Source organism: Streptomyces sp. NPDC048197 (genome assembly GCF_043202395.1).
Taxonomy (GTDB): domain Bacteria; phylum Actinomycetota; class Actinomycetes; order Streptomycetales; family Streptomycetaceae; genus Streptomyces; species Streptomyces siderophoricus.
Window position 1 is genome coordinate 536425 of sequence record NZ_JBIDAJ010000001.1, and the last position, 55859, is coordinate 592283.

General features: G+C 71.4%; 49 protein-coding genes and 1 tRNA gene (2 of these 50 only partly in view). 30 read left to right on the forward strand and 20 right to left on the reverse strand.

Going from position 1 to position 55859, the window contains the following annotated elements:
• The 4 genes in view from ACGF4C_RS02420 to ACGF4C_RS02435 are tightly spaced (at most 22 nt apart) and all read left to right on the forward strand, a layout consistent with a single transcriptional unit that may run on beyond the window.
• Positions 1-52: the end of a hypothetical protein gene (locus ACGF4C_RS02420; protein ID WP_030412298.1), read on the forward strand. The gene continues 122 nt to the left of window position 1, outside the view; the window shows 52 of its 174 coding nt (coding positions 123-174); its start codon lies beyond the left edge, outside the window; the stop codon is at positions 50-52.
• Entirely contained in the window at positions 52-690 is a 639-nt protein-coding gene (locus ACGF4C_RS02425; protein WP_030412299.1) for an aminodeoxychorismate/anthranilate synthase component II, read from the forward strand. The genes ACGF4C_RS02420 and ACGF4C_RS02425 overlap by 1 nt, the downstream gene beginning before the upstream one ends.
• Positions 687-2186 (forward strand): class E sortase, encoded by a 1500-nt coding sequence (locus ACGF4C_RS02430; RefSeq protein WP_393562588.1) that lies wholly within the window; start codon positions 687-689, stop codon positions 2184-2186. Before ACGF4C_RS02425 ends, ACGF4C_RS02430 begins: the two co-directional genes overlap by 4 nt.
• 22 nt (positions 2187-2208) lie before the next feature.
• Positions 2209-2952, forward strand: coding sequence for a class E sortase (locus ACGF4C_RS02435; protein ID WP_393562590.1), 744 nt, complete (start codon positions 2209-2211; stop codon positions 2950-2952).
• A gap of 103 nt (positions 2953-3055) precedes the next feature.
• Here the strand turns inward: ACGF4C_RS02435 and pknB are convergent, their stop codons facing one another.
• The 6 genes from pknB to ACGF4C_RS02465 all read right to left on the reverse strand — a co-directional run bounded on the left by pknB (position 3056) and on the right by ACGF4C_RS02465 (position 11138).
• A complete protein-coding gene (gene pknB, locus ACGF4C_RS02440; protein ID WP_393562592.1) occupies positions 3056-5041 on the reverse strand; it encodes a Stk1 family PASTA domain-containing Ser/Thr kinase in 1986 nt (661 codons plus the stop codon).
• A 147-nt stretch (positions 5042-5188) separates the two neighbouring features.
• Positions 5189-6658, reverse strand: a complete 1470-nt coding sequence (locus ACGF4C_RS02445; RefSeq protein ID WP_393562594.1) for a peptidoglycan D,D-transpeptidase FtsI family protein — start codon at positions 6656-6658, stop codon at positions 5189-5191.
• Complete coding sequence (locus tag ACGF4C_RS02450; protein WP_030412304.1) at positions 6655-8052, reverse strand: FtsW/RodA/SpoVE family cell cycle protein; 1398 nt, start codon at positions 8050-8052, stop codon at positions 6655-6657. The genes ACGF4C_RS02445 and ACGF4C_RS02450 overlap by 4 nt, the downstream gene beginning before the upstream one ends.
• A 22-nt stretch (positions 8053-8074) precedes the next feature.
• Positions 8075-9628 carry a PP2C family protein-serine/threonine phosphatase gene (locus ACGF4C_RS02455; protein ID WP_393562597.1) on the reverse strand — a complete coding sequence of 518 codons (1554 nt, stop codon included), beginning with the start codon at positions 9626-9628 and terminating at the stop codon, positions 8075-8077.
• A 132-nt stretch (positions 9629-9760) separates the two neighbouring features.
• On the reverse strand, positions 9761-10294 hold the full coding sequence (locus ACGF4C_RS02460; RefSeq protein ID WP_030798432.1) for an FHA domain-containing protein: 534 nt from the start codon (positions 10292-10294) through the stop codon (positions 9761-9763).
• 10 nt (positions 10295-10304) lie between these two features.
• Positions 10305-11138: a DUF3662 and FHA domain-containing protein gene (locus tag ACGF4C_RS02465; RefSeq protein ID WP_030412307.1), complete on the reverse strand. Its 834-nt coding sequence runs from the start codon at positions 11136-11138 to the stop codon at positions 10305-10307.
• Positions 11139-11794: 656 nt separating this feature from the next.
• Between ACGF4C_RS02465 and ACGF4C_RS02470 the strand changes: the two genes are divergently transcribed.
• Positions 11795-11878: transfer RNA gene (locus ACGF4C_RS02470), tRNA-Leu, on the forward strand.
• Between the two features lie 220 nt (positions 11879-12098).
• On the opposite strand, the gene ACGF4C_RS02475 is transcribed toward ACGF4C_RS02470, so the two are convergent.
• Entirely contained in the window at positions 12099-13004 is a 906-nt protein-coding gene (locus ACGF4C_RS02475) for a LysR family transcriptional regulator (protein ID WP_393562599.1), read from the reverse strand.
• Between the two features lie 105 nt (positions 13005-13109).
• Between ACGF4C_RS02475 and ACGF4C_RS02480 the strand changes: the two genes are divergently transcribed.
• Positions 13110-14429: an MFS transporter gene (locus ACGF4C_RS02480; RefSeq protein ID WP_393562600.1), complete on the forward strand. Its 1320-nt coding sequence runs from the start codon at positions 13110-13112 to the stop codon at positions 14427-14429.
• Positions 14430-14644: 215 nt separating this feature from the next.
• Here the strand turns inward: ACGF4C_RS02480 and ACGF4C_RS02485 are convergent, their stop codons facing one another.
• A complete protein-coding gene (locus ACGF4C_RS02485; protein ID WP_201805580.1) occupies positions 14645-15295 on the reverse strand; it encodes an FMN-dependent NADH-azoreductase in 651 nt (216 codons plus the stop codon).
• Between the two features lie 333 nt (positions 15296-15628).
• Here ACGF4C_RS02485 and ACGF4C_RS02490 point away from each other — a divergent pair, with 333 nt between their 5' ends.
• Positions 15629-15991, forward strand: coding sequence for a helix-turn-helix domain-containing protein (locus tag ACGF4C_RS02490; RefSeq protein ID WP_030417213.1), 363 nt, complete (start codon positions 15629-15631; stop codon positions 15989-15991).
• Between the two features lie 237 nt (positions 15992-16228).
• On the opposite strand, the gene ACGF4C_RS02495 is transcribed toward ACGF4C_RS02490, so the two are convergent.
• Positions 16229-16663, reverse strand: a complete 435-nt coding sequence (locus ACGF4C_RS02495; protein ID WP_393562602.1) for a MarR family winged helix-turn-helix transcriptional regulator — start codon at positions 16661-16663, stop codon at positions 16229-16231.
• Positions 16664-16818: 155 nt separating this feature from the next.
• On the opposite strand from ACGF4C_RS02495, the gene ACGF4C_RS02500 reads away from it, so the two are divergent.
• The 4 genes from ACGF4C_RS02500 to ACGF4C_RS02515 all read left to right on the forward strand — a co-directional run bounded on the left by ACGF4C_RS02500 (position 16819) and on the right by ACGF4C_RS02515 (position 22099).
• Positions 16819-18165, forward strand: coding sequence for an ABC transporter permease (locus ACGF4C_RS02500; RefSeq protein WP_393562604.1), 1347 nt, complete (start codon positions 16819-16821; stop codon positions 18163-18165).
• A 305-nt stretch (positions 18166-18470) separates the two neighbouring features.
• Complete coding sequence (locus ACGF4C_RS02505; protein ID WP_393562606.1) at positions 18471-19931, forward strand: DUF2252 domain-containing protein; 1461 nt, start codon at positions 18471-18473, stop codon at positions 19929-19931.
• Positions 19932-20520: 589 nt separating this feature from the next.
• Complete coding sequence (locus ACGF4C_RS02510) at positions 20521-21744, forward strand: hypothetical protein (protein ID WP_393562608.1); 1224 nt, start codon at positions 20521-20523, stop codon at positions 21742-21744.
• 10 nt (positions 21745-21754) lie between these two features.
• Complete coding sequence (locus ACGF4C_RS02515; protein ID WP_030411554.1) at positions 21755-22099, forward strand: rhodanese-like domain-containing protein; 345 nt, start codon at positions 21755-21757, stop codon at positions 22097-22099.
• Positions 22100-22408: 309 nt separating this feature from the next.
• Here the strand turns inward: ACGF4C_RS02515 and ACGF4C_RS02520 are convergent, their stop codons facing one another.
• The 6 genes from ACGF4C_RS02520 to paaA all read right to left on the reverse strand — a co-directional run bounded on the left by ACGF4C_RS02520 (position 22409) and on the right by paaA (position 27679).
• The gene (locus ACGF4C_RS02520) at positions 22409-23542 is read right to left on the reverse strand and encodes an acyl-CoA dehydrogenase family protein (RefSeq protein WP_393562610.1); all 1134 of its coding nucleotides are present in this window, start codon (positions 23540-23542) and stop codon (positions 22409-22411) included.
• Between the two features lie 445 nt (positions 23543-23987).
• The gene (gene paaE, locus ACGF4C_RS02525) at positions 23988-25031 is read right to left on the reverse strand and encodes a 1,2-phenylacetyl-CoA epoxidase subunit PaaE (protein WP_393562612.1); all 1044 of its coding nucleotides are present in this window, start codon (positions 25029-25031) and stop codon (positions 23988-23990) included.
• Complete coding sequence (paaD, locus tag ACGF4C_RS02530) at positions 25031-25624, reverse strand: 1,2-phenylacetyl-CoA epoxidase subunit PaaD (RefSeq protein WP_393562844.1); 594 nt, start codon at positions 25622-25624, stop codon at positions 25031-25033. Before paaD ends, paaE begins: the two co-directional genes overlap by 1 nt.
• 41 nt (positions 25625-25665) lie before the next feature.
• The gene (paaC, locus tag ACGF4C_RS02535; protein WP_393562614.1) at positions 25666-26385 is read right to left on the reverse strand and encodes a 1,2-phenylacetyl-CoA epoxidase subunit PaaC; all 720 of its coding nucleotides are present in this window, start codon (positions 26383-26385) and stop codon (positions 25666-25668) included.
• Positions 26382-26732 carry a 1,2-phenylacetyl-CoA epoxidase subunit PaaB gene (gene paaB / locus ACGF4C_RS02540; RefSeq protein ID WP_393562616.1) on the reverse strand — a complete coding sequence of 117 codons (351 nt, stop codon included), beginning with the start codon at positions 26730-26732 and terminating at the stop codon, positions 26382-26384. Before paaB ends, paaC begins: the two co-directional genes overlap by 4 nt.
• On the reverse strand, positions 26729-27679 hold the full coding sequence (gene paaA / locus ACGF4C_RS02545; protein ID WP_201805560.1) for a 1,2-phenylacetyl-CoA epoxidase subunit PaaA: 951 nt from the start codon (positions 27677-27679) through the stop codon (positions 26729-26731). The genes paaB and paaA overlap by 4 nt, the downstream gene beginning before the upstream one ends.
• A gap of 167 nt (positions 27680-27846) precedes the next feature.
• On the opposite strand from paaA, the gene ACGF4C_RS02550 reads away from it, so the two are divergent.
• From ACGF4C_RS02550 to ACGF4C_RS02560, 3 genes are read left to right on the forward strand one after another with little or no spacing between them, the layout of a single operon-like run.
• Positions 27847-28518, forward strand: a complete 672-nt coding sequence (locus ACGF4C_RS02550; RefSeq protein ID WP_393562618.1) for a DUF5819 family protein — start codon at positions 27847-27849, stop codon at positions 28516-28518.
• Positions 28515-29984, forward strand: a complete 1470-nt coding sequence (locus ACGF4C_RS02555) for an HTTM domain-containing protein (RefSeq protein ID WP_393562620.1) — start codon at positions 28515-28517, stop codon at positions 29982-29984. The genes ACGF4C_RS02550 and ACGF4C_RS02555 overlap by 4 nt, the downstream gene beginning before the upstream one ends.
• Positions 29981-30655: a TrmH family RNA methyltransferase gene (locus ACGF4C_RS02560; RefSeq protein ID WP_030802955.1), complete on the forward strand. Its 675-nt coding sequence runs from the start codon at positions 29981-29983 to the stop codon at positions 30653-30655. Before ACGF4C_RS02555 ends, ACGF4C_RS02560 begins: the two co-directional genes overlap by 4 nt.
• A gap of 51 nt (positions 30656-30706) precedes the next feature.
• Here ACGF4C_RS02560 and paaN read toward each other — a convergent pair whose 3' ends face one another.
• Complete coding sequence (paaN, locus tag ACGF4C_RS02565; protein WP_393562622.1) at positions 30707-32389, reverse strand: phenylacetic acid degradation protein PaaN; 1683 nt, start codon at positions 32387-32389, stop codon at positions 30707-30709.
• A 146-nt stretch (positions 32390-32535) separates the two neighbouring features.
• On the opposite strand from paaN, the gene ACGF4C_RS02570 reads away from it, so the two are divergent.
• The gene (locus tag ACGF4C_RS02570; protein ID WP_393562624.1) at positions 32536-34062 is read left to right on the forward strand and encodes a 3-hydroxyacyl-CoA dehydrogenase; all 1527 of its coding nucleotides are present in this window, start codon (positions 32536-32538) and stop codon (positions 34060-34062) included.
• Positions 34059-34649, forward strand: a complete 591-nt coding sequence (locus ACGF4C_RS02575; protein ID WP_030802949.1) for a TetR/AcrR family transcriptional regulator — start codon at positions 34059-34061, stop codon at positions 34647-34649. The genes ACGF4C_RS02570 and ACGF4C_RS02575 overlap by 4 nt, the downstream gene beginning before the upstream one ends.
• A gap of 66 nt (positions 34650-34715) precedes the next feature.
• On the opposite strand, the gene ACGF4C_RS02580 is transcribed toward ACGF4C_RS02575, so the two are convergent.
• Positions 34716-35231 carry an Lrp/AsnC family transcriptional regulator gene (locus ACGF4C_RS02580; protein WP_385856286.1) on the reverse strand — a complete coding sequence of 172 codons (516 nt, stop codon included), beginning with the start codon at positions 35229-35231 and terminating at the stop codon, positions 34716-34718.
• Positions 35232-35456: 225 nt separating this feature from the next.
• Here ACGF4C_RS02580 and pdhA (ACGF4C_RS02585) point away from each other — a divergent pair, with 225 nt between their 5' ends.
• The 9 genes from pdhA (ACGF4C_RS02585) (at position 35457) to ACGF4C_RS02625 (ending at position 45757) form a co-directional block, all read left to right on the forward strand.
• Complete coding sequence (pdhA, locus tag ACGF4C_RS02585) at positions 35457-36647, forward strand: pyruvate dehydrogenase (acetyl-transferring) E1 component subunit alpha (protein ID WP_393562626.1); 1191 nt, start codon at positions 35457-35459, stop codon at positions 36645-36647.
• Positions 36644-37678, forward strand: coding sequence for an alpha-ketoacid dehydrogenase subunit beta (locus ACGF4C_RS02590; protein WP_030411539.1), 1035 nt, complete (start codon positions 36644-36646; stop codon positions 37676-37678). Before pdhA (ACGF4C_RS02585) ends, ACGF4C_RS02590 begins: the two co-directional genes overlap by 4 nt.
• Positions 37678-39159, forward strand: coding sequence for a dihydrolipoamide acetyltransferase family protein (locus ACGF4C_RS02595; protein WP_393562629.1), 1482 nt, complete (start codon positions 37678-37680; stop codon positions 39157-39159). The genes ACGF4C_RS02590 and ACGF4C_RS02595 overlap by 1 nt, the downstream gene beginning before the upstream one ends.
• Positions 39160-39252: 93 nt before the next feature.
• Entirely contained in the window at positions 39253-40134 is an 882-nt protein-coding gene (locus tag ACGF4C_RS02600) for an NTP transferase domain-containing protein (protein WP_393562631.1), read from the forward strand.
• Positions 40131-41714: a molybdopterin-binding protein gene (locus ACGF4C_RS02605; RefSeq protein WP_393562633.1), complete on the forward strand. Its 1584-nt coding sequence runs from the start codon at positions 40131-40133 to the stop codon at positions 41712-41714. The genes ACGF4C_RS02600 and ACGF4C_RS02605 overlap by 4 nt, the downstream gene beginning before the upstream one ends.
• Positions 41711-42853 (forward strand): potassium channel family protein, encoded by a 1143-nt coding sequence (locus ACGF4C_RS02610; protein WP_393562634.1) that lies wholly within the window; start codon positions 41711-41713, stop codon positions 42851-42853. The genes ACGF4C_RS02605 and ACGF4C_RS02610 overlap by 4 nt, the downstream gene beginning before the upstream one ends.
• A gap of 104 nt (positions 42854-42957) precedes the next feature.
• A complete protein-coding gene (locus tag ACGF4C_RS02615) occupies positions 42958-43935 on the forward strand; it encodes an NAD(P)H-quinone oxidoreductase (protein WP_362137786.1) in 978 nt (325 codons plus the stop codon).
• 137 nt (positions 43936-44072) lie between these two features.
• Positions 44073-44936 carry a hypothetical protein gene (locus ACGF4C_RS02620; RefSeq protein WP_393562636.1) on the forward strand — a complete coding sequence of 288 codons (864 nt, stop codon included), beginning with the start codon at positions 44073-44075 and terminating at the stop codon, positions 44934-44936.
• A 257-nt stretch (positions 44937-45193) separates the two neighbouring features.
• Positions 45194-45757 (forward strand): bacterial proteasome activator family protein, encoded by a 564-nt coding sequence (locus tag ACGF4C_RS02625; RefSeq protein ID WP_030411532.1) that lies wholly within the window; start codon positions 45194-45196, stop codon positions 45755-45757.
• 63 nt (positions 45758-45820) lie between these two features.
• Here the strand turns inward: ACGF4C_RS02625 and ACGF4C_RS02630 are convergent, their stop codons facing one another.
• Positions 45821-47485 carry a protein kinase gene (locus tag ACGF4C_RS02630; protein ID WP_393562637.1) on the reverse strand — a complete coding sequence of 555 codons (1665 nt, stop codon included), beginning with the start codon at positions 47483-47485 and terminating at the stop codon, positions 45821-45823.
• 321 nt (positions 47486-47806) lie between these two features.
• Between ACGF4C_RS02630 and ACGF4C_RS02635 the strand changes: the two genes are divergently transcribed.
• Complete coding sequence (locus ACGF4C_RS02635) at positions 47807-49420, forward strand: protein kinase (RefSeq protein WP_393562639.1); 1614 nt, start codon at positions 47807-47809, stop codon at positions 49418-49420.
• Between the two features lie 20 nt (positions 49421-49440).
• Here the strand turns inward: ACGF4C_RS02635 and ACGF4C_RS02640 are convergent, their stop codons facing one another.
• Both ACGF4C_RS02640 and ACGF4C_RS02645 read right to left on the reverse strand, forming a co-directional pair.
• Positions 49441-50484, reverse strand: a complete 1044-nt coding sequence (locus tag ACGF4C_RS02640) for a phosphotransferase (protein WP_393562640.1) — start codon at positions 50482-50484, stop codon at positions 49441-49443.
• A gap of 201 nt (positions 50485-50685) precedes the next feature.
• On the reverse strand, positions 50686-51345 hold the full coding sequence (locus ACGF4C_RS02645) for a response regulator (protein ID WP_393562642.1): 660 nt from the start codon (positions 51343-51345) through the stop codon (positions 50686-50688).
• 327 nt (positions 51346-51672) lie between these two features.
• Between ACGF4C_RS02645 and pdhA (ACGF4C_RS02650) the strand changes: the two genes are divergently transcribed.
• The 4 genes from pdhA (ACGF4C_RS02650) to ACGF4C_RS02665 form a co-directional block, all read left to right on the forward strand.
• On the forward strand, positions 51673-52890 hold the full coding sequence (pdhA, locus tag ACGF4C_RS02650; RefSeq protein ID WP_201805509.1) for a pyruvate dehydrogenase (acetyl-transferring) E1 component subunit alpha: 1218 nt from the start codon (positions 51673-51675) through the stop codon (positions 52888-52890).
• A gap of 2 nt (positions 52891-52892) precedes the next feature.
• Positions 52893-53876: an alpha-ketoacid dehydrogenase subunit beta gene (locus tag ACGF4C_RS02655; protein ID WP_393562644.1), complete on the forward strand. Its 984-nt coding sequence runs from the start codon at positions 52893-52895 to the stop codon at positions 53874-53876.
• A 23-nt stretch (positions 53877-53899) separates the two neighbouring features.
• The gene (locus ACGF4C_RS02660; protein ID WP_393562645.1) at positions 53900-55378 is read left to right on the forward strand and encodes a dihydrolipoamide acetyltransferase family protein; all 1479 of its coding nucleotides are present in this window, start codon (positions 53900-53902) and stop codon (positions 55376-55378) included.
• 129 nt (positions 55379-55507) lie between these two features.
• A protein-coding gene (locus tag ACGF4C_RS02665; RefSeq protein ID WP_393562646.1) for a helix-turn-helix domain-containing protein crosses the window boundary here: on the forward strand, positions 55508-55859 show its start. It continues 533 nt past the right edge of the window; the window shows 352 of its 885 coding nt (coding positions 1-352); it begins with the start codon at positions 55508-55510; the stop codon falls past the right edge of the window.

Consider the following 55859-nt stretch of genomic DNA (forward strand, 5'->3'; position numbering starts at 1 on the left):
GCTGCTGCCCTTCAATGACGTCACTGTCGACGAAGGGATGGCTGCCCTCTGATGACCGCACGGATTCTCGTCGTCGACAACTACGACAGCTTCGTCTTCAACCTCGTCCAGTACCTCTACCAGCTCGGTGCCGAGTGTGAGGTGCTGCGCAACGACGAGGTCGCCCCCCGGCACGCCCAGGACGGCTTCGACGGCGTCCTGCTCTCGCCCGGCCCCGGTACGCCCGAGCAGGCCGGCGTCTGCGTCGACATGGTCCGGCACTGCGCGGACACCGGTGTCCCGGTCTTCGGCGTCTGCCTGGGCATGCAGTCGATGGCGGTGGCCTACGGCGGGGTGGTGGACCGGGCGCCCGAGCTGCTGCACGGCAAGACCTCCCTCGTCGAGCACGGCGGCAAGGGCGTCTTCGCCGGACTGCCCTCGCCGTTCACCGCGACCCGCTACCACTCGCTGGCCGCCGAACCCGCCACCGTCCCGGACGCGCTGGAGGTCACGGCCCGCACGCACGACGGCATCATCATGGGCCTGCGGCACCGCCAACTCCCGGTGGAGGGCGTGCAGTTCCACCCCGAGTCGGTGCTGACGGAGTGGGGGCACCGGATGCTGGCCAACTGGCTCGTCGAATGCGGCGACGCAGGAGCAGTGGAGCGCTCGACGGGGCTCGCCCCGGTGGTCGGCAAGGCCGGCGCGTGACCGACCTACGCCCCGAGCGTGAAGGGAGATCCTTCGAGCCGCACGGGCCGGAAGAGCCGTACGCGCCGCAGGACCCGTACGGGCCCCCGGACCCGCTCGGGCAGCCCGATGCGTTCGAGGCGGCGGTGGGCCGGCTCAGCGACCCGCTGAACGACCCCCTGCCGGGCCAGGACGCGCCGCCGCCCGGCACCGGCCGGCGGCGGCGCCATGCGGCCCCACCGGCCGACGAGGGGCCGTCCTCGCCCTGGTTCCGCCCCCACCAGGAGCCACCGCCCCCGGCCCCGGCCCGGCCCGACCCCGCTACGCCGCGGTCCTACGGCCCGGACCCCGCCGCCTACGGTCAGGCGTACGGCCCCCGCACCCGGTCCCGCGGCCCCGCTCCCACCGCGCCCGAACCGATACCCGGGCCGCAGACCGCAGCCGCGCCCCCGGCGGCGCCCGTGCCCGCCCCGGCCGCTCCCGCCGTGCCTGCGCCCGCCGCGATGCCGCGGCGGGACGACGAGACCATGGCCCTGCGCCAGGCGGAAAAGGCCGGACCGGCCGGCCGGGGCGCCGTTTCACGTGAAACCGATGCCGATTCACGTGAAACAGGAGCCGGTGTTTCACGTGAAACCACGACCACGGCGTCCGGGTCGGCCGCGGCAGAGACACCCGTGCCCGGCGGTCGCGCGGCCCGCCGTAAGGCCGCTCAGGAGGCCGCCAGGAAAGGCGGCCGGCGCGCCCGTCACAGCGGCGTTGCCCCCGCGGCCGCTGCCACGGCCTCCGAGCCGGCGCGCCCCCTCTCCCGTGTGGAGGCCCGCCAGGCCGCCCGCGCCGCGAAGGACAGCCCCAGCCTGATCGCCAGCCGCGCCCTGGGCGAGGCCTTCATCACCCTCGGCGTGCTGATGCTGCTGTTCGTCACCTACCAGCTGTGGTGGACGAATGTGCGGGCCGAGGAGGAAGCCGGCGGTGCCGCCACCAACCTCGAGCACGAGTGGAACAAGGGCGGCGCGGAGAAGAAGAACCTCGCCGTCGGCGAGCGCTTCGGGATCATGTACATCCCGAAGCTCGATGTGAAGGCACCGATAGCGGAGGGCACCGACAAGCACTCCGTGCTGGACCACGGCATGGTCGGTCACTACGACAAGAGCAGCGGGATCAAGACCGCGATGCCGTGGGACAAGAAGGGCAACTTCGCGGTCGCTGCCCACCGCAACACCCACGGCGAGCCGTTCCGCTACATCAACCGGCTCGTCAAGGGCGACAAGGTCATCGTCGAGACGAAGGCCGCGTACTACACGTACGAGATGGAGAGCGTGCTCCCGCAGACCTCACCCAGCAATACCAGCGTGATCACGCCCGTACCGCCCGGTTCGGGCTTCACCAAGCCCGGCCGCTACATCACCCTGACGACCTGCACCCCGGAATTCACCAGTACCTTTCGGTTGATCGTCTGGGGCAAGATGGTCGACGAGCGGCCGCGGAGCAAGGGCAAACCGGCAGCGCTCGGCGGCTAGAAAACAAGAGGGGTGCTACGCGGTGACTGCAACCGGAACCGACGAAGAGAGCGACCGGTCCGCGCCGCCGCCCTCGCCACCGCGCCGGGTGCGCCGGACCATCGCGTCCGTCGTCAGCGTCATCGGTGAGCTGCTGATCACCACCGGCCTGATCCTGGGCCTGTTCGTCGCGTACTCGCGGTGGTGGACCAACGTCCTCGCCGACCGCGAGGCGCACCAGCAGAGCGACCAGGTGCGCCGGCACTGGGCCAGCAGCGGCCCCAAGGGGCCCGGGGCACTGGACACCAAGGACGGCATCGGCTTCCTGCACGTCCCCGCGATGGACAACGGCGAGGTGCTGGTCAAGAAGGGCACCAGCACCGAGGTCCTCAACGAGGGCGTGGCCGGCTATTACACCAAGCCGGTCAAGTCGGCGCTGCCGCAGGACAAGAGGGGCAACTTCACGCTTGCCGCGCACCGCGACGGCCACGGCGCGAAGTTCCACAACATCGACAAGCTCAAGGACGGCGACCCGGTCGTCTTCGAGACCAAGGACACCTGGTTCATCTACAAGGTCTTCGCGGTCCTGCCCGAGACCTCGAAGTACAACGTCGACGTCCTCAACAAGGTCCCCAAGGAGTCCGGCAAGCACCAGGCCGGCCGCTACATCACCCTCACGACCTGCACCCCCGTCTACACCTCGACCTACCGCTACATCGTCTGGGGCGAGCTGGAGCGCACGGAAAAGGTCGACGCGGACCGCACTGTGCCGAAGGAACTGCGCTAGCCGCACAGGGCCCGCCATGGCCCCGTACCGCCCACCCGGCACACGACGAAGCCCCGACGCCCTCCACGGGCTGCCGGGGCTTCCTCGTCGTGCTGTGCGGCTGTCAGCCGCCGAACGGTCCGCCTATGAATCCGCCGCCGTTGTCGCCGCCGTTGTCACCGCCACCGCCACCGATGGTGGTCAGCGTCACGGTGGTCGACTTCGGGTCGGACGGGGTGTTCCCCGCGGGGTCCTGGTTGACCACCCGGGCGTTGTCGTCCTGCGGCCCGTTGATCTGGATGTTCGTGAAGCCGGCCTGCTGCAGCGCCTTCTTCGCGTCCTTCAGCTTCTGGGTCCGCACCTCCGGCACCGGCGTCTGCGCGGCCGCCTTGCCGATCACCAGGTTGACCGTGGAGCCGCTCTTGGCCGGGGTGTTGCCCGCCGGGCTCTGGTCCAACACCTTGCCGACCTGGCTCGGGTCGGGGGCGTCCTGCTCGGTCTTGGTGACGTTGAAGCCCAGATCCTTCAGCTGCTTCTCGGCCGCCGCCGCGTCCTGGCCCTTGACGTCCGGGACGCTGGTCTTCTGGATCTCCTTGGCGACGGTGAGGGTGATCTCGGTGTCCTTGGTCGCCTTGCTCCCGCCGTCGGGGTTCTGCCTGATGACGGTGCCCGCCGTACGGTCGGACTCCTCATCGACCCGCTTGATGTTGTCGAAGCCCTTGTTGTGGAGCTCCCTCTCGGCTTCCTCGACCTTCAGGCTCTTGACGTCAGGGACCGGCACCTTGGCCGCCCCGGAGCAGATCGTCACCGTGATCGTGTCGTTCTTGGCGATCTGGGTGTTGGCCTCCGGGGACTGGGAGGTGACCTGGTTCTTCTTGACGTTGGTGCAGGGCTTGCGGCCGGCCGATTCGACCGTGAAGGAGCTGTTCACCCCGGACTGCTTGGCTTCCCTCAGCGTCCGGCCGACAAGGTTCGGGGCGGGGAACTTGCCGTCCTGCTTGTTGCCGGTGAACATCGCCTTGCCGATGAAGATCGCGCCGACCAGGACCAGCACCGCGGCCAGGACCAGCAGGATCGTCGAGACGTTGCTCTTCTTCTGGCCGCCGCCGCGGCGCCGGTCGGTCCGCTCGTCGTAGCCGTAGCCGCCGTCGTCCGGGTTCATCGGCGGGAGCATCGTGGTCTGGCCCGCCGGGTCCTGCGCCCGCAGCATCGTCGTGGGCTGGTCCTGGTCGTAACCGGCCGCGCCCATCGCCGAGGTCGCCGCGACCGGCTGGCCCTCCAGCGCCGCCTCGATGTCGGCGCGCATCTCGTCCGCCGACTGGTAGCGGTAGTCCGGGTCCTTGACCAGCGCCTTCAGGACGATCGCGTCCATCTCCGGCGTGATCTCGGGGTCGAAGTTGCTCGGCTTCTGCGGCTCCTCGCGGACGTGCTGGTACGCCACCGCGACCGGCGAGTCACCGACGAACGGCGGCCGCACGGTCAGCAGCTCGTACAGCAGACAGCCGGTGGAGTACAGGTCGGAGCGGGCGTCGACCTGCTCGCCCTTGGCCTGCTCCGGCGAGAGGTACTGCGCGGTGCCGATGACCGCCGCGGTCTGCGTCATCGTCATGCCGGCGTCGCCCATCGCGCGGGCGATGCCGAAGTCCATGACCTTGACCTGACCGGTGCGGGTCAGCATGACGTTGGCCGGCTTGATGTCGCGGTGGACGATCCCGGCCCGGTGGGAGTACTCCAGCGCCTGCAGGACGCCGATGGTCATCTCCAGCGAGCGCTCGGGCAGCAGCTTTCTTCCGGAGTGCAGCAGCTCACGCAGCGTCGATCCGTCGACGTACTCCATGACGATGTACGGGATCGAGACACCGTCGACGTAGTCCTCGCCGGTGTCGTAGACCGCGACGATCGACGGATGGTTCAGCGAGGCGGCCGACTGGGCCTCACGGCGGAACCGGGCCTGGAAGGACGGGTCACGGGCGAGGTCCACCCGCAGCGTCTTCACAGCCACGGTGCGGCCCAGGCGGGTGTCATGCGCGAGGTACACCTCGGCCATGCCACCGCGGCCGAGCACCGAGCCCAGCTCGTACCGGCCGCCGAGGCGACGCGGCTCTTCCATAAGCTTCTCCAGCCCTCTCCGTCAGTCCCGACCGCACCCGTGTGTGTGGTCCGGCGGTGTGCTGTCCGGGCTACCGTACCCGGCACGCCCTACCGGACCGGGCCGGAGCCGCAACCTGATATGCGACCGGTATTGGCATGGCCCGGGTCACTTCTCGCCTTCGAGCACCGCTTCCATGACGCGCTTGGCGATCGGAGCGGCGAGCTTTCCACCCGCGATGTCGCTGCGCAGGGTGTCGGATCCCTCAATGACCACGGCGACCGCGACGGGGGTGCCCTTGTCGGTCTTGGCGTAGGAGATGAACCAGGCGTACGGGTTGTCCTTGTTGTTCTCGCCGTGCTGGGCGGTACCCGTCTTACCCCCGACTGTGACGTTCGGGATCTGCGCGTTGGTTCCCGTGCCCTCCTTGACCACGGTCTCCATGATGCTCTGGACCTTCTGGGCGTTCTCCGGGCTCAGCGGCCGGCTCATCTCCTGCGGCGTGTGCTGCTGCACCACGTTGAGGTTCGGCGCGACCAGGCTCTCGACCATGTACGGCTTCATCAGCTTGCCGCCGTTGGCGACCGCCGAGGCGACCATGGCCATCTGCAGCGGGGTGGCCCGGTTGGATGCCTGGCCGATGCCCGCCATCGCGTTCTGCGGCCGGTTGTCCGTCGGGAAGATGCTCTCCGCGGCCCGGACCGGGGTGTCGATCTTGGCGTTGTTGAACCCGAACTTCTCCGCCTCGGCCTTCATCTTCTTGTTGCCGAGGTCCGCGCTGATCTTGCCGAAGACGGTGTTGCAGGAGTACCGCAGCGCCTGCCGCAGGCTGGCGTTCTCACACGGGATGCTGCCCTCGTTCTTCAGCTCGATGCCCGACGTGTCGGGCAGCGTGTACGGAAGGGGCGAGCGGGTGTCGGCATCGACGTCGGTGTAGAGCCCGTTCTCCAGCGCCGCCGAGGCCGTGACGACCTTGAAGGTGGAGCCCGGCGGGTAGGTCTGGCGCAGCGCCCGGTTGAGCATCGGCTCGTCGGGGTTGTTCTTCTTCTGCAGCCCGTTGTACGCCTTGGCGTCCTTGTCGCTCATCCCGGCGAAGGTGGACGGGTCGTACGAGGGGGTGCTGGCCAGCGCCAGGATCGCGCCGGTCTCCGGGTTGATCGCGGCGACCGCGCCCTTGCTGTTCCCGAGCCCGTCGAAGGCGGCCTTCTGGGCCTTGGCGTCCAGCGTGGTCACCACGTTGCCGCCCTTCTGCTTGCTGCCGGTGAACATGTCCACCGTGCGGCTGAAGAAGAGCCGGTCGTCGGTGCCGGTGAGGATGCCGTCGTTGAGCTTCTCCAGCTGGTTGGCGTCGAACGCCTGCGAGGCGTAGCCGGTGACCGGCGCCCACATCTTGCCGTTCTTGTACGTGCGCTTGTACTTGAAGTCACCGCTGTCGGTGGTCGTCGAGCCGGTGACCGCCTTGCCGTCCACGATGATGTTGCCGCGCGGCGTGCTGTAGCGCTCGATCGCGACCCGGCGGTTGTGCGAGTCGTTCTTGAGTTCGTCGCCCTTGACGAACTGCACCCAGTTGACACGGACCAGCAGGGCGAGGACGAGCAGGCCGCAGAAGATCGCGACCCGGCGCAGGGGCTTGTTCACGGGCGGACCACCTGGGTCATCTCGGCGTCGGTGGACGGTGCGGGGGTCGGTGCCGGGCGGCGCGCGGTGTCGCTGATGCGCAGCAGGATGGCCACCAGCGCCCAGTTGGCGATGACGGAGGAACCACCCTGGGCCAGGAACGGCATCGTCATACCGGTGAGCGGGATGAGGCCGGTCACACCGCCGGCGACGACGAAGACCTGCAGGGCGAAGGCGCCGGACAGGCCGATCGACAGCAGCTTGCCGAAGGGGTCGCGGGCGGCCAGCGCCGTACGGATACCGCGCTCGATCAGCAGACCGTAGAGCAGCAGGATCGCCATCAGGCCGGCCAGGCCGATCTCCTCGCCGACCGTGGCGAGGATGTAGTCGCTCTTGGGGGCGATACCGCCGATGAGCCGGGAGTAGCCCTGGCCCAGGCCCGAGCCGAGGATGCCGCCGGAGCCGAAGGAGTACATCGCCTGCGCGGTCTCGGTGACACCGCCGTTGAGCAGCTCCAGCGGGTTCAGCCAATTGTGGACACGCACCTGGACGTGGGACTCGAACGTGGCCACCGCGACCGCGCCGCCCGCGCTGAGCAGCAGACCGAAGACGATCCAGCTGGTCCGCTCGGTGGCCACGTACAGCATGATCACGAAGAGGCCGAAGAACAGCAGCGAGGTACCCAGGTCCGTCTCGAAGACCAGGATCATCAGGCTGAGCGCCCAGATGACGAGGATCGGGCCGAGGTCGCGGCCGCGCGGGAGGTACAGGCCCATGAAGCGGCGGCTGGCCAGCGCCAGCGCGTCCCGCTTCACCATCAGGTAGCCCGCGAAGAAGATCGCGATGATGATCTTGGCGAACTCACCCGGCTGCAGCGAACCGACACCGGGGATGGTGATCCAGATGCGCGCGCCGAAACGGGCCGGGAAGAAGATCGGCGCGATCAGCAGCACCAGCGCCACCACCATCGAGATGTAGGTGTAGCGCTGCAGGACGCGGTGGTCCTTCAGGAAGATCAGCACGCCGAGGAAGAGCGCGACACCCAGCGTCGACCACATCAGCTGCCCCGGCGCCATCGCACCGCCCAGCTGCGGGGTGCTGATCTGCGGCTCCTGGTCCAGGCGCCAGATGAACACCAGGCCCAGACCGTTCAGGAGCGTCGCGATCGGCAGCATCAGCGGGTCCGCGTACGGCGCCCACTTGCGCACGACGAGGTGGGCGACACCGGCCAGCAGGCCGAGACCCAGTGTGTAGCCGAGCACGCCGGCGGGCACGGCCTCTTCCTTGGCCAGCCCGACGTTGATGTACGCGAACACCGGGATCAGCACGGCGAAGACGAGCATCGCCAGCTCGGTGTTGCGGCGGCTCGGGGCTCCGATCGTGCCGATGGTGGTGGTGTTGGTGGTACTGCTCATGAGATGTACGGCCCCCTACGCCCTACTGCTGGGTGCTGCAATTCTTTTCCAGCTTCTGCTGCTCCTCGGAGGGGGCCTGGCTGGGAGTGGGTGTGGGAGTCGCGGACGCGGGCGCCGACAGCGCCCCCGCCGTACCGGTGCCGGGCTTGGTGGTCGGCGTACCGGGCTTGGTCGGCGTGCCGGGCTTGGAACCGGGCTTGGCGGGTGTCCCCGCCTGGCCCTTGCCCTTGTTGCGCGCCGCTTCGCGCTCGGCGGCCTCCCGCTGCTCCTTGCTGCGGCAGGCGTTGGCCTGCTTGCTCAGCTCGGTGACCTTGTCGCCGCCCTGCATGCGGCTGTCGACCGCGATCGTCTGCTTGACCTGGTTGCGCTGGTACAGCGGCAGGTACTTGAGTTCGATCTCGGGGTGGTCCTCGTCCACGGCATTGAGCTTGAACCAGGCGAGGTCCTGGCTGATGCCGCGGTACAGCGCCACGTGGTCGTCCTTGGCGCCGACGAAGTACTGGGTCTGCGTCCAGCGGTAGCCCGCGTAGAGCCCGCCGCCGACGACGGCCAGCGCCAGCACGCCGAACAGTGACCGCTTGAGCCACCGCCCGCGCTTGGGCTTGACGAAGTCCTCGTCCATGAACGCGCCGAAGGAGCCCTGCGGCGGACCGCCGACCTCCGGGTCGCCGCTCCCGGGCGGCCCGAAGGCACCACCGGGCGCGGACGGCTGCCCGCCCGGGCGGCCGAGCTCGGCGGCGCGGGCGGCCGGCGTCTGGAGCGTGCTGGGGTCGTTGAGCTGGTTCTGGTTCTCCGCGACGGCACCGACGATCACCGGGGTGTCGTTGAGCTGCCCGGCCATCGTGTCGTTGCCGTCCACGTCCAGGACGTCGGCGACGATGCACGTGATGTTGTCCGGGCCGCCGCCGCGCAGCGCGAGCTGGATCAGCTCCTGCACCGTCTCGTGCGGCCCGTGGTAGCCGGCCAGCGTCTCTTCCAGCGTCTGGTGGCTGACGACGCCGGACAGCCCGTCCGAGCAGATCAGATAGCGGTCGCCGGCCCGCACCTCGCGGATCGACAGATCGGGCTCGACGTGATCACCGCTGCCCAGCGCCCGCATCAGCAGCGACCGCTGCGGATGGGTGGTGGCCTCCTCCTCGGTGATCCGGCCCTCGTCGACCAGCCGCTGCACCCAGGTGTGGTCCTGGGTGATCTGGGTCAGCACACCGTCCCGCAGCAGATACGCGCGGGAGTCGCCGACGTGCACCAGGCCGAGCCGCTGGCCGGTCCACAGGAGCGCGGTCAGCGTCGTCCCCATGCCCTCGAGCTGGGGGTCCTCCTCGACCATCACCCGCAGCTGCTCGTTGGCGCGCTGCACGGCACTGCCGAGCGAGGTCAGGATGTCCGACCCGGGGACGTCGTCGTCGAGCTGGACGAGCGTGGAGATCACCTCGGAGGAGGCGACCTCACCGGCGGCCTGGCCGCCCATGCCGTCCGCGATGGCGAGCAGCCGCGGCCCGGCGTAACCGGAGTCCTCGTTGCCCTCGCGGATCATGCCCTTGTGCGATCCGGCGGCGAAGCGCAGTGACAGACTCATGCGCACCTCACCCGTCGGCTCGGGGTACAGCCGGTCTCGCCTGGCCACACAGCCCACCCTCCGGTCGGGAGCACGCCAGGGTCCGCCGAGTGGACCGCCGCGGCTCGCTCGCTCCGCTCGCTCATTGTCGTACTACTTCCGCAGCTCGATGACGGTCTTGCCGATGCGGATCGGGGCTCCCAGCGGAATCGGTGTCGGGGTCGTCAGTCGGGTCCGGTCCAGGTACGTGCCGTTGGTGGAACCGAGGTCCTCGACGATCCACTGGCCGTCACGGTCCGGGTAGATCCTGGCATGCCTGCTGGACGCGTAGTCGTCGTCCAGCACGATCGTGGAGTCGTGCGCACGGCCCAGGGAGATCGTCTGGCCTTGGAGGGCGACGGTGGTGCCGGTCAGCGACCCCTCGGAGACCACGAGCTTCGTGGGCGCTCCGCGGCGCTGGCGGTTGCCGCCGCGGCCGCCTTCCTGGCGGCGCTGTTGTTGCTGCTGCTGCGGGGGCGCGGCCTGGCGCTGCGTACGGGCTTCCTGCCCGCCGCGCCGGGCGGCCCCGCGCTGGGTCACGCGGGTGCCGAACAGATCGCTGCGGATGACCTGAACGGCCACGATGACGAACAGCCACAGTACGGCGAGGAAACCCAACCGCATGACCGTGAGGGTCAGCTCTGACATTGCCCCCGCTTCACCCTTCGGCTTGCCGGTAAACGATGGTGGTACTGCCCACGACGATCCGCGAGCCGTCGCGGAGACTAGCGCGGGTGGTGTGCTGCCCGTCTACCACGATGCCGTTGGTAGAACCCAGATCCTGGATCGTGGGGGGCGTTCCGACCCGGATCTCACAGTGACGCCGGGAGACACCCGGGTCGTCGATCCGTACGTCAGCGTCGGTGCTGCGGCCCAGCACGAGCGTGGGGCGCGAGATCTGGTGGCGGGTGCCGTTGATCTCGATCCAGCGCCGGGTCTGCGCGTGCGGCTGCGGTCCTGCACCGGGCGGTGCCGTACGGGGTACGGGCTGTGCGCCGCCGGGGGGCGGGGACGAAGGCATGGGGGGCGGACTCACGTGGCCGGCGCCGGGCCGCGGGCCCTGCGGGATCGCCGAGGCGCGCTGGGCGGCCGCTTGGCCCGGGTGGTCCTGGGACGTGCTGGAGGCGAGGGTGCGGCTGCGCACGCGGTACAGGCCGGTGTCGAGATCGTCGGCCTTCTCCAGGTGGACCTTGATCGACCCCATGAAGGTGTAGCGCTGCTGCTTCGCGTAGTCGCGGACCATGCTCGACAGCTCGTCGCCGAGCTGCCCGCTGTACGGGCTCAGCCGCTCGTAGTCGGGGGCGCTCAGTTCGACGATGAAGTCATTGGGGACGACCGTGCGGTCGCGGTTCCAGATGGTGGCGTTGTTGTCGCACTCGCGCTGCAGCGCACCGGCGATCTCGACGGGCTGCACCTCGGACTTGAACACCTTGGCGAAGGTGCCGTTGACGAGACCTTCGAGACGCTGCTCGAAACGCTTCAGTACTCCCACGGGGCACCTCCTTCCTCAGTCTTCGTCGGTGTCGTCCTGATCGGGTGGTCCTGATACTGCTTACTGATCGTATCCACGCCTTGGGAAATCGGCTGGTTCCCCTTTCCCGCCTTGAGGACGAGTGTCGCCTCTCACAGGGTTGCCCGGTGCCTGTCCGCTCCTTGCCCGCTGCTCGTGCACTGCGATCGTAGATGTGCCCCGATGACAGTGTCCCGCAACCGCCGACCACTCCGGGCGGCCGGGGGCCGCAGTCGGGCGGGGCCCCGGACACCCTGCCCGTCCCGTGCCTCCGCACGCCACCTCGCGGTTCGGTCCGTCACCACACCGCCCCGCACGTCCCCTTTGCGGTGCTGCATGTCACCTCGATGTCACCTCGCGGTGCCGCACGTCACGTCACCTCGTGGTTCCGTCCGTCGCTTCATGGTTCCGTCCGTCGTCCCCAGGGCACCGCACGCCCTTCTACGGCCTTGTACGGCGCTGCACGGGCCGGAGGCCCCGCCCGGGCTCCAGGAGACCCGGACGGGGAGGGGCCCCGGGGAAAGGCGTGTGAACCCACCCCAGCCAGCGTGCTAATGTTCTGGATGTCGGCAGGCGCTCGCACAAGACCCGGACAGAACAACCCGGATCGCGTGAGAGAATCAACCGGCAGCACCCATGCGCGGGTGGCGGAATAGGCAGACGCGCTGGATTCAGGTTCCAGTGCCCGAAAGGGCGTGGGGGTTCAACTCCCCCCTCGCGCACAGATGAGACCCCCGGTCTCCGGAGAAATCCGGCGACCGGGGGTCTTTCGTTGTGCTTGTGCACGTTGCCTTCCTCACATTGTTGCCTCGGTCACCTTCTCGGTGGGGATGGGGGCCGGGTGAGGGTTCGGCGCGGGCCGGGCGCTGCTTGTGTGGGCTGCGTCACGACTGTCAGCGGTTCGTGGTGGTTCCGCAGGGGGTCGTAGGGATCGTGGGTTCGTCAGGGGTGCCGTAGTGAGTCCGCCACGGCCGTGCGGAAGGCGCGGATCCGGGCCGTCTCGCGGGCGGGGTGGTGGACCAGGCCCAGGACCGAGTCGGGGAGCCCGGTCACGGGGACGAAGGCGAGATCGCGCCGGCCGTGGTAGTCCGCGGTCGGGCGGCACAGCAGCATCGCCCCGCGTCCGGCCGCGGTGAGGGTGAGGCCCTCCTGGAGAGTGCTGATCCGCGGCCCGGCAGGTACGGGGCGGCCCTGGGGCGTGGTGGCCGGGGCGTGGGCCGCGCGCCAGTAGGGCGGAGCCGGATCGGCGGGGGAGATCAGCGGGACGCCGGCGAGCTCCTCGGCGCCGATCGCGGTCCGGGACGCCAGGGGATGCCGTACGGACACCGCGAGGGTCTGCTGCTGGGCGGCGAAGACCGGGCCGAGGGCGAGGTCCGGCTCGGCCATGGGCAGCAGCGTCACGGCGACGTCGACGGCTCCGCTGCGCAGCGCGCCGAAGGGGTCGCACAGGGGGATCTCGACGATTTCGGTGGCGCAACCGGGGTGACGGCTCTGGAAGGTGTCGATGGCCCGCATGATCCGGTCGTCCGCGGTCCCCTGGAACCCGATCGTCAGCCGCCCTTCGACGCCCCGGGCGGCACTGCGGGCACGCTCCACGGTGGCGCGCAGGGCGTCGTACGCCGGGCGCAGCGACATACGGAACTCCTCGCCGAGCGGGGTCAGCCGGACCCGTCGGCTGGTGCGGTCGACGAGGCGGGCGCCGATCCGTGACTCCAGGGAACGCAGCAGCTGGCTGACGCGGCTCTGCGAGACGTACAGCCGCTCGCCGGTGCGCCCGAAGTGCAGTTCCTCGGCCAGCACGAGGAAGCACTCCAGCTCGCGGAGTTCGAGGCCGGGGGCAGCGGTCATGAGGTGTACCCACTCTTGGGATCGATGGGGATCGATGAGGCCTGCTCATAGAAGGGTGAGGGGTTGGCCGTTGTTCCCTGGGGGCCGCGCGCTTTGGCTGGGGGCATGACGAACAGTGAGGACGGCCCGGCGGTGAGGTCGGGGACGGCGGACGTGGGGGTGGCTGTGGGGCAGCCCGTGAAGGCGGCGGGCGGTGAGCGGCAACTCACGGGTGAGGGTGGCGAGTTGGGCGTCAGGTGGGCCGCCGGGCGGGGTGGGGGCTGGCCGGCGGTGGCGGCGCTGGCGGCGGCGACCTTCACCGTCGTCACGTCCGAGATGCTGCCCGTCGGGCTGCTGAGCCCGATCGGCCGGGAGCTGCGGGTCTCGGACGGTACGGCGGGGCTGACGCTGACCGTGACCGGCCTGGTGGCCGCGGTGGCCGCGCCGGTGCTGACGCTGCTGGTGGGGCGGCGGGACCGGCGGGCGGTGCTGGCCGCCCTGATGGCCACGCTGACGGCGGCGAACCTGCTTGCCGCGTACGCCCCGAACATCGGGGTGCTGCTGGTGGCCCGGGTGCTGGTGGGCTTGGGGATGGGCGGGGTGTGGGCGATTGCGGCGGGGCTCGCGGTGCGGCTGGTGCCCGCGCACCGCGTCGCGGCGGCCACGTCCCTGGTCTTCAGCGGGGTCGCGGCGGCCTCCGTGCTGGGGGTCCCGGCCGGTACGTCCCTGGGCGAACTGGGCGGCTGGCGTGCGGCGTTCGTGGGGATGGCCGCGGTGTGCGCGGTGGTGGCGCTCGCGCTGGTCGTCCTGCTGCCGCCGCTTCCGGAGACCGCCGCGGTCCGCCTCGCCGGGGTGCTCGGCCTGCTGCGCGGTGCGCCCGTACGGACCGGACTGATGCTGGTGACGCTCCTGGTGACGGGCCATTTCGCGGCGTACACGTATGTGCGCCCGGTGCTGGAGGACGTGGCCGGTGTGCAGCCGGGGCAGATCAGCACCCTGCTGCTGGCCTTCGGCCTCGCCGGTCTGGCCGGGAACTTCGGGGCAGGGGCCGGGGCGGCGCGGTCCCCGCGCGCGACGCTGGTGGTGATCTGCGGGGTGCTCGCCGGAACGGTCCTGCTGGTGCCGCTGCTGGGGCGGGGCGCCGAGGTGGCCGGGCCGGCGGCCCTGATGGCCGTGGGGGGTTTGTTGGCCGTATGGGGCCTGTCCTACGGGGGTGTCTCGGTCAGTACCCAGACGTGGCTGATGGCGGCCGCACCGGGGGCGCGGGAGGCCGCCTCCGCGCTGTTCGTGGCGGTGTTCAACGGGGCCATCGCCCTGGGCGCCTTCCTGGGCGGCCGGGCCGCGGACAGTTGGGGGCCGACCGGCGTGATGTGGCTGGGCGGCGCACTGGCGGCAGGGGCGCTGGTGACGGCGGGGGTGGGGAAGGGGCCGGAGGAGGGGCCGTGAAGGGGGCAAGAAAGGGGCGGTGAAGGGGCCGGAGTGGGAGAGGGGCGGGGCGTACGGGGGCGTAGGGGCGTGGGGGCTCTCGTTCGTCGGGGAGGTTCGTTGGCGAGCCCCCGCCGCGGGTTCCGGGCTCTGCGGCTTGCCCGGAACCCGCGGCTGGGTGGTCCGTTCAGGGGTTCTGGCGGCCTGGGCCCGAGGTTCGGGCCCGGCTCCCGTTCTCAGGCGGCGAGGCGTGCGACGAGGGCCTTGGCCTTGGCCGCGGCGTCCTCGTGGGCCTTGTCGCGGGAGGTTTCGTACAGCGGCACCAGGTCGGCCATCGCCGGGTTGACGGGTGCCATGGTCAGCTCGGGGACGATGAAATCGACGTCCAGCCCCATGCCGCCGCCCAGCACGGCCTCCAGGTAGTTCTGCACGTACTCCATGCCCTCACGGGGCGTGCCCGGCGCGTACGAGCCGCCACGGCTGGCGACGACCGTGACGGGCGTCCCCTTGGCGGACGGCGCCTCACCCGCGGTACGGCCCATGATGATCACCTGGTCGAGCCACGCCTTGAGCGTGGAGGGGATCGTGAAGTTGTACATCGGCGCGGCGATGACGACCGCGTCGGCCTGCTCCAGCTCCTCGGCGAGCTTGACCCGCACGGCGAACGCGGCCTGCTGCTCGGGGGTGTGGGAGGCCGGGTCGGAGAACGCGGCGGAGGCGGCGACGCCGTCGAGGTGCGGCAGCGGGTCGGCGGCCAGGTCGCGGTGGATGACGGTGCCTTCGGGGTGCTGCTCCTCCCAGGTCTTGCGGAAGGTCGCGGTGACCGAGCGGGAGGCGGAGACGCCCTCGGGGGAGACGGACGAGTCGATGAGCAGAAGCGTGGCCATGGGAATCGTTCCTTCGGTTGGTGCCGTCTGGTCGGTGCTGTCCAGCGGGTGCCGTCCGGTGGGTGCCGTCCGGTAGGGGCCGGGCGGGACAGCGGGGCTTCAGCAGGTTCAGCGGGTTCAGCGCGTTCAGGTTCAGCGGGGGCTTGCCAGTGGCCTCACCAGGGGCTGGCCCCTGTTCAGCGCCCCAGGGATCAGCGGGCCCTGCGGTGCTGCCCCTGGCTGAGCACGGAATGACCAACGTTTGGCTAGCTGGTTGAATTCCGTACGTCACTATTCATAGCACAGGAGCTTACTTTTCTGCAGTAGCCAACGAGAGGGCGGTACGCTGGGTGTATGGCGGACCACAGCGAGGCGACGTGTAAGCAGGTCGACGACGGCATGGCGCGCGTCTTCGAGCTGTTCGGGAAGCGCTGGACGGGGCTGATCGTTGCCACCCTGATGTCCGGCCCGGTGCACTTCGCCGACCTGCGGCGGGCGATCCCCGGCATCAGCGAGCGGATGCTCTCCGACCGTCTGATGGAGCTGGCGGGGGTCGGCCTGATCGTGCGCGAAGTGGATGCAGGCCCTCCGCTCCGGGTCTCGTACCGGCTCACGGAGGCCGGCCTCGCGATGGACCCCGCCCTCAAGGAACTGGGCCGCTGGGCGGAGACGTATCTGGCGGACGGCGGGCAGTGCCCGAAGCGGTTCCGGAGGTAGGCGGTCGGGGGCTTCGTGCCTGGTTCTTTGCCTGCCGGCCCTCTCTTCCTGCTCTTCCCTCTCTTCCCGCTCTTCCCGCTCTTCCCGCTCTTCCCGCTCTTCCCGCTCTTCCCGCTCTTCCCGGTCGTCCCGGTCTCCCCCGCTTTCCCCCGCTCTCCCCTCTGTCCTGGTGGGTTGCCTCCTGTCCTGGGGGTGCCTCCGTTGCGCCAGTAATCCCAGTAGTTCCAGCAGTCCCAGTTATCCCAGTCGCTCCTGGGCCGCGTTGTAGCGCTGTAGGTAGGTGGCGAAGCGGTCGAGGTCGGCCTCTTCCCAGTCGGCCAGGCGCTCGCGGAAGGCCTGCCGGCGGCTGGCGGTGACGTTGGCGAGCACCTGGGCGCCCTTCTCGGTGGGGTGGAGCACCTGGACGCGGTGGTCGTCCGGGTCGACCCGGCGCTCGACGAAACCGAGCTTCTCCAGTGCGGCGATCTGCCGGCTGACCGTGGACTTGTCCAGGAAGTAGTGCGCCGCGAGGTCCGTCGCGCGGCATCCGCGCTGGTCATCGAGGTGCGCAAGCAGGGTGTAGGAGACCAGCGACAGCTCGGGATGCATCCGGGCGGCGGTCGCGCGGGCCCGCCGGGCGAAGGCGGTCATCTCCTGCTGGATGGTCTCGACGGAGTCATCGCGATGGGGCACGGGTTGCCTTTCGTAGATGTAGTTGTAGAGTACAACGTAAGCGTGAGTTGTATTTGCCAACTGTTGCTGTCAACTGTTGCCGGCTGCCGGCCCGCAGTCCGTCGCGGGCCGGCGCGCCGCCGCACGAATCCCCTCAGCGTGAGAAGGCTCGCCCCATGAGTACGGTCCGACGTCCCGACCACCACCGAAGTGCGCCCCAAGGCGGCCACCGGGCCGCCTCCGCCGGCCGCCCCGCCACCCACACGGCCGGGCTCCGCCATGTCCTGGCGCACCTGATCACGCCCCTGCTGATGTGCATCGGCATGGGGCTCGCCTACCTGGGCGCGTTCGCACATCCCGCACCCCACCACCTGCCGGTCGCGGTCGTCGGATCGAGCCGTAGCGCACAGCTGCTCGCCCAGTCGATCAACGATAGGTCGGGGGGTGACCTCGAGGCGCGTACGGTCCCCCGTCGCGCGACCGCGGTCGAGCAGCTGAAGCATCAGGACATCTTCGGTGCGTACGTGATGAACGCGGCGGCGCAGGGACAGTCGCAGGAGCGGTCGCAGGGGCAGGCGCGCGGCCAGGTGCAGGGGCAGGCGCAGGAGCGGTCGCAGGGGCAGACGCGGGGGCAGGCGCGCGGGGCGGGGGCCCCTGAACTGCTCGTCGCCACCGCCGGGTCCGATACCAGCGCCTCCGTCGTGCAGAAGATCTTCACTCCCCTCGCGGCCCGGCAAGGTGCCCCGCTGAAGGTCACGGACGTCGCACCGCCCGCCGAGGACGATCCGACCGGTCAGGGCGTCTTCTTCCTGCTGGTGGCGATCAGCATCGGCTCATACGCCTCGGTCGCGGTGATCGGAGGTGCCGGTGCCGTGCTGCCGCTCCGGTTGCGGGCCGCGTTGGCGATCGGCACGTCCGTCGTGGTCAGCCTCATCGGCACGGCGCTCGCGGGCCCGGTGTTCCACCTCGTCGACCATGGCCTGTGGGGCCTGTGGGGCATGGCGTGGCTGTACTCCGCCGGCGTTCTGCTGATCGGTACCGGCCTGCACACCTTCCTCAAGCGGTGGACGACGCTCGGCGTGATGGCCCTCTTCGTGATGCTCAACTTCACCTCGTCCGGCGGGATTTTCCGGCCCGAGATGCAGAACGGCTTCTTCGCCGCGCTGCACTCCTTCTGGAACGGTGCCGGCTTCGTGGAGGGCCTCCGCAGTCACGTCTACTTCGACGGTTACGGCCTGTCCGGGCACGTTTGGACGCTGGTCGGCTGGCTGCTCGTCGGTGTGCTGATGGTCGGTCTGGCGGGGCTGGCCGAACGACGCCGACGGGCCGCGGAGGACGAAGCGGCGGCCAATGCGGCGGCGGTGGCAGCGGCCGCGGTGGCGGCAACGGTGCCGGAGCCCAGGCCGCAGCGGTGGGTTGGGGCGGCGACACCCGGCACCGGCTCGGCGGACGCGGCCACGGAGGAAGAAATGACGGAGGAAGTAATGACGGAGGAAGAAATGGAGGAGGCGGTGGGGGTCTAGAGGCCAATGACTTACCTGCGGCCGGCCGTGGACGCCCCCTCCCGCCTGCCCCTTCGCTCGCCCCCATCCCCCTTCCCGTCCCCTCCCTCCCCCTCAACGACCAGCGGATACGCAGAGTTATCCACAGGCCCTGCGCGCGATGACGCGACGTCGGTAACGTCATTGCACGTCGGCAGGCCGGGAGCAGTCCGTCCGGCGGCCGGTAAGTAGTGCCCAATGACAGGGAATTCGCCGACCCCACCGACCTGGTGGATGTCGCCGAAGTCGCCGCAGCCGTGAAGGTCCTGAAGGGGGAGGTGGCCCGCATGACGCGTGTGCCGTACGTACCGGGGTTTGCCAAGGCCGATGCACAGGGCCCGTCGCCCAAGGCGGCCGGCCGGGCGTTGCGGGAGCGGCTGCCTCGTGCCGCGCAGTCCGCACTGTCGAGCGCGGTCGAACGCCCGGACGCGGTAGCGGCGGTGGAGGAATCCAACGCCGGACGGCTTACGGACCTGACTCCCATACGGGTCGGCCGGATGGCCGCGAGCCCGTTCGCCTTCCTCCGCGGCTCCGCGGGCCTGATGGCGTATGACCTGACGGCCGACCCGGTGACCGGTATCGGGGCCCAGATCTGCGGTGACGCCCACGCCGCCAACTTCGGTCTCTACGGCGACGCCCGTGGCGGCCTCGTCATCGACCTCAACGACTTCGACGAGACCCTGTACGGCCCGTGGGAGTGGGACGTGAAGCGGCTCGCCACGTCGATGGTCCTGGCGGGCCGGGAAGCGGGCGCGGCTGAGGACGACTGCCGCAAGGCTGCCCAGGACTCGGCGGGCGCGTACCGACGCACGATGCGGCTGTTGGCGAAGCTGCCGGTGACCGAGGCGTGGAACGCGATCGCCGATGAGGAACTGGTCTCCCACACCGACGCCCGGGACCTGCTGGGGACGCTGGAGCGGGTGTCGGCCAAGGCGCGGAAGAACACCAGCGCGCGGTTCGCGGCGAAGGCGACCGAGCGGACGGCGGACGGAGGCCGTCGGTTCGTGGACGCGCCACCGGTGCTGCGCCGGGTGCCGGACGCCGAAGCGGCAGCCGTGGCCGCCTCCCTCACCGGCTACCTGGACACCCTCCCCGAGGACCGGCTGCCCCTGCTGGCCCGGTACGCGGTGCACGACGTGGCCTTCCGAGTGGTCGGCACGGGCAGCGTGGGCTTGCGGTCGTACGTGGTGCTGCTCCTGGATCACCGGGGTGAGCCGCTGGTCCTGCAGGTGAAGGAGGCCCGGAGCTCGGCGCTGGCACGGTATGTGGAGAAGGCCGGCTTCCCGGCCCCGGCGGTGACGCATGAAGGCCGTCGGGTGGTGCTCGGCCAGCGGAGGATGCAGGTCGTCAGCGACATCCTGCTCGGCTGGACGACCGTGCAGGACATACCTCCGGCCGCCGGAGGAGGCACCCACTCCACTGCCCTCGACCACAAGACGGGTGATGCGGCTGCCGGACTTCCGTTCCAGGTCCGCCAGTTCAGAAACCGTAAGGGCAGCGTCGACCCGGCCCAGCTGACCGGCGACCAGCTGGACGACTACGCCCGGATGACCGGCGCCCTCCTGGCCCGAGCCCACGCCCACAGCGCCGACCCACGCCTGGTGGCCGGCTACTGCGGCAAGAGCGAGGAACTGGACGAGGCCATAGCGAAGTTCGCCGTTGCCTATGCAGACCGCACGGAAGCGGACCACACGGCACTGACCACAGCAGTGAAGAACGGCCGCATAGCGGCAGAAATGGGGGTATGAGCTCGGCCGATCTCGGCCGCGCCACAGCAGCAGACAGACCACACCTGCCCGTGACTGTCCGGTCTCTGCAGGGCTCACCTGTGGCGCCCGACGGTGGCCTCGCCGATCGAGGGTGGCCACTGCCGATCGACGGTGGTCTCTGTTGTCGCCCGATGACCGATGACCGATGCCTGATGTCCGCTGTCCGATGCCTGCTGTCCGATGCCTGCTGTCCGATGCCCAATGCCCGATGCCCGCTGTCCGATGCCTGTGCCGGCCGACGGTGCCGACTGCTGATCGACGAGGACCGACCGTTGATCGTGGCGCTGTCGTGCTGCTGTCGTGGCGCTGGCCGGGTGGCGGCGGACGGTGGGGGCGCGGGAGGCGGTGGGTGGTGCGCGGGGGCGGTGGGCGGTAGGTGGTGCGGTGGGTGGGTGGGTGAGGGGTGGGGTGGGGTGGGGGGCGGGGGAGGGGCCCAGGGGGGAAGGCGGCAGGGAAAGGCGAAGCGCCACCCTTCCAGGGCAGACCGTGGCCGAGGTACGGGGGTGACGGAAGCCTTCAGCCGGTGGCGAGGCAGGGCGCGGGTTGGCTCGGGCCGTACGCTGACCGGGTGACGAACTCGCACGCGGAGAACACACAGGACGGCCAGCACCGAGCGGACGGACCGGGCACGGCGGATGCCTTGGGGGAACCGCAGGCGCCGGATGCTCGCGACGGCGGCCAGGGCGCCCCAGCCGCCGGCACGGAAGGACAGCCGGCCCCGGTTGACGGCTCCGGCTCGTTTGACGGCTCCGGCTCGTCCGGCGACGCCGCCCCGTCGGGCGAACCAGGCAATGTCACCGGCCCGGGCCCGTCCACTGGTCATGGTGCCTCCGCTGGCCAGGACCCGTTCGTCGGCCCGGACGCGTCCGCAGGCCACGGCCCCTCCGCCGCCCAGGTCCCGTCCACTGATCCGGACCCATCCCCCGGCCAGGACTCCCGTGGCCAGAACTCCCCCGGACAGGACTCCCGTGGCCAGGGCTCCCGCGGTCGTCAGGACCTCAACCCTCAAGACGCGGCCGATGAGGGGACGCGGCGGTTGGCCAAGGCCGTGTTGGCTGCGGAGCAGGCGTTGATCGAGTTCGAGATCGCGGTGGAGACGTTCCGGGTGGAGGTGGAGAACTTCTCCCGGCTGCACCATCAGCGGCTCGGCCCCATGTACGCGCGGCTCGACGAGCTGGACGCGCAGATCGCCGAGGCCGTGGCGGCGCGTACCGGCGACCCCGAGGACATCCGTAAGGCGCACGAGGCGCGGGCATCGGTGCTGCCGATGCCGGAGGTGGAAGAGCTGTTCCACGGCTGGATGGGGTCGGACGGGCTGTTCCCGGAGGCGCAGGCGATGCTCACCGAGCAGCCGGTGCAGCCGCCGCAGAAGGTACGGCCCAGCGAGGAGGTCCGTAAGGCCTACCGCGAGCTCGTCCGCAAGGCTCACCCGGACCTGGCGCGGGACGACGCGGAGCGGGCGCGGCGGGATGCGTTCATCGCGCGGGTCAATGCGGCGTACGGCCGGGGCGACGAGGCGGCGCTGCGGGAGCTGGCGCGGGAGTGGGAGGCCGGCCCGGCGCCGGCCGAGGAGCGGCTCAGCGAGAGCGAGGAGCTCTACGCCCGCCTGGAGTGGCTGGCCACGCGCAAGGAACTGCTGGCGGCCATTGCCGCCGAGCTGGAGGAGAGCGCGATCGGTGCGATGATCAAGATGGCGCCGGAGGACCCGGACCGGCTGCTGGACGAGATCGCCGAGAAGCTGCTCGCCGACGTCGCAGAACGTGAGGCGTACCTCACGCAGCTGGTCGGGTAGCGTCGGGACCATGCAATTTGGTTCTGTACCCACCGTCGGTGTCGACGCGCTCTCGGCCGAGGCCTTCCTCCTGGACGTCCGGGAGGACGACGAGTGGGAGGCGGGGCACGCCGAAGGTGCGCTGCACATCCCGATGAGCGAGTTCGTCGCCCGCTACGGGGAGTTGACCGAGAAGGCGCCCGAGGGCGACAAGGTCTACGTCCTGTGCCGCGTCGGTGGCCGTTCGGCCCAGGTGGCGCAGTACCTGGTCCAGCAGGGCATCGACGCCGTGAACGTCGCGGGCGGCATGCAGGCATGGGAGGCCGCCGGTCGTCCCGTTTCCGACGGTAAGGGCGGAACAGGGACGGTTATCTAGCCGGTCGGTGCCACCCGGCCGGTGCTTGGCTGGTCAGTGCCGGTCGGCCAGTGTCTGGCTAGCTAGACAGCAGGTCGGTCAGTGCCTGCGTGACAGTCGGCCGGCCTCCGCCACCCACCTGGTCGCTGCACAGTGCCCGCCTGTGTTGCCACGCCCTACGCCCCTCCTCTCCCTGCAGGCCGAGAGGGCAGCGCACGCTCGCCCAGCGAGCGCGCACCAGCCCGGTGAGCGCGCGATAACCCAGGGAGCCCGCGCCAGTCCCGTGAGCGCACGGCACCCCGTGAGTCCGCGCGCCCTCCCCACCGAGTCTCACCCCAGCGGATGCGCCGCGAGCAGGTCGCCGAGGGACTCTTCGTGGGCGGCGGCGGGGCCGAGGGAGAGTTCGAGCTGCTTGGCCCAGGCGTGGTAGCGGTGCAGCGGGTAGTCGGTGTCGGCACCGAAACCGCCGTGCAGGTGCTGGGCGGTCTGGACGACGCGGCGTACGCCCTCGGAGGCCCAGATCTTGGCGACCGCGATGTCCCCGGCCGGTGGGAGCGGGCCGGGTGCGTCGGAAGTGAGGCGCCAGGCGGCTTGCCAGAGGGTGGCCTCCATGGCGCGCAGGTCGATGAACCGGTCGGCGGCCTGGACCGCTACTGCCTGGAAGGTGGCCAGCGGGAACCCGAACTGTTCGCGCTTGCCGGTGTATTCGCCGGTCATGGCCAGTACCCGCTCGCCGAGCCCCAGGGCCAGGGCGCAGGTGCCGATGGTCAGGAGGTGGCGGAGGGATTCCCAGGCGGCCGGGTCCGTGAGCGTTTCGGCGGCGCTGATACGAACGGAGTCGAGCCGCACCTCGGCCTGGCGCTCGCCGCTGGTCGAGATCTGGTCGGCGAGCGTGACGCCGGGGTGGGCACGGGGGACGAGGGCGAGGACGGCGTGGCCCTCGGCGGTGTGTGCGGGCAGCAGGATCCGGTCGGCGGTCGCGGCCCAGGGGACGGCGGTCTGCGTGCCGTCGAGGATCCAGTCGGTGCCCTCGTGGGTGGCACGGACGGCGAGTTCGGCCGGTTCATGGCCCGTACGGCCGGCGGCGGCGACGGTGACGACGAGCTCGCCGGTGGCGATCTGCGGCAGTAGGCCCGTACGGAGCGCGGCATCGGCGTACCGCTGGAGGGTGAGCGCGGCCGCGCCGGACTCCAGCAGAGGCACCCGGGCCAGCACCTTCGCCGATTCGCGCAGTACGAGACAGAGGGCTATCGGGTCGAGGCCGGCGCCGCCGTACTCGGGCGCGATGAGCAGGCCCAGTAGATCCGCGTCGGCGAGCTTGCGCCACAGCGCGCGGTCGAAGTCGTCGGCGACCGCTCCGGTGGTGAGTGCCGGGCTGGGTACGTCGTCCGGAGCGGTCCCCGAGAAGACGGCCCGCGCCGCTTCGACGGCGGCCTGTTGCTCCTCGGTGAAGGTGAAGTCCACTGCCTGTCCTTCCTTCCGCACGACACCACGACCTGACGAGCCGTCAAGTCAGGCGCCAAGGTAGAACATGTTCCAGGAATTGGGAATGGCGGTGGTTGGTGAAGTGGCGGTAGGCCAGGGGGCCTGGCCTACCGCCGCTTCACCAAGCGCTACAAGCCTTTGGGAACGACCGACCGTCCGTCCCCCGACCCGTCGGACCGCCTGGGACCCCTCGTCATGCGCCAAGCAGCGGCTGAGTCCTGGCTTCAGCCAGGAGTAGTGGGCTGGGGTTCGGCGAAGGAGGGGACAGGACGGGGCAGGACAGGCAGGACAGGGGAAGGGCGATGGGCAGGAGCCGTCTGTGCGGACTTCAGCCCAGACCAGGCAAGGCTTGCGCCTCGGCCGCGGCCAGCCGAGCGGGGTTTCGGCCGCTCGACGGCCAGGCTTCCTCCCCCGGGCCCACCCCCTACCGATCGAAGTCCAGCTCCACCTTCTCCGTGACCGGGTGGGACTGGCAGGCGAGGACGTAGCCGGTGTTGACCTCGTCGGATTCGAGGGCGAAGTTGCGGTCCATGCGTATCTCGCCGGAGACCAGGAAGGCGCGGCAGGTGCCGCAGACGCCGCCCTTGCAGGCGTAGGGGGCGTCGGCGCGGTTGCGGAGGACGGCTTCGAGGAGTGATTCGCCGTCGTGGACGGGCCAGGTGCCGGAGCGGCCGTCGAGGGTGGCGGTGACCGTGCTGTGTGCGGGGGCCTTGGCCGCGGGTGCGGTCGGGGCGCCGTTGTCGACGTGGAAGATCTCTTCGTGGATGCGGTTGCGGGGGACGCCGAGGGTGCGCAGGGCGCGTTCGGCGCCCTGGACCAGGCCGTACGGGCCGCAGAGGTACCAGCCGTCGATGGCGTCGGTCTTCAGCAGGGCGGGCAGCAGGGTGCGGAGCCGGTCCTCGTCCAGGCGGCCGGAGGGCAGGCCGGCCTGCTGTTCCTCGCGGGAGAGGGTGTGGATCAGCTGGAAGCGGTCGGGATAGCGGTCCTTCAGGTCGGCGACCTCCTCCAGGAACATCGTCGAGGCCGCGGTGCGGTCGCTGCGGATCAGGCAGAAACGGGCGTCGGGCTGCTGGGCGAGGAGGGTGGTGGCGATGGACAGTACGGGGGTGATGCCGCTGCCGCCGACGATCCCCACGAAGTGACCGGGGCGCGGGGCGAGGACGAACCGGCCGGCCGGGGCCATCACCTCCACCGTGTCGCCGACCGCCAGCTCCTTGAGTGCGTAGGTCGAGAAGGCGCCGTCCTCGACGTGCCGGATGCCGACGCGCAGGACGGGCTCGTCGGTGGCCGGGGCGCAGAGGGAGTACGTACGGCGGATCTCCTGGCCGTCGACCGTCCTGCGCAGGGCGATGTGCTGCCCGGGGGTGTGCCGGAAGGCGCTGCGGAGTTCGGGCGGGACGGTGAAGGTGACGGCCACCGCGTCGTCCGTGAGCCGCTCGACCTCCTGGACCCGGAGCGGGTGGAACATCACAACTCCTTGAAGTGGTCGAAGGGTTCGCGGCAGGACTCGCAGCGGCGCAGCGCCTTGCAGGCCGTGGAGGAGAACCGGCTCAGCAGGGTGGTGTCGGTCGATCCGCAGTGCGGGCAGCGGATCGTGAGGGTGACGGAGACGGGGCCGCCGGACGGGCCGGCCGGGCGCGGTGGGGCGATGCCGAAGTCGGCCAGCTTGCGGCGGCCCTCGGCGGTGATGGCGTCCGTGGTCCAGGGCGGGCTGAGGACCGTACGGACCTCGACGTCGGGTATGCCGTGGTCGTGGAGTATCCGCTCGATGTCGGCGGACATGGCCTCGATGGCGGGGCAGCCGGTGTAGGTGGGGGTGAGCTCGACCTCGACGCGGTCGGGGGCGGTCAGCCGCAGAGCGCGCAGGACGCCGAGCTCGGCGAGGGTGAGGACAGGCAGCTCGGGGTCGGGAACGGAGCCGGCCAGTGCCAGCAGTTCCGCTTCGAGCGCCGTGGTGGGCGGGGTGGCCGGGGCGGTCGGGGTGGCCGTCCCGACCGTCTCGAACGTGCCGGCCGTGCCGCCCGTGGTGGGCCTGCCGGCAGTGCCGACTGTAGGAGGCATGGCGGGCCTGGCGGGCATGGCGGTCGTGGTGTCGCCGGTGGTCACCATGTCGCCCCCGGGTGGCTGCGGTGGAGGTGCTGCATCTCGGCGAGCAGTCGTCCGAACGGTTCGGTGTGCAGGCCCTGGCGGCCCGCGCCGGCGGTCCAGGCGCCGCGCTGCGGTCCTTCGGGGAGGCGGAGGGTGGCCTGCTCGACGGTGGCGGTGATGCGGGTGGTCCACACGTCGTGGAACGTGGCCCAGGGCAGGGTTTCCAATCCGGCCACCGGCTCGAACATCTCGCCCGTGAAGCGCCAGAGGGCGTCCAGGGCGCGCTGCATCCGGGTGTGGCTCTCGTCGGTGCCGTCGCCCAGCCGGAGGGTCCACTGGGTGGCGTGGTCGCGGTGGTAGGCGACCTCCTTGACGGCCTTGCCGGCCAGGGGCGCCAAGTCGGTTTCTCCGGTCGCCAGTTGCTCGAAGAGCAGCTCCTGGAAGGTGGAGAAGTAGAGCTGGCGGGCGATGGTGTGGGCGAAGTCGCCGTTGGGCTGCTCGACGAGTTGGAGGTTGCGGAACTCCCGCTCCTCGCGGAGATACGCCAGCTCGTCCTCGTCGCCGGCCAGGGAGAGCAGCACCCGGGCCTGGCCGAGCAGGTCCAGTGCGATGTTGGCCAGCGCCACCTCCTCCTCCAGGACCGGGGCCTGGCCGGCCCACTCGCCCAGGCGGTGGGAGAGGATCAGCGCATCGTCCCCGAGGGGCAGGGCGGGGGTGGTCACGGTGTCCGTCACAGGTGGTGCACCCCCTCCGGGATCTCGTAGAAGGTCGGGTGGCGGTAGGGCTTGTCGCCGGCCGGTTCGAAGAAGGTGTCCTTCTCGTCCGGGGAGGAGGCGGTGATCTGGGCGGAGGGCACCACCCAGAGGGAGACGCCTTCGGAGCGCCGGGTGTAGAGGTCGCGGGCGTTGCGCAGGGCCATCTCGGCGTCCGGGGCGTGCAGGCTGCCGGCGTGGGTGTGCGACAGGCCGCGGCGGCTGCGGACGAAGACCTCCCACAGGGGCCAGTCGGTGGGGCGGGCGTCCGCCGCTTCGGCGGGGGCGCCGGAGGCGGGGGTTTCCGCGGGGCGGGGTGTCGTCGTCATCGTCCGGCCTTCCCGTGCTTGGCCGCGTGTGCGGCGGCTGCCTCGCGCACCCAGGCGCCTTCTTCGTGGGCCTGTCGGCGGCGGTTGATCCGCTGTTCGTTGCAGGGGCCGTTGCCCTTGAGGACCTCGCGGAACTCGGTCCAGTCGATGGAGCCGAAGTCGTAGTGACCGCGGTCCTCGTTCCACACCAGGTCGGGGTCGGGGAGGGTGAGGCCGAGGGCCTCGGCCTGGGGGACGCAGATGTCGACGAAGCGCTGGCGGAGCTCGTCGTTGGAGTGCCGCTTGATCTTCCAGGCCATGGACTGGGCGGAGTGCGCGGACTCGTCGTCCGGTGGGCCGAACATCATCAGGGAGGGCCACCACCAGCGGTCGACCGCGTCCTGCGCCATCGCGTGCTGGGCGTCCGTGCCGCGGCTGAGGGTCAGCAGGAGCTCGTAGCCCTGGCGCTGGTGGAAGGACTCCTCCTTGCAGATGCGGACCATCGCGCGGGCGTAGGGGCCGTAGGAGCACCGGCACAGCGGGACCTGGTTGGTGATCGCCGCGCCGTCCACCAGCCAGCCGATGGCTCCGACGTCCGCCCAGGTCAGGGTGGGGTAGTTGAAGATCGAGGAGTACTTCTGGCGGCCGCTGTGGAGCTTGTCGAGGAGTTCGTCGCGGCTTGTGCCGAGGGTTTCGGCGGCGCTGTAGAGATACAGGCCGTGGCCGGCCTCGTCCTGCACCTTGGCCATCAGGATCGCCTTGCGGCGCAGGGAGGGCGCGCGGGTGATCCAGTTGGCCTCGGGCTGCATGCCGATGATCTCGGAGTGGGCGTGCTGCGCCATCTGCCGCACGAGTGTGGAGCGGTACGCCTCCGGCATCCAGTCCCGTGGCTCGATCCGCTCGTCCGCGGCCACGGTGGCGTCGAACGCGGCCTCCTGAGCCGCCTCCTCCGGCGCGATCGTCGTCATGTGTGCCCCCTCGCTCCCGACCGACCGATCGTTCGGTTCAATGGTGAGTGGGCGGGCAGCGGGTGTCAAGCCTGTGGATAAGTCGGGGGAGGGTGTGCCCGGTGCGGGCGCGTAGGTACGGTTCCCCAGCGGAGTTGACCGCATGGGTTTACGGGAACGGGGCGGGAATGCAGTCATACGGGGACGAACCGCGGCCTTTGGCCGCGCTGTCGCTACCCTCGCGGATCGTCATAGGCGTGGCGGCCTGCGCCGTCGCCGTCATCGTCGCGATTCATCTCGCCATGATGTTTCTGCACGTCGCGCCGCAGAACACGCTCAGCAAGCAGCAGGGCGCCCTGATCAGCGACTACGTCTATCCCGAGTACGAACAGAACTGGAAGCTGTTCGCGCCCAACCCCCTCCAGCAGAACGTCGCGGTCCAGGTCCGCGCGGAGATCCGTGCCGAGGACGGCAGCGGCCGCACCACCGGCTGGACCGACCTGACCGCCCGTGACGGCCGGGCCATACTCCACAACCCGCTGCCCAGCCACACCGAGCAGAACCAGCTGCGCCGGGGCTGGGAGCTCTTCCTCAACAGCCACAACGCCCAGGGCCGCCCGATCGGCACCCGCGGCGAGCTGGCCGAGCGCTACATCCGGCGGATCGTGATGTTCCGGATGCAGGGCGAGTGGACCGCGGCCGGTGGCCGGGTCGAGCGCATCCAGGTCCGCTCCCGCACGGCCGCCGTGAGCCCGCCGTCGTGGAGCACCGAGAAGATCAGCGACAAGCCCGTGTACCGCGTGCAGCCCTGGTGGCAGGTCACCACGGCCGACCTCCCCGAGGGGGCGAACAGCCAGTGACGTCCCCGATGCCCCACCAGCCCCAGCAGCCGAAGAACACCTCGCAGCCCTCGCACACCACGGAGCCCACCGACGTGCCGCAGCAGGCGCACGCACCCCACGAGCCCCAGGCCCCCGCCGCGACCCCGGCCCCCTACGAGGAGACCCGGATCGAGCGTGCCGTCGGCCGCCTCTTCGGCCGCGCCACCGGCCGCGCGCTGGCCCCGTACCAGACCGCCGTGATCCGGATCGGCTTCTCGGCGACCTGGCTGCTGTTCCTGCTGCGCGAGTGGCCGCACCGCCTCACGCTCTACGGGCCCGACAGCCCCTGGAGCCTGGACATGGCGCGCCGCCTCCTGGACGCCAACCACGCCTTCTCCATGCTGCTGTGGTCCGACGGCCGCGGCTGGTTCGAATGCGTCTACCTGATGGCCGTCGCGTCCAGCGCGGCGCTGCTGCTCGGCTGGCGCACCCGCACCATGTCGGTGCTCTTCATGCTCGGCGTGATCTCGCTGCAGAACCGCAGCGTCTTCATAGGGGACGGCGGCGACAACGTCATCCACCTGATGTCGATGTATCTCGTGCTCACCCGGTGCGGCCAGGTCTGGTCGCTGGACGCCCGCCGTGCCAAGCGCGCCCGGGCGGCGGCGGAGGCGTCCGCTGCGGAGGTGTCCGCGGCCGGCGGGGAGGCGCCCGGGGAGGCACAGACCGCCGTACGCACGCCGGGTGCGGGCCGCGGACGCGATCTGACCGGCATCGTCCTGTGGGCGGTGCTCGGCCTCGCCCTCGCCGTCGCGCAGCTCACCGGCAGCTACGCCCTCCTGTGGTTCGACAACGGCCCGTTCCCCCACATCGGCTGGAGCCTGGTCCTGTGGGGCCTGTGGGTCGCGCACGGGCTCTGGTGGGCGGTCCAGCGCTACGCACCGGGGGAGCCGCGCACCGTCCTGGACACCCTCACCAAGCTCGCCCACAACGGCGCACTGCTGGTGATCATGGTCGAGGTCTGCCTCGTCTACTCCACCGCCGGCTGGTACAAGATCCAGGGCACCCGCTGGCAGGACGGCACCGCGGTCTACTACCCGATGCACCTGGACTACTTCTCGCCCTGGCCCGCGCTCTCCCAGCTGCTCGGCAGCAACGGCCTGATGGTCATGCTGATCACCTACGGCACGGTGATCGTCCAGGTGGCCTTCCCCTTCACGCTCTTCAACCGCCGGCTCAAGAACGTGCTCCTGGTCATCATGATCTGCGAGCACCTCTCGATCGCGTTCCTGCTGGGGCTGCCGTTCTTCTCGCTCGCCATGATCGCCGCGGACGCGGTCTTCCTGCCGACGAACTTCCTGACCTGGCTCTCCACCCGCGTCTCCGGCCTGCGCGAACGCCTCTTCCCGCGCACCGTCCCGGCCGGCCCGGACGGCGGCCCCGGAGGCGGTGAGCCCCCGGCCCGTACGGAGCACGGCGGCGGTGGCCATACGCTCGTGGGGTGAGCAGCGAGAAAACCGCCCCCGCCGAGCCCCTCCAGTACGACGAGGGCTACGGGACCCAGATCGGCGTCGGCCCGCATCCGGCGCCCTGGCCGCAGGACGACCGTTACGACCCGGAGCTGCTCGCGCACGGCGACCGCCGCAACGTCGTCGACCACTACCGCTACTGGACGCGGGAGGCGATCGTCGCGGACCTCGACACCCGCCGCCACGACTTCCATGTGGCGGTCGAGAACTGGGGCCACGACTTCAACATCGGCTCCGTCGTGCGCACCGCGAACGCGTTCCTGGCCAAGGAGGTCCACATCGTCGGCCAGCGGCGCTGGAACCGGCGCGGGGCGATGGTGACCGACCGCTACCAGCACGTCCGCCACCACCCGGACACCGCGGACCTCACCGCCTGGGCCACCGCCGAGGGACTGCCGATCATCGGGATCGACAACCTCCCGGGGGCCGTGCCGCTGGAGACGACGGAGCTGCCGCGGCGGTGTGTGCTCCTCTTCGGTCAGGAGGGGCCGGGGCTGACCGAGGAGGCGCGCCGCCACGCCTCGTTGGTCTGCTCGATCGCGCAGTTCGGCTCGACCCGCTCGATCAACGCGGGGGCGGCGGCCGCCATCGCGATGCACGCCTGGATCGGCCGTCACGCGAGGATCGACGGGCCGGACGCCGGCTGACCGGCGCCGGGCCCGGCCACGTCACGCGGGCCGGCGCCCGGCCCGCTCAGGTCATGCGGGTCGGCGCACCTCCACCATCCGGAAGCGGTTGGCCACGAACGCGCTGTCGCAGAGCACCGCATTCGCCGCCGGGTTACCGCCGGAGCCGTGGAAGTCCGAGAACGCCGCGGTCTGGTTCACATAGACCCCGCCGGTGAGGTTCAGCGACAGCTGGGCGCACTCCTCCAGGCAGGCGTCCTCCACCAGCCGCTCGACCTCGGCGTCCGTGGTGTACGCGCCGACGGTCATGGCGCCCTTCTCGCGGACCGTGCGCCGCAGCAGGTCCACGGCGACGGCGGCGGAGTCGACGGCCACCGCGAACGACACCGGCCCGAAACACTCCGACAGATACGCCGCCTCGGCATCCGGCTTGGCGCCGTCCAGCTTGACGATCACCGGGGTGCGGACCGTCGCCCCCGGGAAGTCGGGGTTGGCCACCTCACGGGAGGCCAGGGCCACCTCGCCGAGCCCGGCGGCGGCGTCGATCCGCTCCTTGACCTGCGGATTGACGATCGCGCCCAGCAGCGCGTTGGCCCGCGCGTCGTCGCCCAGCAGCCCGCTCACCGCGCCCGCCAGGTCGCTGACCACCTCGTCGTACGACTTGGGCCCGGCGTCCGTGGTGATGCCGCCGCGGGGGATCAGCAGGTTCTGCGGCGTGGTGCACATCTGGCCGCTGTAGAGCGACAGGGAGAAGGCGAGGTTGCTGAGCATGCCCTTGTAGTCATCGGTGGAGTCGATGACGACGGTGTTCACGCCGGCCTTCTCGGTGTGGACCTCGGCCTGCCGGGCGTGGGTCTCCAGCCAGTCGCCGAACGCGGTCGAGCCGGTGTAGTCGATGATGCGCACCTCGGGGCGGACGGCCAGCGTCTTGGCCAGGCCCTCGTCCGGCTTGTCCACGGCCAGGCACACCAGGTCGGCGGGGAAGCCGGCGTCGTCGAGGACCTCGCGCGCCACCTTGACGGTCATCGCCAGCGGCAGCACGGCCCGCGGATGCGGCTTGACCAGGACCGGGTTGCCGGTGGCCAGGGAGGCGAACAGGCCGGGGTAGCCGTTCCAGGTCGGGAAGGTGTTGCACCCGATCATCAGGGCCACGCCGCGCGGCACGGCCGTGAAGCTCTTGGACAGCTCCAGCGGGTCGCGCTTGCCCTGCGGCTTGGACCAGGCTGCCTGCCCCGGGGTGCGGGTCTGCTCGGCGTACGCGTACGCCACCGCCTCCATGCCGCGGTCCTGGGCGTGCGGTCCGCCGGCCTGGAACGCCATCATGAACGCCTGGCCGCTGGTGTGCATCACGGCCTGGGCGAACTCATGGGTGCGGGCGCTGATCCGGGCCAGGATCTCCAGGCAGACCGCGGCGCGCAGCTCCGGGCCGGCGTCCCGCCAGGCGGGGATGGTGGCGCGCATCGCGGGCAGCAGGACGTCCACGTCCGGGTGCGGGTAGCTGATCCCCAGCTCCGGCCCGTAGGGCGAGACCTCCTGGCCCGTCCAGTCGTCCGTGCCGGGCTGGGTGAGCTCGAAGCGCTTGCCGCGCAGCGCCTCGAACGCGGCCGCACCGTCGGCCGCGGCGGTCTCGCCGTACGCCTTGGGGTGCTCGGGGTGCGGGGACCAGTAGGCGCGGGTACGGATCGCCTCCAGCGCCTGGTCGAGGGTCGGGCGGTGCTTCTCGATCAACTGCGCTGCGGTCATTTCGGCGGCCATCGATGACCAACTCCTCGTCGAGCCGGGCGGAAAGCGGATAGGGCTGGGAGCGGACAGGACAACGGAGTTAGAGTAACCGAACGATCGGTCGGGGCAAGAGGGCCCGGCGAGCCTGTGGAAAAGTCGGTCGGGGAGGATCAGCTGGCATGACGGCAATCGGCACGGGCAACACCGTGGCAGTGGTGGGTACGGGCACCATGGGACAGGGAATCGCGCAGGTGGCGCTGGTCGCCGGCCATCGCGTACGGCTCTACGACAGCGCCCCCGGGCGCGCGGACCAGGCCGCCGGCGCGCTCGTGCGGCGGCTGGACCGGCTGGTGGAAAAGGGCCGGATCACGGCGGCCGAGCGGGACGCCGCCCGCGACCGCCTCTCCCCCGCCACCGCCCTGGCCGAGCTGGCCGACGCCGCGCTGGTCATCGAGGCGATCCTGGAGGAGCTCGGCGCCAAACAGGAGCTGTTCAGGTCGCTGGAGGACATCGTCGGCGACGACTGCCTGCTGGCCACCAATACGTCCTCGCTTTCCGTGACGGCGGTCGCCGGCGGCCTGCGCCGCCCCGGCCGCTGCGTGGGCCTGCACTTCTTCAACCCCGCGCCGCTGCTTCCGCTGGTCGAGGTGGTCAGCGGCTTCGCCACGGACGAGGCGGCCGCCGACGCGGCGTACGACACCGCCGCGGCCTGGGGGAAGAAGCCGGTCCGCTGCGCCGACACCCCCGGGTTCATCGTCAACCGCGTCGCCCGCCCCTTCTACGCCGAGGCGCTGCGCGCCTACGAGGAACGCGTCGCCGACCCCGCCACCATCGACGCGGTGCTGCGCGACGGCGCGGGCTTCAAGATGGGGCCGTTCGAGCTGACCGACCTCATCGGGCAGGACGTGAACGAGGCGGTCACCCACTCCGTGTGGCAGTCCTTCTTCCAGGACCTCAAGTTCACCCCCTCGCTGGCGCAGCGCCGGCTGGTGGAGGCCGGGCTGCACGGCCGCAAGGCGGGGCGCGGCTGGTACGACTACTCCGAGGGCGCGAAGCCGCCCGCGCCGCACACCGCGGCGCCCTGCCCGGCCCCGGAGGCCGTCGCCCTGCATGCGCAACTGCCCGGCCCCGCCGCGGTGCTCCGCGAGCTGATCGTGGAGGCCGGCATCAAGGTCACCCGCGACCGCACGCCCGGCGAGTCGGAGGGCTTCCTCCGGCTGCCCGGCGGGGCCTGCCTGGCGCTGACCAACGGCTACCCGGCGACGAGCGTCGTCTACGACAAGTACATCCGCTTCGACCTCTCGCTCGACTACCGGGCCGCGACCCGGATCGCGCTGGCACCCTCGGAGACGTGCTCCGAGTCGGACCTCGCCGAGGCGGTCGGGCTGTTCCAGGCGCTGGGCAAGGAGGTCAGCGTCATCGGTGACGTCCCGGGCATGATCGTCGCCCGGACGGTCGCGATGATCGTCGACTTCGCCGTGGACGCCGCCGCCCGCGGGGTGGCCACCCCTGAGGACATCGACACCGCCATGCGCCTGGGCGTCAACTACCCCGGGGGCCCCATGGAATGGGCCGAACGGCTCGGTGCCCACTGGGTGTGGGACCTGCTGGACTCGATGCACCACCAGAATGCCCAGGGACGCTACGTACCGTCCTGGGCGCTGCGGCGCCGTGCGGACCTCGAGGAACAGGTGCTCTCATCATGACCATGGCCAAGCGCGACACCTACACGCCCGATTCGCTGCTCGCCGTCGCCGTCGAGGTGTTCATCGAGCGCGGCTACGACGGCACCTCCATGGAGCACCTCTCCAAGGCGGCCGGCATCTCCAAGTCTTCGATCTACCACCATGTGCGCAGCAAGGAAGAGCTGCTGCACCGTGCCATAAGCCGGGCCCTGGACGGCCTCTTCGGCGTGCTGGAGGAACCGGCCGCCCTCCAGGGACGGGCGATCGAGCGGCTGGAGCACGTCACCCGCCGGGTGACCGAGGTGCTGATGGACGAACTCCCCTACGTGACGCTGCTGTTGCGGGTGCGGGGGAACACGGACACCGAGCGGTGGGCCATGGAGCGCCGCCGGGAGTTCGACCACGAGGTGGCCGCGCTGCTCAAGCAGGCCGCCGCCGACGGCGACCTGCGGGACGACGTGGACGTCCGGCTCGCCACGAGGCTGCTCTTCGGCATGATCAATTCGATCGTGGAGTGGTACCGGCCCGGGCGGGGCGGCGCGGCGAGCCGCGACGAGGTCGCCGAGGCCGTGGTGCGCACGGCGTTCACGGGCCTGCGCCGGCTCTGACGGGTCCTGTGGATCCACAGGGGCCCTGAGAAGCCCCTGACGGCCCGCCCCGCGTCACCGGGCGCTTCACTCCCCCTCGGGACCGAGATCGGTCTCCTCGAAGACCAGCAGGGTGCGGGTGCTGAGCACCTCCGGTATCGACTGGATACGGGTGAGGACCAGCTCCCGCAGCTCCCGGTTGTCCTTGGTGTGCACCAGCAGCAGCACGTCGAAATCGCCGCTGACCAGCGCGATGTGGGTGGCGCCCGGCAGCGCGGTGAGCTGCTTGCGCACGGTCCGCCAGGAGTTCTGCACGATCTTCAGCGTGATGTATGCGGAGGCGCCCTGACCTGCTCTTTCCTGGTCGACGAGGGCGCTGAACCCGCGGATCACCCCGTCGTCCATCAGCCGGTTGATGCGCGCGTAGGCATTGGCGCGGGAAACGTGCACCCGCTCGGCCACGGAACGTATCGAGGCCCTGCCGTCGGTCTGCAGCATGCGCAGGATCGACCGGTCGATGGTGTCCAGCGGGCGGGCGGCCGGGGCGGGCGGTTCGGGCGTCGGTGGCTGACCGTTGTTATTGGCCATCTGTTCGTCCGGCATATGGTCCCGCCTCCCCTTTGTGGACGCCCTGTCTTCATCTGAAGCTGTGGAGAACCGTTTGTCCACAGGCTGAACCCGCCTGTAGCCAAAATGCATCAGCGACCGAACAATCGGTAGGGAAGGGCTCACCCGCCCCGACCGGTTTCATCCTGCCCATCCGCCGTTCGCCCACCACCCTTCTGCGGCGCCATCGCGCCACCCCTTCGAACCGAGGAGGTGCTCGTCATGACGGTCCTTGAGCAGCCCGGCAGCAGCAGGAACAAGAGCAGCCTGGCCGGCCCGCCGCCTGCGTGGCGCCCGCGCGTCGATCCCGCGCCTCTCCTGCCCGACGAGGAGCCGTACCGCATCCTCGGCACGGACGCCGCCGCCCGGCTCGACTCCGGACTGCTGACCCGGCTGTACGCCCAGCTCGTGCGCGGCCGCCGGTACAACGCCCAGGCCACCGCACTGACCCGGCAGGGACGGCTGGCGGTCTATCCGTCCTCCACCGGCCAGGAGGCCTGCGAGGTCGCCGCCGCACTGGCGCTGGAGGAGCGGGACTGGCTCTTCCCCAGCTACCGCGACACCCTGGCTGCCGTGGCCCGCGGCCTCGACCCCGTACAGGCGCTGACCCTGCTGCGCGGCGACTGGCACTGCGGCTACGACCCGCACGAACACCGCATCGCCCCCCTGTGCACCCCGCTCGCCACCCAGCTTCCCCATGCCGTCGGCCTGGCACACGCCGCCCGCCTCAAGGGCGACGAGGTGGTGGCGCTGGCCATGGTGGGCGACGGCGGCACGAGCGAGGGCGACTTCCACGAGGCGCTGAATTTCGCGGCGCTCTGGCAGGCCCCGGTCGTCTTCCTGGTGCAGAACAACGGCTTCGCCATCTCCGTGCCGCTCGCCAAGCAGACCGCCGCGCCCTCCCTCGCCCACAAGGCGGTCGGCTACGGCATGCCCGGCCGCCTGGTCGACGGCAATGACGCGCCCGCGATGCACGAGGTGCTCGGCGAGGCCGTCCAGCGCGCCCGCCGGGGCGGCGGCCCCACCCTCGTCGAGGCCGTCACGTACCGCATCGAGGCGCACACCAACGCCGACGACGCCACCCGCTACCGCACCGACGCCGAGGTCGAGACCTGGCGGGCGCACGACCCGATAGCCCTGCTGGAGCACGAGCTGGCCGGCCGTGGTCTGCTGACCGACGAGTTCGTCGCCACCACCCGGGAGAGCGCCGAGCAGCTGGCCGCCGACCTCCGCGAGCGCATGAACGCCGACCCGGTGCTGAACCCGATGGACCTGTTCACCCACGTGTTCGCCGAGCAGACCGACCAACTGCGCGCCCAGGCGGCGCAGTTGCGCGCCGAGCTGGAGGCCGAGGCCGCCGGACACACCGAGGACACCGCGGGCACCGCGCCCGCCGAGGAGGCCAGGCCATGACGACCACCGCTCCGGCCACCGCGCGCAAGCCCGCCACCATGGCGCAGGCGCTGACCCGTGCGCTGCGCGACGCCATGGCCGAGGACCCCGCCGTCCATGTGATGGGCGAGGACGTCGGCGCCCTGGGCGGCGTCTTCCGCATCACCGACGGCCTGGCCAAGGAGTTCGGCGAGGACCGCTGCACGGACACCGCGCTCGCCGAGGCCGGCATTCTGGGCACCGCCGTCGGCATGGCGATGTACGGGCTGCGGCCGGTGGTCGAGATGCAGTTCGACGCGTTCGCCTACCCGGCGTTCGAGCAGCTGGTCAGCCATGTCGCCCGGATGCGCAACCGCACCCGCGGCGCGGTCCCGATGCCGCTGACCATCCGCATCCCCTACGGCGGCGGCATCGGCGGCGTCGAGCACCACAGCGACTCCTCCGAGGCGTACTACCTCGCCACCCCGGGGCTGCATGTCGTCACCCCCGCCACCGTCGAGGACGCCTACGGCCTGCTGCGGGCCGCCATCGCCTCCGACGACCCGGTCGTCTTCCTGGAGCCCAAGCGGCTGTACTGGTCGAAGGCCGAGTGGTCGCCGGACACGCCCACCCCGGTCGCGCCCCTGGGCCGGGCCGAGATACGCCGCCGCGGCAGCAGCGCCACCCTGATCACGTACGGTCCGTCGCTGCCCGCCTGTATGGAGGCCGCCGAGGCCGGCCGCGCCGAGGGCTGGGACCTGGAAGTGGTCGATCTGCGCTCCCTGGTGCCGTTCGACGACGAGACGGTCTGCGCGTCCGTACGGCGCACCGGACGGGCCGTGGTCGTCCACGAGGCCGGCGGCTTCGGCGGGCCCGGCGGGGAGATCGCCGCCCGGATCACCGAGCGCTGCTTCCACCACCTGGAGGCGCCCGTGCTGCGGGTGGCCGGCTTCGACATCCCCTACCCGCCGCCCATGCTGGAGCGGCACCACCTCCCCGGCGTCGACCGGATCCTGGACACCGTCGCGCGCCTGCAGTGGGAGTCCGACTGGACCGAAGGACGTGGTGCGTGATGGCCGTGGTCCGTGAATTCACCCTGCCCGACCTGGGGGAGGGCCTCACCGAGGCGACGATCGTGCAGTGGCTGGTCGAGGTGGGCGAGGTCGTCGCCGTCGACCAGCCGGTGGTCGAGGTCGAGACCGCCAAGGCGATGGTCGAGGTGCCGTGCCCGTACGGCGGCGTGGTGACCGCCCGCTACGGCGACGAGGGGGCCGAAGTCCCGGTGGGCACCCCCCTGGTGACCGTCGCGGTCGGCGCGGTACCGGACGATCTGGCGGCGCCCGAACCGGCCCCCACGACGGGCGCCGGTTCGGGCGCCGCCAACGGGACGGCGACCGCCCCCGAGGCACCGGCCGCAGACGCGGCGGAGAACGGCTCCGGCAACGTCCTGGTCGGTTACGGCACGAGCGCCGCCGCGGCGCGCCGGCGCCGGATCCGCCCCGCGGACGGCGCGCGCCCCGAGGCGGGCGGCCCGCAACCCCCGACCGGGGCCGAGCCGGCCACGCCGGCCGAGGAGGCCGGCGCGGCCCGCCCGGCCCGCGCCACGGACGCCGACAGCCGTACGGTGGCCGTCATCTCGCCGCTGGTGCGCCGCATGGCGCGGGAGAACGACCTGGACCTGCAGGAGGTGACGGGCACCGGCCCGGACGGCCTGATCCTCCGTACGGACGTCGAGTCCGCGCTCCGCGCCCGCCGGGAGCAGGCGCCGCAGCCGGCCACCGCAGCCGCCGCGGCCGAAGGGGCTGCAGGCGCGACCACCACGGCCGCCGCCCCGGGTGCCGCGGCCGGCCTCGCCCCCACCCCGGGCGAGGAGCGGATCCCGCTGCGCGGGATGCTCGGCGCGGCCGCCGAGAAGTTCAGCCGCAGCCGCCGCGAGATCCCCGAGGCGACCTGCTGGGTGGACGCGGACGCCACCGAACTCCTCGCCGCCCGCCGGGCGATGAACGTCCCCGGCGCGCCCAAGGTGTCGCTGCTCGCGCTGCTGGCCCGGATCACCACGGCCGCGCTCGCGCGCTTCCCGCAGCTCAACGCCACCGTCGACACCCGCACCCAGGAGATCGTCCGGCTGCCCGCGGTCCATCTCGGCTTCGCCGCACAGACCGACCGCGGCCTGGTGGTGCCGGTGGTGCGTGACGCCCAGGCCCGTACGGTCGAGGACCTTTCCGCCGAGATGGCGCGGCTCACGGAGACCGCCCGGGCCGGCGGGCTGTCCCTGGCCGAGCTGACCCACGGCACCTTCACCCTCAACAACTACGGCGTCTTCGGGGTCGACGGCTCCACGCCGATCATCAACCACCCGGAGGCGGCGATGCTCGGCGTCGGCCGGATAGCCGCCAAACCCTGGGTACACGAGGGCGAGTTGGCGGTTCGGCAGGTCGTCCAGCTGTCGCTCACCTTCGACCACCGGGTGTGCGACGGCGGCACCGCGGGCGGCTTCCTGCGGTTCGTGGCCGACTGCGTCGAGCGGCCCGCACTGCTACTGCGGGGCCTGTGAGTCCAGCCCCTCCGGGCCCGCCCCCCGTCGGGCCCGGAGGGGCACCCCGTAGGACGCCTGTGTGAGCGCGCCGAGGACGGCGATACTCAAGAGGTGAACGACCACACCGCCCACGACGTGATCGTCCTGGCCGGCGGCGCGGCCCGGCGGCTCGGCGGGGCGGACAAGCCCGCCCTGTCCGTCGGCGGCCGCCCGCTCCTGGACCGGGTGCTCGCCGCCTGCCCCGATGCGGCCCGCGCCGTGGTCGTCGGCCCCGCGCGCGCGACCGCCCGCGCCGTGCTGCACGCCCGCGAGGACCCGCCGGGCGGGGGCCCGCTCGCCGCACTGGACGCCGGCCTGCGGCACAGCACCGCCCCCACGGTGCTCGTCCTCTCCGCGGACCTGCCGTTCCTGACCGCCGCGACGGTACGCGGCCTGCTGGCGGCGGCCGCCCCGGTGGACGGGGCGCTGCTCCAGGACGCCTCGGGCCGCGACCAGCCGCTGGTGGCGGCCTACCGCGCCGAGCCGCTGCGCCGCGCGCTGGCGCGGATCCGGGACGAACACGGCACACCCGCCGGCCTGCCGCTGCGCGCCCTGCTGGCCGGGCTGACGCTCGTCCGGGTCCCGGACCCCACGAACACCGCCGCCTTCGACTGCGACACCTGGGAAGACCTCGGCGCGGCGCGCGCCCGGATCAGGGAGCATGGACACGTGCTGGATGAATGGATCACCGCAGTCAAGGCCGAACTGGGCATCGACCTCGATGTCGACGTGGCGGCGCTTCTCGACCTCGCGCGGGACGCGGCGCACGGCGTGGCCCGCCCGGCCGCGCCGCTGACCACCTTCCTGATCGGGTACGCGGCGGGCCAACAGGGCCGGGACGTCAAGGAATTGACCGACCGGGCCGCCGCCCTGGCGAACCGCTGGGCCGCGGAGGCCGAGGGGCCGGCGGGTCCCGGGGACGCCGCGGGCACCGGAACGAAGCCCGCGGAATGACCGACGGCGAGACCGGCGGGGCGCTCGGCGCCGCCCGGGACGACCGGCGCGGCGGCGACCCGTTCGAGGACGCGCTCGCACTGGCCAACCACACCCGCGCAGCGGCCACCGGCCCGGCCCGGCGTCCGGATCCCGGCCCCGCCACCCCGTCCGCGGGCGGTCCGCCCACGGCGGGCTCCGGTGCCGCACCCACCGCGCGCGGCAGCCACGACCCGGACGCCGCCACCGGCTCGTCCGGGCCTTCCGGCCCCGCCGAGGACGGCCGGCCGCCGTCCTCCGCCCCGCGCCGCAGGCCGCCCACCACGCCCTGGCAGCGCGCCCGCGACCTCGCCGCGCACGCCGTCCCCGGGCCGCCCGCGCCGGTGGCCACCCCGCTCGCCGCGGCGCTCGGCCGGACGCTCGCGGTCCCGCTGACCGCACTCACCGACCTGCCGTCGTTCGACACCTCGGCCATGGACGGCTGGGCGGTCTCCGGCCCCGGCCCCTGGCGCGTCGACCGGCCCAAGGGTGCCGCTGCGGGCATCCTCGCCGGTCAGGCCCCTGCCGAGGCGCTTCAGGACGGCCGTGCCATCGCGATCGCGACCGGCGCGCGCCTGCCGTCCGGTGCCACCGCCGTACTGCGCAGCGAGCACGGCGAGGTACGCGAACTGCCCGGCGGCGGCCGGCAGCTGCACGCGCCGCGGCCGGTACCGCCGGGCCAGGACATCCGCCCGCGCGGCCAGGAGTGCCGCCGCGGTGACCACCTCCTGCCCGCCGGCGCGCTGGTGACCCCCGCCGTCCTCGGGCTGGCCGCCGCGGCCGGCTACGACGAGCTGACCGCCTACCCCCTGCCGCGGGCCGAAGTGTTCGTCCTGGGTGACGAGTTGCTGGACCGCGGGCTGCCGCAGGCGGGCCGGATCCGGGACGCGCTCGGGCCGATGCTGGGCCCTTGGTTGCAGGCCCTCGGCGTGACGGCGGCCGCCCCCCGCCACCTCGCGGACGACGCCGACACGCTGTACGCGGCGCTGGCGGAGTCCACCGCCACCGTGGTGATCACCACCGGCGGTACGGCCGCGGGCCCGGTCGACCATGTGCATCCGACCCTGCGCCGCCTCGGCGCCGAGGTGCTGGTGGACGGCGTGGCGGTGCGCCCCGGGCATCCGATGCTGCTGGCCCGGCTGGCCCCGCGCCGGCACCTCGTCGGTCTGCCCGGCAACCCCCTCGCCGCGGTGTCCGGGCTCTGCACGCTGGCCGAGCCGCTGCTGCGGGCGCTTGCCGCCCGCCGGCCGCCCGCTCCGTGCCGTACCCCGCTGACCGCGCCGGTGCACGGACATCCGCACGACACCCGGCTCGTCCCGGTGGCCTACCGCGATGACGAGCGGTACGGCCTGACGGCCGAGCCGCTGCACTTCCACGGCCCGGCCATGCTGCGCGGGATCGCCGCCGCCGATGCGCTGGCGGTCGTCCCGCCCGGCGGCGCCCAGCGCGGCACCGAACTCGAACTCCTGGAACTCCCTTGGTCAGCGGGGTGGTCGGGGGGCGGGTCGGCGGACCGGGCCGCCTTCGGGGACCCGTTCGGGCCGGCCGGAGGCGTCGCGTGAAGCTCCCCTCCTACGACAGCACGGCGCACGAGGTGCCCGAGGACCGCTCCCACCGCCTGATACTGCCGCGCCGGGCGCCGAAGGCGCCGCTGCGGCAGGTCGCCCGCCGGCTGCTGATGGCACTGCTGGTGCTGCTGGCGACGGTCTTCATCGTCTGGATGGACCGCGACGAGTACCACGACAACGCCGACGGCGCGGTCGACCTGCTCGACTGCTTCTACTACGCGACCGTCACGCTCTCCACGACGGGCTACGGCGACATCGTCCCGTACGGCGACAGCGCGCGGTTGCTGAACATCCTGCTCATCACGCCGCTCCGCGTGCTCTTCCTGATCATCCTGGTCGGAACGACCCTGGAAGTGCTCACCGAACGCACTCGCGAGCAGTGGCAACTCAAACGCTGGAGAAACGCCGTGCGCGACCACACCGTCATCGTCGGCTACGGCACCAAGGGGCGGTCCGCCGTGCAGACCCTCCGGGCGACCGGCGTCGGCCGCGACCGCATCGTCCTCGTCGACCCCAGCACCAAGGTGATCGAGGCGGCGGTGGCCGAGGGCTTCGCCGGGGTCGTCGGCGACGCGACCCGCAGTGATGTGCTGCTGCGCGCCGAGATCCAGCGCGCCCGGCAGGTCGTCATCGCCACCCAGCGCGACGACACCGCCGTGCTCGTCTCGTTGACCGCCCGCCAGCTCAACAAGCGGGCCCATATCGTCGCGGCGGTGCGGGAGGAGGAGAACGCCCCGCTGCTGCGGCAGTCCGGCGCCGACGCGGTGATCACCTCGGCCAGCGCGGCCGGCCGGCTGCTGGGCCTCTCCGTGCACAGCCCCAGCGCGGGCACGGTCATCGAGGACCTGATCCAGCAGGGCAGCGGCCTGGACCTGATCGAACGCCCGGTGGTGAAGGCCGAGGTAGGCAGGTCCGTACGCGAGACCGACGATCTGGTCGTGTCCGTGCTGCGCGGTCACCGGCTGCTGGGCTACGACGACCCGGAGGCCAGCCCGCTGCAGAGCACGGACCGGCTGATCACCATCGTCCGGGCGGCCGTGTCGGAGGAGCCGGACCTGCCCGCCAAGCAGTCGGCACGGCCGACCCTCCCGGGCACCACCGTCTCCCCGATGCGCCGGCTGGACGAGGAATGACGGCCTGTTAACCCGGTCCGACATGCGGCGGTGTGACGACGCGTCCGTGGTCACCGGCCCCCGTGCCATCGCTCTGTCCGCGGACGGCGAGTAGCCTCGCGCCCATGCGAGCGATCACTATCCCGGAGCCCGGTGGCCCCGAAGCACTTGTCTGGACGGATGTGCCCGACCCGCAGCCCGGCGAGGGCGAGGTCCTGATCGAGGTCGCGGCCAGCGCCGTGAACCGCGCCGACCTGCTCCAGCGGCAGGGCTTCTACGACCCGCCGCCCGGAGCCCCGGCGTACCCGGGGCTGGAGTGCTCGGGACGGATCAGCGCGGTCGGCCCGGGCGTGCACGGCTGGGCGGTCGGCGACGAGGTGTGCGCGCTGCTGTCGGGCGGCGGCTACGCGGAGAAGGTCGCGGTGCCGGCCGGGCAGGTGCTGCCCGTGCCGCCCGGCCTGGACCTGGTCACGGCTGCCGCGCTGCCCGAGGTGACCTGCACGGTCTGGTCCAACGTCTTCATGATCGCCCACCTGCGGCCCGGCGAGACGCTGCTGGTCCACGGCGGCGCGAGCGGCATCGGCACGATGGCGATCCAGCTCGCCAAGGCGGTCGGGGCGCGGGTCGCGGTCACCGCGGGCGGCCCCGAGAAACTGGCCCGCTGCGCGGAGCTCGGCGCGGACATCCTGATCGACTACCGCGAGCAGGACTTCGTCCAGGAGATCCGCAAGGCCACCGACGGCAAGGGCGCGGACGTCATCCTCGACATCATCGGCGCGAAGTACCTGCAGCGGAACGTGAAGGCGCTTGCCGTCAGCGGGCGACTTGCGATCATCGGGCTGCAGGGCGGGGTGAAGGCGGAGCTGAACCTCGCCGCGCTGATGGCCAAGCGCGCCGCGATCACCGGCGCCGGGTTGCGCGCCCGCCCGCTGAGTGAGAAGGCGGCCATCGTCGCCGCCGTGCGCGAGCACGTCTGGCCGCTGATCGGCAACGGCCAGGTCCGGGCGATCGTGGACCGTACGCTCCCGATGTCCGAGGCCGCCGAGGCGCACCGCGTTGTAGACGCGAGTGTGCACGTCGGCAAGGTCGTGCTGACCGTCTGAACCGGCCGCTGCGGCCTTCCGGATCACCCCTCCCGGGCCGTCGGCGGATAACCCGGCGGACAGTCCCAAGATGCCGTGCATCTGATCACATGTGACGCTGGGCTGGTCACCCGACGGCTCGGCACGGGAGGGGCACTGTGGTCGCTCCAGGTTTCCGTTCGCGCATTGCCAGCAGTCTGTTGGTCGCCGCCGTCGTCCTGCCCGTTCCGGTGGGCGCCGCCCCCGCGGCGGCCGCGGACCGGCAGGCCACACCGGTGGACCGCGCACCGCAACTCGTCCGGCCGGGCGATTCGCCGGACGACGACGTGCCGGAGGAGTTCCGGCCCGAGATGCTCGGGGCCGATGCCTTCGTCGCCGAGGACTTCGGGAGCGATCTGCCGCAGGTCGAGGAGCCGTTCGTACCGGGGCGGGGCCACTCCGGGCACCCGGGGGCTCCGGCCCGCTTCCGCGAGTTCCCGGACGGCTTCCCCGGCTTCCCGTACGACATGGCGGGCTATCCGCGCCGGGGGCCGCACCACCACCCGGGCCGCTGGCACGGCCGGTGGCACCACCACCCCCACCCGTTCGGTCCGGGCTTCCACGGGGCGGGCGCGGGCAGTGCGGAGTTCGCGGGCCACGGCCACTTCCGGAAGGCGGCGCCGGGCGATCCGTCCGACTCCGCCCGCGCCCACCCGCTGCCCGGCCGGCGCGATCCGGTGAAGCGGCATGCCCCGACGGAGGCCGTATCCGACGCCGCACCCTCGCACTCCACGTCGTCGCACCGCGTCAGGACGGCGGACCGGCGCAGCCACCGCTCGTACGAAACGCTGCCGCCGCTCCCGTCGCCCACCGTCCCCGAGGACGCGACCACCGGCACCACGGACGGGGACGGGGACATGGCCCGCCCATACGCCCTGGAGTCCCCGACGGCCCCCGTCGAGCGGGTGCTGCCGATGGGTGCGGGTCTGGCGCTGACGGGCCTGGGCCTGGCGTTCCTGGGCCTGCGGCTCCGCCGCCGCTGAGGCCGCAGTTTTCCGTTCCCTCTCCCCGTCTCCTCGTTTCACGTGAAACGAGGAGACGGGGAACGGCACACCGTTTCACGTGAAACGCTCCCGGTTGTTTCACGTGAAACCGTTGAAACGGTTGGCGTGGTTTCACGTGAAACAGCGCGAATCCGTGGTTTCACGTGAAACACCAGGGATCGGGTGCCCCGGAAAGGTGGATCACGTTCTCCTGGGGGCACCACCGTCGAGAAGCCCTCGTACGAGAGAATGGCGGCATGGATATGCCGATGAACGAACGGTCGCAGGAGAACCCGCACGTCCTGGTTGTCGGCCCGGACGGCATGGCGCTCGGCAGCGCCGGCTCCGGTGGCGGGGACGACGGCGATGAGCCCCGCGAGGTCCCGGTGACGGACATGGTCGAACAGCCTGCGAAGGTCATGCGCATCGGCAGCATGATCAAGCAGCTGCTGGAAGAGGTGAAGGCCGCTCCTCTCGACGAGGCCAGCCGGGTCAGGCTCAAGGAGATCCACGCCAGCTCGGTGAAGGAGCTGGAGGACGGGCTGGCGCCCGAACTGGTGGAGGAGCTGGAGCGGCTGTCGCTGCCGTTCACCGATGAGTCGGTGCCGACGGAGGCGGAGCTTCGGATCGCCCAGGCGCAGCTGGTGGGCTGGCTGGAGGGTCTGTTCCACGGCATTCAGACCGCGCTGTTCGCCCAGCAGATGGCCGCCCGCGCCCAGCTGGAGTCGATGCGCCGGGCCCTGCCGCCCGGTGTCCTGCCCACGGAGGGCGACGAGGGCAAGCCCGGCCACGGCGGCGCCCGCTCGGGCCCGTACCTCTGACCGTATGCACGAGGGGCCGGCACGCGAGATGCGTGCCGGCCCCTTCTGTATGCGGTGCGACCGTCAGCCGCTGCGACCGGTGGAGATGGTCAGCTCGATCGTGGCGTCCTTGGTCGGGTACCACCAGCTGATGGCGGCCGGGGACTGATCAGTGACGGTGTTCTTGCCCCAGATCGAGCTGTCCTCTTCCTTGACGATCTTGTACTTCCAGCCGGCCGCCTTGATGCACTCCTTCACCGAGTCCAGGTTCTTGAACCGGAACGACGGGAAGAGGATCTTGCGCTTGTCGGCGTAGCTCTTGGTCGGGTTGGTGCACTCGGACGTCAGGATCGTCGCCGTCTTGTCCTCGGGGCGGACGCTCTCGCTGGGCGAAGCGGAGTAGCTGGACGGTGTGACGTCGCCGCCGGTGTCGTCGGTGGAACCGGCGCTCAGACCGATGCCGATCGCTATGGCGGTGACCACGACGACACCGACGATCGCCGAGACCACGATCACCGGGGTGTTGTTCTTCCGCCCGCCGGGCCCGCCGGCCGACGGCATCGAGGCGGTGACCGGCGGCGGGGGCGGGGTGTACGCCGGCGGAGCCTGGTAACCGCCCGCGTTGACGTTGAACGGCGCCGGGCCCGGGACCGGACCGGGGGCCGGCGTCGGGTAGGCGTTGTTCGGCGGCGGGGGCGTCTGCGGGCCGAAGCCGACCGCCTGCGTCGGCTGGTAGGGCTGCTGGACGTTCGGCGGGACCGGCGTCTGCGGGCTTCCGGACGTGGTGGGGAAGACCGCGGAGGACACCGAGGAGCCGCTGGTGCGCGCCCGCGGGCCCTCACCGATGATCAGCGGGGTGGCACCGGACTGGCCGGACCCGGCGATCCGCAGACACTCGTCCCGCATCGCCTCGGCGGTGGGGAACCGTTCGTTGGGGTTCTTCTTCAGCGCCCGGGCCACCAGCGCGTCCACGGCCGGCGGCAGCGAGCGGTTGATGCTCGACGGGACCGGCGGCTCTTCCTGGACGTGGGCGTAGGCGATGGCGAGCGGGGAGTCCGCGTCGAACGGCAGCTGGCCGGTCAGCAGCTCGAAGAGCATGATGCCGACGGAGTACAGGTCGGAGCGGGCGTCCACGCCGCGGCCCAGCGCCTGCTCGGGGGAGAGGTACTGCGGGGTGCCGACCACCATGCCGGTCTGGGTCATGGACGTCACGCCGGACTGCATGGCGCGGGCGATACCGAAGTCCATGACCTTGACGACGCCGCGCTTGTTCAGCATGACGTTGCCGGGCTTGATGTCGCGGTGGACCAGGCCCATCTCGTGGCTGACTTCCAGCGCCGCGAGCACATCGGCGGTGATCTTCAGGGCCTTTTCGGTCGGCATCGCGCCGTGCTGGGCGATGTCGGCGTCGAGGTCGGAGCGCAGCGGCTGGCCCGCGACGTACTCCATGACGATGTACGGCACCATGCCGCCGTCGAGCTCGTCCTCGCCGGAGTCGAAGACCGAGACGATATTGGTGTGCGTGAGCTTCGCCACTGACTGCGCCTCGCGGCGGAAGCGCTCGCGGAAGGCCTGCTCGCGGCCGAGCTCGGTGTGCAGTGTCTTGATCGCGACGTCGCGGTCGAGCACGGTGTCGTGCGCGAGGTGCACGGATGCCATTCCGCCGGCCCCGAGAAGATCACGAAGCTGGTAACGTCCTCCGCCGACCGAACGGCCCTCGAATTGGCCCTGAGCGCCGTCCTGGCTCATCGTTCCGCTTCCCCCTAGGCGCACGGCGCACTACCCGTACGTTATAGCGATCAAATCTGGAATTCCGGAGCCAAGTGTGCCCCAGGGCCCGGACACGTCAAGCTGTGTGCCCGTTCCGTGACCAGATGTGCAAGATCCGGTCACGGACCTGAGACGTTCGGCACCCTGAATCACCGGGGGTGAACTTGCGATGTCAGGCGAACGGCGGGTTTGATGGCCGGTCCACGACGGACCGGTGGGTGCCGCGGAACCTGTAGCGTGCTCTAGCGAAGACCGATGACCTTACCGCTCCCGGGCGGATCGATTCGACGGCGAGGACCGATGGCACCGACGCAGAGCCCCCAGGGCCCGTCCGATCCTGAGGCCACCGGCTCCCATGTCCCCGAGGCACCGGAGATGTGGGGCAACGGCGGCCTGGTCGGCGACGGCCGGTACCGGCTCACGCGGCGCCTCGGGCGCGGCGGTATGGCGGAGGTGTTCGCCGCCGAGGACGTACGCCTCGGCCGCACCGTGGCCGTGAAGCTGCTGCGTGCCGACCTCGCCGAGGACCCGGTGTCCAAGGCCCGCTTCACCCGCGAGGCACAGTCCGTGGCCGGGCTGAACCACCACGCGGTGGTGGCGGTCTACGACTCCGGTGAGGACCTGGTCGGCGGCAACACCGTGCCGTACATCGTGATGGAGCTGGTCGAGGGCCGGACCATCCGCGATCTGCTGCTGAACGCCGACGCCCCGCCGCCGGACCAGGCGCTGATCATCGTCTCGGGCGTGCTGGAGGCACTGGCCTACAGCCACCAGCACGGCATCGTGCACCGTGACATCAAGCCCGCGAACGTGATCATCACGAACAGCGGCGCCGTGAAGGTCATGGACTTCGGCATCGCCCGCGCCCTGCACGGCGCGCAGTCCACCATGACCCAGACCGGCATGGTCATGGGTACGCCCCAGTACCTCTCCCCGGAGCAGGCGCTCGGCAAGACCGTCGACACCCGTTCCGACCTCTACGCCACCGGCTGTCTGCTCTACGAACTCCTCACCCTGCGGCCGCCGTTCACCGGTGAGACCCCGCTCTCGGTCGTCTACCAGCACGTCCAGGACATGCCGGTGCCGGCCTCCGAGGTCGCCGAGGGCGTGCCGCCGGAGCTGGACGGTCTGGTCATGCGGTCGCTGGCCAAGGACCCCGACGACCGGTTCCAGAGCGCTGAGGAGATGCGCGGCCTGGTCCAGTACTCGCTGCAGATGCTGCAGGAGCAGGGCGGGCACACCGGCACCTGGAACACCGGCCCGGTGGTCATGCACGACGGCGGTCACTCCCCTGCCATGGGGACCGCCGCGACCACCGCGCTGCCGCACCCCGACGCCGGCCAGACCACGGCGCAGCCGATCCTCACGCACGGGATGCGTGAGGACGACGGCGGCTTCGAGGGCGGGCCCCGCCCGGCCAGGGGCGGCCGCGGCAAGGTCTGGCTGATCGCGGCGCTCGCGCTGATCGCCATCGCGGTCGGGGTGGCCTTCGCGCTGCAGAACACCAAGGGCCAGAACCAGAAGCACGAGACCCCCGCCACGCAGTCGCCGACGCCGAAGAAGCACAAGGAGACCAGCGAGCCGACGACCGAGGAGCCGACCACTCCGGAGACCCAGCCGGAGGGCACCGGCGGCGACGGCGGTTCGTACACCCAGGCGCCGACCACGCAGCCGAGCACCCCGCCGACCTCCGAGCCGCCGACCTCCCAGCCGCCGACGACCGAGGAGCCGACCACCGAGCCGCCCACCGACACCACCGGTGGCACGGCCGACGGCGGCACCGCCGACGGCGGGACGGCTGACGGAGGCACCGCGGACGGCGGGACGGCCGACGGTGGCGCGACGGCCGGGACGGACAGCGGGGCGTCCTCGGGCGCGGACAGCGGCACCACGCTGGGCACGACCGGCGGCTGACCGGCCGCGCGCCGTCACGGTCAGCGGGTGAACGCGTCGCGCACGGCGCGGTATTCGCGGGTCCACCACACCGCCAGGGCGGCCGCCGCCGGGAATTGCGGATCGGTGCGGCGGTCGCCGAGCTGGTAGCGCCAGGTGAGCATCCAGAAGTCGTTCAGCCGCTCCCACCACACCCGGTGGACGGCCGCGGCGAGTTCGTCGGCGCCGGCTCCGCAGGCGCTGCGGTAGGCACCGGCGTACGCCGCGACCTTGGCAAGGTCCAGGGTGCCGCAGGGGCGTACGAAGAAGATCGCGGCGGCGCGCACCGCCTCCTCGGCGCGGGGCTGGACGCCCAGCCGGTCCCAGTCGACGATCGCGGTCGGCTCGGCGCCGCGGTAGAGCACGTTCAGCGGGTGGAAGTCGCCGTGCACCCAGCCGGCGGCGGGTTCCGCGCCCGGCGCGGGGCGCCGGTGGGCCTGCCGTTCCAGGAGGGCCCGACGCTCCAGCAGCCGGTGCTCGGCGAGCTCGTCGAAGCTGGTGCGCGGGCGGGCGCAGCGGGCCAGGTCCAGCAGCTCGTCGATGGTCTCGAAGGTCCGCTCGGGGTCGGCGCCGGCGTCCGCGCAGGGCAGCCGGGGCGGATGCGGTTCGTCCGCCATGACCTGTGCCAGTGCGGTGTGCACGAGCCCGAGCAGGGCGCCGAGCCGGCGGGACTGGCCGGTGGTCAGCGCGGCCCCGCTCAGGTGCCGCCCCTCGACCCAGGGGTGCAGCGCGTAGCAGCGGCCGTCGAGGACGGTGACGGTGCGGCCGTCGGCGTCGGCGACGGGCGGGACGACCGGCAGGCCGAGTGCGGCGAGCCGCCGGGTGGCGCGGTGCTGGCGGGTGAGCGCGGCCAGGTCGCCGTCGAGGTGGTGCTTGAGGAAGTAGCGGCCGCGGGTGGTGGCGAGGAAGTAGCCGTGGTTGAGCAGGCCCTCGGCGACGGGTTCACAGGACAGCGGCGCGCCGGCGCCGGAGTAGTGGCGGAGCAGGGATCCGAGGGCGTCTTTGTCGGGCGTCGCCGCCGTCCGGACTACAGATGAGCGCAGCACGCGCCAGATGTTAGATCAACTACACCTATGCGGGTGGGGGTATCGGAAAGCCTCACCCAGAGTGAGCGAGGTCGGCGACCGGCGCCTCGGTCAGGTGGTGCAGAGTGACGAACTCCGGCTCGACGCGCAGGAAGACGGGATCGAAGGGCACCCCGTCTGTAGTGGCGGGGCCCGCGGCGCGGCCACCCCGTGACCCGTCGGTCAGCGGCGCTCCGCCTGCCGGCGCGCCACATAGGCGGCGGCCTGGGAGCGGCGCTCCATGCCGAGCTTGGAGAGCAGGCTGGAGACGTAGTTCTTGATGGTCTTCTCGGCGAGGTGGAGCCGCTCCCCGATGGCGCGGTTGGTCAGGCCCTCGCCGATCAGGTCGAGGATCCTGCGCTCCTGCTCGGTCAGGCTCGCCAGCCGGTCGTCCTCCTTGGCGGCGCTGCCGTCGCGCAGCCGCTCCAGTACGCGGGCGGTGGCCACGGGGTCGAGCAGCGACTTGCCGGCGGCCACGTCACGTACGGCGGAAAGCAGTTCGTTCCCCCGGATGGCCTTGAGGACATAACCGGACGCACCGGCCATGATCGCATCGAAGAGCGCCTCGTCGTCCGCGAAGGAGGTGAGCATCAGGCACTTGATGTCCGGATTCTGTGAACGGATCTCCCGGCAGACCTCGACCCCGCTGCCGTCCGGCAGCCGGACGTCCAGCACGGCCACGTCGGGACCCGTCGCAGGGATCCTGACCAGGGCATCTGCGGCGGTGCCGGCCTCGCCGACCACCTCGATGTCCGCCTCGACCGCGAGCATTTCGTGCACCCCGCGGCGGACGACTTCATGGTCATCGAGCAGAAATACCGTGATTTTTCCGTCTTCGGGCACGGGCCCAGTCTCACACATCAAGTCTTCCCGTGCTCCAGGTCACCGATATAACGTGCCGTTGTCCCGGCGGCCTGCAACGCTGTGACCAGGAGTTGTTCCAGCCTTCGTGATTTTACTTGGAAATCCAAGCAAAATCGCAGGTCAGCGCCGTTTCCACTTCGGCTTTGACAATGGGTAACGTGCAATGAGCAGGCCACTGTCCGGGAGCTTTGTTCCACCCGGATCCGGCCGCGTTCGCACACACCCCGTGCGCCGTATCGGATACCGGGTGAGCCGCAATACGGCCACCGGCGGACCCCGGGGGCCGGACAGACGGAGGAGCAGCACGTGACCGTGGAAGGCACTGCGCAGCGGAAAAACACCCGCGGCAGCAGCAAGCGCACCACCGCCAAAAAGGCGACGCCGGCCAAGAAGGCGTCCCCGGCCAAGGCCCGTACCAACGGCCGGCCCGAAGAGGCGGAGCAGGATCAGCTCGTACAACTGCTGACCCCGGAAGGGAAGCGGGTCGAGCACCCGGACTACGCCATCGACCTTTCCCCCGAAGAACTGCGCGGCCTCTACCGCGACATGGTGCTGACGCGGAAGTTCGACGCCGAGGCGACCACCCTCCAGCGCCAGGGCGAGCTGGGCCTGTGGGCCTCGCTGCTGGGCCAGGAGGCGGCGCAGATCGGCTCCGCCCGTGCCCTGCGCGACGACGACTACGTCTTCCCGACGTACCGCGAGCACGGCGTCGCCTGGTGCCGCGGGGTCGACCCGACGAATCTGCTGGGCATGTTCCGCGGCGTCAACAACGGCGGCTGGGACCCGAACAGCAACAACTTCCACCTCTACACCATCGTGATCGGTTCGCAGACGCTGCACGCGACCGGCTATGCGATGGGTGTCCAGAAGGACGGCACGGATTCCGCGGTCATCGCGTATTTCGGTGACGGTGCCTCCAGCCAGGGCGATGTCGCGGAATCCTTCACGTTCTCCGCGGTGTACAACGCCCCCGTCGTGTTCTTCTGCCAGAACAATCAGTGGGCCATTTCCGAACCCACCGAGAAGCAGACCCGGGTGCCGCTCTACCAGCGCGCCCGCGGTTTCGGATTCCCCGGTGTACGGGTCGACGGCAACGACGTGCTGGCCTGTCTCGCGGTGACCAAGGCGGCGCTGGAGCGGGCGCGCACCGGCCAGGGCCCGATGCTGATCGAGGCGTTCACGTACCGGATGGGCGCGCACACCACCTCCGACGATCCGACGCGCTACCGCGGGGACGAGGAGCGGGTGGCCTGGGAGGCCAAGGACCCGATCCTGCGGCTGCGGACGTACCTGGAGGCCGAGGGCCTGGTCGACGAGGCGTACCTCGCGGCCATCGACGAGGAGAGCGAGGCCCTGGGCAAGCGGGTCCGCGACGCGGTACGCGCCATGCCGGACCCGGACACCATGGCGATCTTCGAGAATGTCTATGCCGACGGGCACGCGCTCGTCGATGAGGAGCGCGCGCAGTTCGCCGCGTACCAGGCGTCGTTCGTCGATGCCGATGTCCTGGCGGAGGGGAACTGACCATGGCCGTCCACGAGAAGATCACCATCGCCAAGGCGATCAACGCCTCGCTCCGCGCCTCCATGGAGGCCGACCCCAAGGTCCTCGTCATGGGCGAGGACGTCGGCAAGCTCGGCGGCGTCTTCCGGGTCACCGACGGGCTGCAGAAGGACTTCGGCGAGGACCGGGTGATCGACACCCCGCTCGCCGAGTCGGGCATCGTCGGCACCGCGATCGGCCTGGCGCTGCGCGGCTACCGCCCGGTCGTCGAGATCCAGTTCGACGGCTTCGTCTTCCCCGCCTACGACCAGATCGTCACCCAGCTCGCCAAGATGCACGCCCGTGCGCTGGGCAAGATCAAGGTGCCGGTCGTCATCCGCATCCCGTACGCGGGCGGCATCGGCGCGGTCGAGCACCACTCCGAGTCCCCCGAGGCGCTGTTCGCGCACGTCGCGGGCCTCAAGATCGTCACTCCCTCGAACTCCTCCGACGCCTACTGGATGCTCCAGCAGGCCATCGCGGGCGACGACCCGGTCATCTACTTCGAACCCAAGCGGCGCTACCACGACAAGTCGCGGCTGGACACCGAGTCGATCCCGGACCCGCTGCACAAGGCCCGGGTCACCCAGAGTGGCTCGGACCTGACGCTGGCCGCCTACGGCCCGATGGTGAAGGTCTGCCTGGACGTCGCCAAGGTCGCGGCCGAGGAGGGCAAGTCGGTCGAGGTCGTCGACCTGCGCTCGCTCTCCCCGATCGACTTCGACACCCTGCAGTCGTCGGTGCAGAAGACCGGGCGCCTGGTCGTCGTCCACGAGGCGCCGGTGTTCTTCGGTGCGGGCGCGGAGATCGCCGCCCGGATCACCGAACGATGCTTCTACCACCTGGAGGCCCCGGTCCTGCGCGTCGGCGGCTTCCACGCCCCGTACCCGCCCTCCCGGCTGGAGGACGAGTACCTTCCGGGGCTGGACCGGGTGCTCGACGCCGTCGACCGTGCGCTGGCGTACTGAGGGTTTGAGGAGAGTTCGGAACCATGACTACAGGCACCGCCAACGCCCAGCGCTTCCGCGAGTTCAAGATGCCCGACGTGGGCGAGGGGCTCACCGAGGCCGAGATCCTCAAGTGGTACGTCCAGCCCGGTGACACCGTCACCGACGGCCAGGTCGTGTGTGAGGTCGAAACCGCCAAGGCCGCCGTCGAACTGCCCATCCCCTACACCGGGGTGGTGCACGAGCTGCGCTTCGGCGAGGGCGTCACCGTCGACGTCGGCACCGCCATCATCGCGGTGGACACCGACCCGGGCGCGGGACCGGCCGAGGCCCCCACGGCCGCGAGCGCGCCGCAGGAGGCCGCACCGGCCGAGGAGGACGCCGAGCCGCAGGGCCGGCAGGCGGTACTGGTCGGCTACGGCGCCGCGCCGTCCTCGACCAAGCGCCGGGCGCGCAAGCCGCAAGCCGGTGTGCCGGCCCAGCCGGAGCCGGTGAAGGCCGCGCTCCAGGCCGAGCTGAACGGACGGCCCGCGGCGCAGCCGGCCGCTCCCGTCGCACCGCAGCCGGCCGCCAAGGTGACGCCGGACGCCCGGCCCGTGGGCGCCGGGACCGCCGGGCGGCCGCTGGCCAAGCCGCCGGTGCGCAAGCTCGCCAAGGACCTCGGCATCGACCTGGCGACCATCTCCCCGACCGGGCCGGACGGCATCATCACCCGCGAGGATGTGCACGCGGCCGCCGCCCCGGCGGCGCAGGCACCGGCCGTGGCGGCTCCCGCCGCGCAGGTCGCCGCGCCTGCGGTGACCGGTGTCGTGGACGCCGCGGCCCGCGAGCGGCGGGTACCGGTCAAGGGCGTACGCAAGGCCACCGCGCAGGCGATGGTGGCCAGCGCCTTCACCGCGCCGCACGTCACGGAGTTCATCACCGTCGACGTGACCCGCACGATGAAGCTCGTCCAGGAACTGAAGCAGGACCCGGACATGGCCGGCCTGCGGGTCAACCCGCTGCTGATCGTCGCCAAGGCCCTCCTGGTCGCGCTCAAGCGGCACCCGGAGGTCAATGCGTCCTGGGACGAGGCGAACCAGGAGATCGTCTACAAGGACTATGTGAACCTCGGCATCGCGGCGGCCACCCCGCGCGGGCTGATCGTCCCCAACATCAAGGACGCCGGGTCCAAGACGCTCCCGCAACTCGCCGAGGAACTGGGCGAATTGGTCGCCACCGCGCGCGAGGGCAAGACCTCTCCGGCGGCCATGAGCGGTGGCACCGTCACCATCACCAACGTCGGTGTCTTCGGCGTCGACTCCGGTACGCCGATCCTCAACCCGGGGGAGTCGGCGATCCTCGCCGTCGGTGCGATCAAGCTCCAGCCCTGGGTGCACAAGGGCAAGGTGAAGGCGCGCCAGGTCACCACCCTCGCGCTGTCCTTCGACCACCGTCTCGTCGACGGCGAGCTGGGCTCCAAGCTGCTCGCAGACATCGCGGCGGTGCTGGAGCGGCCGAAGCGGCTGATCACCTGGGGCTGACCCGGGATGCGGGGCCGGTCGGGCAAGGGCGTCGTTTCACGTGAAACGACGCCTGGGGCCGGGGCCGGTGTTTCACGTGAAACACCGCCCCACGCCCTCGCCGGGCCGGCCCGCCCTCATGCCAGGGGCGTGCTCACTGCCGTCCCGTCCGGTGCCGTCGACGAGCAGCTGATCGCCCGGCCCGCGCCCGCGCTCCGGCCGTACGTCAGCTCCTACGCCGCATACCGGCAGGCCGGGGTCCCGCCGGCCCTCCACCGCGGGCTGCCCTCGCCCCGGCTGACCCTGATCTTCACCCTCGACGAACCGCTCACCCTGGCCGGCCACCCGGACCCCGGCCAGGCTCCCGGCAGCTACGCCACCCTCCTCGGCGGATTGCACACCCGTCCCGCGCTGATCACCCATCAGGGCCGCCAGTCCGGCATCCAGCTCGGTCTGCACCCGCTGGGCGCCCGGGCGCTGCTGGGCCTGCCGGCCGGTGAAC

Excerpts from the sequence above, each read along its gene's own strand:
- ACGF4C_RS02500 (WP_393562604.1), top strand. The coding sequence starts at position 16,819 with ATGAGTACGGTCCGACGTCCCGACCACCACCGAAGTGCGCCCCAAGGC.
- paaB (WP_393562616.1), bottom strand. The coding sequence starts at position 26,732 with ATGACGACGACACCCCGCCCCGCGGAAACCCCCGCCTCCGGCGCCCCC.
- ACGF4C_RS02630 (WP_393562637.1), bottom strand. The coding sequence starts at position 47,485 with ATGAGCCAGGACGGCGCTCAGGGCCAATTCGAGGGCCGTTCGGTCGGC.
- ACGF4C_RS02625 (WP_030411532.1), top strand. The coding sequence starts at position 45,194 with ATGGATATGCCGATGAACGAACGGTCGCAGGAGAACCCGCACGTCCTG.
- ACGF4C_RS02575 (WP_030802949.1), top strand. The coding sequence starts at position 34,059 with ATGACCATGGCCAAGCGCGACACCTACACGCCCGATTCGCTGCTCGCC.
- ACGF4C_RS02655 (WP_393562644.1), top strand. The coding sequence starts at position 52,893 with ATGGCCGTCCACGAGAAGATCACCATCGCCAAGGCGATCAACGCCTCG.
- ACGF4C_RS02490 (WP_030417213.1), top strand. The coding sequence starts at position 15,629 with ATGGCGGACCACAGCGAGGCGACGTGTAAGCAGGTCGACGACGGCATG.
- ACGF4C_RS02605 (WP_393562633.1), top strand. The coding sequence starts at position 40,131 with ATGACCGACGGCGAGACCGGCGGGGCGCTCGGCGCCGCCCGGGACGAC.
- ACGF4C_RS02480 (WP_393562600.1), top strand. The coding sequence starts at position 13,110 with ATGACGAACAGTGAGGACGGCCCGGCGGTGAGGTCGGGGACGGCGGAC.
- ACGF4C_RS02475 (WP_393562599.1), bottom strand. The coding sequence starts at position 13,004 with ATGACCGCTGCCCCCGGCCTCGAACTCCGCGAGCTGGAGTGCTTCCTC.
- ACGF4C_RS02570 (WP_393562624.1), top strand. The coding sequence starts at position 32,536 with ATGACGGCAATCGGCACGGGCAACACCGTGGCAGTGGTGGGTACGGGC.
- pdhA (WP_393562626.1), top strand. The coding sequence starts at position 35,457 with ATGACGGTCCTTGAGCAGCCCGGCAGCAGCAGGAACAAGAGCAGCCTG.
- ACGF4C_RS02550 (WP_393562618.1), top strand. The coding sequence starts at position 27,847 with ATGCAGTCATACGGGGACGAACCGCGGCCTTTGGCCGCGCTGTCGCTA.
- ACGF4C_RS02515 (WP_030411554.1), top strand. The coding sequence starts at position 21,755 with ATGCAATTTGGTTCTGTACCCACCGTCGGTGTCGACGCGCTCTCGGCC.
- ACGF4C_RS02590 (WP_030411539.1), top strand. The coding sequence starts at position 36,644 with ATGACGACCACCGCTCCGGCCACCGCGCGCAAGCCCGCCACCATGGCG.
- ACGF4C_RS02505 (WP_393562606.1), top strand. The coding sequence starts at position 18,471 with ATGACGCGTGTGCCGTACGTACCGGGGTTTGCCAAGGCCGATGCACAG.
- ACGF4C_RS02460 (WP_030798432.1), bottom strand. The coding sequence starts at position 10,294 with ATGTCAGAGCTGACCCTCACGGTCATGCGGTTGGGTTTCCTCGCCGTA.
- paaN (WP_393562622.1), bottom strand. The coding sequence starts at position 32,389 with ATGGCCGCCGAAATGACCGCAGCGCAGTTGATCGAGAAGCACCGCCCG.
- ACGF4C_RS02615 (WP_362137786.1), top strand. The coding sequence starts at position 42,958 with ATGCGAGCGATCACTATCCCGGAGCCCGGTGGCCCCGAAGCACTTGTC.
- paaD (WP_393562844.1), bottom strand. The coding sequence starts at position 25,624 with ATGCCTCCTACAGTCGGCACTGCCGGCAGGCCCACCACGGGCGGCACG.
- ACGF4C_RS02455 (WP_393562597.1), bottom strand. The coding sequence starts at position 9,628 with ATGAGTCTGTCACTGCGCTTCGCCGCCGGATCGCACAAGGGCATGATC.
- ACGF4C_RS02660 (WP_393562645.1), top strand. The coding sequence starts at position 53,900 with ATGACTACAGGCACCGCCAACGCCCAGCGCTTCCGCGAGTTCAAGATG.
- ACGF4C_RS02635 (WP_393562639.1), top strand. The coding sequence starts at position 47,807 with ATGGCACCGACGCAGAGCCCCCAGGGCCCGTCCGATCCTGAGGCCACC.
- ACGF4C_RS02450 (WP_030412304.1), bottom strand. The coding sequence starts at position 8,052 with ATGAGCAGTACCACCAACACCACCACCATCGGCACGATCGGAGCCCCG.
- pknB (WP_393562592.1), bottom strand. The coding sequence starts at position 5,041 with ATGGAAGAGCCGCGTCGCCTCGGCGGCCGGTACGAGCTGGGCTCGGTG.
- paaE (WP_393562612.1), bottom strand. The coding sequence starts at position 25,031 with ATGTTCCACCCGCTCCGGGTCCAGGAGGTCGAGCGGCTCACGGACGAC.
- ACGF4C_RS02595 (WP_393562629.1), top strand. The coding sequence starts at position 37,678 with ATGGCCGTGGTCCGTGAATTCACCCTGCCCGACCTGGGGGAGGGCCTC.
- paaA (WP_201805560.1), bottom strand. The coding sequence starts at position 27,679 with ATGACGACGATCGCGCCGGAGGAGGCGGCTCAGGAGGCCGCGTTCGAC.
- ACGF4C_RS02485 (WP_201805580.1), bottom strand. The coding sequence starts at position 15,295 with ATGGCCACGCTTCTGCTCATCGACTCGTCCGTCTCCCCCGAGGGCGTC.
- ACGF4C_RS02425 (WP_030412299.1), top strand. The coding sequence starts at position 52 with ATGACCGCACGGATTCTCGTCGTCGACAACTACGACAGCTTCGTCTTC.
- ACGF4C_RS02580 (WP_385856286.1), bottom strand. The coding sequence starts at position 35,231 with ATGCCGGACGAACAGATGGCCAATAACAACGGTCAGCCACCGACGCCC.